This is a genomic window from Enterobacter sp. C4G1 (assembly GCF_052886895.1).
In genome coordinates, this window is record NZ_JBQVVV010000001.1 from 2,817,076 (window position 1) to 2,861,280 (window position 44,205).

Sequence of the window (44,205 nt, forward strand, 5' to 3'; positions counted from 1 at the left end):
GCCATCACGCCGATGTTTTCGGCGTAGGTTGTGACACCGCTGCCGCCAACAGAGCCAGAGAGCATGGTCGCCAGCCCGTCACCGACAAACGCGCGCCCCATGTACGGGTCCATATTGCGCCCGGTCATCCCGGCAACCGCTTTCAGGTGGCCTAAGTTTTCAGCGACCAGGATCACCGCCACGGGGGCGATCAGCATCATCGCCTGTCCGCTGAACACCGGAGAGGTAACCTGCGGCAGGCCGAACCAGGCGGCGTTGTGGATCAGGGTAAAATCGACCGGTTTGCCAAAGCCGAACACGTTCGCCAGCAGGGCATAAACCAGACACGCCACAATCAGCCCGACCAGGATCAGCAGGCGCTGGATCATGCCGCGCGTGAACACCGCCACCAGGCCGATGCACAGCACGGTGATCACCGCCATCCAGCTTTCAAACGGTGAGCCAGAGACGCTTTTGACCGCAATTGGGGCGAGGTTCAGGCCGATGGCCATCACCACCGCGCCCGTTACCACTGGCGGCATCATCCGCTCAATCCAGCGCGTGCCGGTTTTCATCACCACCAGGCCAATCAGGGTATAAACCAGCCCACAGGCAATAATGCCGCCGAGGGCCACGCTCAGGTTTGGGTTGATCCCCTGGCCGTTAAACCCGGTGGTGGCAATTACCACGCCCACAAAGGCGGCGCTGGAGCCAAGATAGCTGGGCACGCGCCCGCCAGTGACAAAAAAGAACAGCAGGGTACCGATACCCGACATCAGAATGGACAGGTTGGGATCAAGCCCCATCAGCATGGGCATCAGCACCGTGGCGCCAAACATGGCTACCGCGTGCTGCACGCCCATCACCAGGGTCTGTGCTACAGGGAGTCTCTCATCCGGCGCGACCACGCCGCGTTCTGAAGAGGTCGATTTCAACTGCCAGTGGGGAAATCCGAACATTGCCATGAGCTGTCTCCTTAAGGAGGGTTAACAGGCGGGTCGCAGGAGCGCGTGATAGCCGCGGTCAAACCATACCAACCCCTGCGGCGCGGGGTGGCGAACTATCGAAACAATGTCGCAAAACAGGATGTCGTGAGTGCCCACGCTGACCACCTGGCTGATGCGACAGTCAAACGAGGCCAGCGCATCTTCAAGACGCGGGCAGCCTGTTTCGCCGGTCTGCCAGCGGGCGGCGGCGAAGCGTTCGTCCATCGGCGTTTTGCCACCGAACAGGTTAGAGAGCGGCTCTTGCCCGGCGCTGAGCGTGTTGACGCACAGGGTGCGATTCTCGCTAAACGTCGGCCAGACGGATGCCCCGCGATTCAGGCACACCAGCAGCGTGGGCGGTGAGTCGGTGACGCTGCACACGGCGCTGGCGGTGAACCCGGCCATGCCGGCGGGGCCGTCGGTGGTGATGATATTGACCGCCGCACCCACGCAGGCCATCGCATCGCGAAAGGTTTGTTTATCCGGTGTGTTCATCCTCACTCCTTATGCCAGACCACAGGCATCTTCAAAGGCCAGACGCGGCAGGCGCCCGTACAGTTTGCTGCTGTCGCCATAGCCGATGTTGATCAGCAGATTGCTTTTCAGTGCGGTGCCGGTGAAAAAGGCATCGTCCACTTTTTGCCGGTCGAAGCCGGACATCGGCCCGGTATCCAGCCCCAGCGCGCGACAGGCGAAAATCAGGTACGCCGCCTGCATGGCGCTATTGCGAAAGGCCGTCTCTTCGGCAAGGGCCGGGCTTGAGGTAAACCAGCTCCGGGCATCGCCGTGCGGGAACAGGGTGGGCAGGCGCTCGTAAAATTCTCCGTCCCAGGCCACGATGGCGGTGACCGGTGCGGTAAGGGTTTTCTCCAGATTGCCGCTGGAGAGCGCCGGGCGAAGCTTCTCTTTTCCTTCGGCGCTTCTGACAAACACAATCCGCGCTGGTGAACAGTTGGCGGAGGTGGGACCCCATTTCATCAGGTCGTACACTTCCCGCAGCAGCGCATCGCTGACCGGAAGATCCTGCCAGCCGTTATGGGTGCGCGCCCCGGTGAATAACGTATCCAGCGCAGTGGGGGTAATGGCTTCGCTCATTGTGGCTCCTTACAAAGCGGGTTCAGGGCTGTGCAACAGGCTGGCAAGCCCGTTCAGCAACAGGGTGTTAAAGGTGTCGGGTTCGGTCACGTTGCAGGCGTGCCCGCCCTGGCGCATCACCACCTTCTGGCTGCCGGGAAGTGCTGCCTGCAATTCTGATGAACAGACCGAGGGGACCAGCAGGTCGTCCGCAGAACAGATGATGTGCACCGGGCAGCGAATGCGCGCTGCGTGGCGGCTAAAGTTGGCCTGTTTTAGCGCGGTTAAGCGGCGCAGCAGGTTGTGTTTGCCCTGAAAATGGGCCAGCGCCAGAGACTCTTCGGCTTCCATGCGCGGTGCGCGGGCGGCCATCCAGTCTGCCGGATAGAGAAACAGCGGCTGCGCTTCCACCCACGCCTGCGCGCCCCCGGCGTGGAGCAGACGTTCGCGGATCTGAAAACAGCGACGGGTATGGGCATTCAGCGACAGCCAGCCGTTGACACACACCAGGGCGGTGACGGCATCGGGGTTATCCAGCGCCAGTTGCAGGCCAATCAACGCCCCCAACGCGTGGCCCACCACGCAATAGCGTGAGATCCCCGCGCTGGCCAGCGCCTGTGCAAGCTCCTGCGCCATCTCGGCCATGCAATACCCTTCGGGCAGGGTGTCCGGGTTATTGCCCGTTCCCCGCTGGTCGTAGCACACCACCTGGTACTCCTGTTCCAGCCGCGCAAGCTGCGGCAGCCAGTAGCTGCTGCCGCCGCCCAGCCCGGCTATCAGTACCACGGCGGGCGCGCCGTCATACGGGGGCGCTGATACAGAGAGTTTCATGGCAGCCTCACTTCGCAATGTGCGCGACAGTGGCGATTTCAACCAGCGCGTCTGGCTTCACCAGCCCGCACTGGATGCAGAACCGCGCCGGTTTATCGCCCGGGAAGAACTCGGCGTAGATTTCGTTAATCGCGGCGTAGTTTTTCCAGTCGGTGATAAAGATGCTGTTGAAGGTCACGTCCTCCATCGTGCCACCTGCGGTTTCGATCACGCCTTTGATCGTTTCCAGCACGTGACGCGTTTGCGCCTTTGGGTCGTTGATAAACACCACGTTGTTGTCTTTATCAAACGGCAGCGTGCCGGAGACATACACCACGCCATCGGCAAGCGTGCCGGGCACGAACGGGGCGATAGGGGTGCTGGTGCCCGGTGGAATAATCACGGATTTTGGCATTGTGGCGCTCCTCAGGCGATACGGGCTAATGACGGCGGATTAAGGGCATCGCAGAAATCGGCGACGTTACTCACCCAGCCAAAAAAGGTTTCGATGTTGAACAGGGCCGCTTTCTGGGCGAATTCCGGCCCGGCCTGGTGGGTGGCGTCTTCCAGCACCACGCCGAAATATTCGAGGAAAAAGCCGTCGCGCAACGTGGACTCCACGCAGACGTTAGTGGCAATACCGGTAAAGACCAGATGGCGGATGCCCCGGCTGCGCAGCAGGCTGTCGAGCGGGGTGTTGAAAAAGCCGCTGTAGCGCGGTTTGGGCAGCACGATATCGCCTGTCGCAGGAACCAGTTCATCGACCAGCTGATAATCCCAGCCGCCTTTCGCCAGCAGCTTGCCCTGTAATTCGGGCTGCTTGCGCATGGTTTTCAGGGCGTTGGATTTGTGGAAATTAGGTGAGCCGGGGCCGCCGGCTTCCACGTACTGATCGTCCCAGCCGTTCTGGAACCAGATAATCAACATGCCCGCCGCGCGTGCGGCAGCCACGGCGGTTTTGATGTTCTCAATCACCGGCTTCGTGGCGGAAACATCAAACCCGGCCAGATCCAGATAACCGCCCTGGCTTGCGTAAGCGTTTTGCATATCCACCACAATCAGCGCACTGCGCTGGGCGTCGAAGGTGATGGCTTCCGGGCGAGCGTCAAGCGTGGTCATTACGCAACCTCCTTCGTAATCGCGGGAATGTGGGCGCGGCACTGCATCAGCGGCTGAATACGTTCGCCGAAGGTTTCAACGCCCATCAGGAAATCGTCAAAGGTGAGCAGGACGCCTTCAGCGCCTGGCACTGCGGCCACTTCATCCAGCATTCTGGCGACATTTGCATACGAACCAACCAGCGTGCCCATGTTGATGTTCACGGCGGAGGTCGGGTCAGCCATCTGGCGGACGTTGGTATCTGAGCCGGAGCGGGTATCTTTCTGGCTCTGTTCGGTGAGCCAGCTCAGCGCTTCTTCGTCGGCCCCGGCTTTATACAGTTCCCATTTGGCGCGTGCGGCGTCGTCGGTTTCATCGGCAATAACCATAAACAGCACGTAGGAGCCCACATCGCGCCCGGTTTTGTCGGCGGCTTCTTTCATGCGTGCCGCCGTGGGGGCGAAGGCCGCCGGGGTGTTAACCCCTTTGCCAAAGCAGAAGTTGAAATCAGCGTATTTCGCGGAGAACTCCATGCCCGCATCGCTCTGCCCGGCGCAGATCACTTTCATTGGCACGGACGGCTGCGGGCTGACGCGACAGTCGTTCATGGTGAAGTAGTCGCCTTTAAAATCGCTTTTTCCGGTGCCCCACAGGTCGCGCAGTACCTGCACGTACTCGGTGAGGTACTCATAGCGGCGCGAGAAATATTCGTCGCCCGGCCAGATCCCCATCTGGTCGTATTCCGGTTTTTGCCAGCCGGTGACCAGGTTGACGCCAAAGCGGCCGCCGGAGATGGAATCGATGGTGGAGGCCATTCGCGCCACAATCGCCGGGGGCAGGGTGAGGGTGGCGGCGGTGGCGTAAATCTGGATGCGGGACGTGACTGCCGCCAGCCCGGCCATCAGGGTGAAGGACTCCAGGTTGTGATCCCAGAATTCCGTCTTACCGCCAAAACCACGCAGCTTGATCATCGAGAGCGCAAAATCGAAATGGTAGTGCTCCGCTTTTTGCACGATAGCCTTATTCAGCTCGAAGGTCGGCTTGTACTGCGGGGCGGTGGTAGAGATTAGCCAGCCGTTGTTACCGATAGGGACAAATACGCCAATTTTCATCACGAACCTCTCTTCATCTCTGTGTGGGGTGAAAGTCAGACGTGGCGCTGCATCCTGCATATCCTGTTCAGCCTCGTGAAAAGGGTTTTGCAAAGGGGATGCCAGTTTTTAAAATGGCTTTGTTATTAAGGTGTTAACGCAAGGTTGGCGAATTGAGTGCAAATAAAGTGGACTAAATGGTCAAAAGAAATGCACACAAAGCAGGCAACGGTGCGCGATGGCGGTGCAGGGGCGAGGAGGGAATGCAGCACGATCCCGGTGCGGGCCGGGATCGCAGGTTAGCGTTTATTGTGGCTTAACAGCCCCGTTCATGCGTTTCGGCTCTGGCAGATCGCCCGTATCATTCAGCGCCCCCGGGAACGTCGACAGCCACGCTTTCACCTTCTGTTTATTGGTATGCACTGCGCTTAACCCTTCTAAACATCCCCACAGCTCGCGGCTATTCTGCGGGGTGATCACAATGCAATCCGGCATCACGCGGATTTTAACCGCGCGGCCATACGCAAACCCGGCGCGGGACAACCAGTCACCAGACAGCGGCAGATAGTTATGCTCCATGCGCGTATACAGCTCACCGCATGATGTACCCACTTCATCCCGTGCATGAACACGCCCGGAATGGGTTGGCTCCCCGTGCAAGTCCCGCGGGTTCTTTTTGCGTACCTGCTCGCGAATTTCTTCACCATTTTCAAATACTGCATTTTCCGTTTGGGCAACAGCCCGCTCTGGCATAAAATTCTTCGCAGCCATATTCAACTCCCTAATAGTTGTTTGTGGTTAGCGGTATATAAGGTGGTGGTACACCTTTATACCGCGATCTTGGTTATCTACTTCTCTCTATAAAACTCACTGTTTGTGGTGGGTGGCTTCACTACGCTGATTATACCCTTATGGATAAAAACACAGGGGTAAAAATGTCGGGGAAATGGTGAAAATGCGAGGAGGGTCGAGGAAAGAGCTGGGGTTGAGGTGAAGGTCCGCTGTGAGCGAGAAGCGGACATTGGCAAGGTCTTACTTACATCGTGGCGTTTTGAGCAGTAATAGTGCGCCGGAGCGCCGCTGACTCTTCCTTCCAGCAAACCCAAACTAGCTAAACCACAAAAACTAATCCGTTTGATTTTTCGCCGCTTCAAAGAGAGAATCCATATCAAATATATGGAATAAGGAAGAAATGGAATGTTCACTCTTTACCTGAGATGGGATGCAGAGCGAGAACTGGCTCCAGGTGATATTCAGTTCATTCTGTCGCCACGAGATGCGCTGAATATGGCGAGCATCTATTTACGAACTGGATTATCTGGAATACGACCAGCGCAACCGCATTCTGCCTCACAGTGTTCCGAAGCGACGGGGAGGGGTCTACCACCGATACGCGACACAACCCTACAAACGAAAGCGTCTTACTGAATACGACGGACTCTATGATGAGGTGAAATGGAATCTGGAGCACGGCTGGATGGTTGGCGTTGATACCAACGAAAAATGGGAGCACTTCCGCAATCCGTTTTATTTCGATGATGACAGTAATCTGATTTATGACTGCTTCATGGATACCTACAGCGAGGGTTTTCAGCAGGCAGTGCGTCAAATCTACGAATATAGCCTCAACGAGCAGCAGGGAAAAAAGCCGCCTCCGACCATTAAACATCACTACTCCGATGCCCCTATACAGCGCGCTCAGCCGGATAAAACTATTAACAGTAAAGCTGCCGGGAGGCTTTTGGCGGCTGGCGGTGTCTATAATGGCAACATTGAGGGATTCCATCAGGCCGCAGAACAACTCGGTGGTGATGCGCCAGCGGGTTACGATCAGGTCATGGACAACAAGGGATTACTCATTACTGCCGCTTCGGCAGCAGCCGTGCTGACGATGGGAAAAGTTAATGTCACTGGAGAACTAGAAGAGCTATCCTCATTAAGCAAAATCCCAACGTTTGAATCTCCTGCTTTAAAAGGGTTTACCTCAGAGTCAGGGACATTACTGAATGCTGAACACGCCGTTGTAGATCACAGAAAGCTATCTACTTACTCTTTAGACCCTAGTCATCCAACTGGAGGGCATAAAGCGAGGGTGTTCCAGTCAGCGCTGGGTTATAACCCTACGAATGCTGACATTTTAGGTGCGCGAATTCAGGAGGGGGTATTGTCGGCGCCAGCGAAGATGCTAGAACCAATTAATTTTGGGCAAAAAATGGCTGTAGACATGCCAATTTTAGGGATAAATGGCGAAACAGCGACTGTCCGAACGGGCTGGATCTATGAAACAGATTCGTTAGTACCAAGGCTAACCACTATTTTTGTGAAATGAGAGAGCTAATGATGAAACGAGCCGAACTTGATGTGGTAGTTTTAGCTGAAGACTTGCCTGGGGAAGGCTTAGCAAAAGGGATGGTCGGGACGATAGTCGTTGTATTTGAAAATCCGACACTAGCTTATCTAGTTGAATTTTGTGATGAAGAAGGCCGAACAATTGCTTTACCCGCATTGTTACCAGACCAGGTGATTGATTATCTTCCGCCAGAGAGAGCCGATGTACCATAACACCCGCTGTACGGTTTGAGGGAAAAGTTCGCATTCCAACTGCGGGCTTAAAGCAATGTCTGTCAGGTGCTCCGAGGCTAGAGGGTGAGGGCGAAAACGCGAATAGGCTTTTTCTAATACTGACCGTTGCGGCCCATGAAACCTCAAGACGGATATGTGCGGTTTAAAGGGGGCCTTCCCACCCTCAATTAAAATTAAATGTATTTACGCGAGAAACTTTTCTTGTCTACACTACTGATATAACTATTTAGTCCAAACCCAGCTTGGGCTAACTCTTTCCCCCATCGATTTCGCACACCCCCCCAAAATGTCGAGACACCTCCCCGCATTTGCTATGCTATGGCAAACCAATAAGGAGAGCGCAGATGACACAAGGTGCAGTGAAAACACCAGGTAAACGTTCGCAGGCGGTGAGTGCGAAAAAGCAGGCCATTCTGGGCGCGGCGCTGGATACGTTTTCGCAGTTTGGCATCCACGGCACGCGGCTGGAGCAGGTGGCAGAGCGGGCAGGGGTGTCAAAAACTAATCTGCTGTACTACTACCCGTCAAAAGAGGTGCTCTACGTTGCGGTGCTGCAACAGATCCTCGATATCTGGCTGGCGCCACTCAAGGCGTTTCGCGAAGAGTTCACCCCGCTGGTGGCGATTAAAGAGTACATCCGCCTCAAGCTTGAGGTATCCCGCGACTACCCGCAGGCATCGCGCCTGTTCTGCCTTGAGATGTTGCAGGGCGCGCCGTTGCTGAAAACCGAGTTAACAGGGGATTTAAAACAGCTGGTGGACGATAAATCGGCGATCATTGCCGGGTGGGTCGCCAGCGGCAAGCTGGCACCGGTAGAGCCACATCATCTGATCTTTATGATTTGGGCCTCCACTCAGCACTATGCTGACTTTTCGGCCCAGGTCGAAGCGGTGACCGGCAAAACACTTCAGGATGAAACCTTCTTCCAGGACACGCTGGAAAACGTGCAGCGGATGATTATCGAAGGGATCCGCGTTCGCTAGTTCCCCTCATCCTCACCCTCTCCCACAGGGCTGAGGGTTCCCCAGTAATTTTTGTCTTTATTCAGCGATGATATTACGCCATTGAAATAAAAGGCTTACAGCGGTGTCATGGTCCGGCTGAAAATCGCCGAAGCGTTTACGGAAGGCCGGGGCGACGCGCATGGATGCGCGGCGAGGGCGGCTTTACAGGGACGTTTCATCCGCCCGTCCCCGATTAGCCTGGAGCAAATGCTGAGGACAAAATTGCCGGGAGCAATTTTGGACAGCGCTCGCGCTGGCCCCGAAGGGGTGAGCCCCAGGGATGGGGCGAACAATTCGCGAAGCGACGATTTTCTTGCCGGGAGCCCGGGTCGCCAGGGTAGCGGCGGTGAGCTACCCTGGCACGTTCACCGGTATTGTGGTGACAGAGTAGCAAGGAACATAAAGTGAACGGAATGACCACCACAGCCGTATGTTCCCCCTCACCCCAACCCTCTCCCAAGGGGAGAGGGAGTTGTCCGTGCTCGTATTTTTGTGGGGATCCCTCGTCCCTATTGGGAGAGGGCCGGGGGAAGAGGGCAGCTCAAATCGCCTTCTTCACACTGCATCATGGAAGCCAGATACGCTTCGCGCTCGACGGTTTTCTCCGTCATACACTGGTTGATGATCATGGGCTGCACGCTGCCGCCCTCTGTACCCGACCCGACAAAAGCACAATCCGCATCACGCAGGGCTATCCACGCCAGCTGTGCCTTCTTTAACAGCTCACGCTGTGGCGCTGCCGCACGTTTCATGGCGGCCTGGTAAGTCTGGTTGAGCTTCTTGTCTGCCGCCTGGTATTGCGATCCCGTGCAGGTGTTCAGCTCAAGCTGCGTGCTGGCGTTGCCGCACTCATCCGCCAGTGCGCTGGTGCTCAGCAGTAACGCGCCTGCGGCAATCAGTAATCGTTTCATCATTTGCTCCCTGTAAAAAAGCCGGATGCGCTGCGCTTATCCGGCCTGTGGTGACAGATGTCGCCCCGGTAAGCTTAGCGCCACCGGGGGATTTTACACGATTAACCGATGGTCATCAGGCTGGCGTTACCGCCTGCGGCCGCGGTGTTGACGCTGAGTGAACGCTCAACGTACAGGCGCTCCAGCAGCAGGTTGGTTTCGCCACGGGCAAAGCCCTGCACCGACACAATCGGCCCACGACGCGCCGCCACCTGTTCGCACAGTTCGCGCAGCTGGTCGGAATCACCGTGGTAGATAACCGCTTCGAAGTCCTGGCTGAGCAGCTCATCAGCTTTCGCAAAGTGGATACGCCCAGACACCGCTTTCGGCAACTGCTTCGCCAGGTCGCGGTGCAGCCCATCTTCCGGCCACAGCACTTCACAACCCGTTGCCGCTGCGGCTGCCAGCTGTACCAGTGCATCCTGCTCGTTATCCGCCACGCACAGCACACGCTCACGTGGCATCAGCGTCCAGGTGTTGCGCTCGCCGGTTGGCCCCGGCAGCAGACGCTGCGTACCCGCCTGCGCCAGCTCGCCGTACTGCTGAGCGATAGCACGCAGTTCAGGACGTTTTTCCGCCCAGGTAATCAGGGCTTCCAGCGGCTGGGTCAGCACGGCTTTCAGCTGTGCATCCACTGGGCGTTCTGCATCCTGACGCGCCAGCGTCACACCCAGCGCATTTTCCGGGCGGTTGGCCAGCAGGCGATACAGGTACAGCGGGCCACCGGCTTTCGGACCAGTACCGGATAACCCTTCGCCGCCGAACGGCTGCACGCCGACCACGGCACCCACCATGTTGCGGTTCACGTACAGGTTGCCCACTTTGGCGCTGCCGGTTACCTGGGCAATGGTTTCGTCGATACGGGTATGCACGCCGAGCGTCAGACCATAGCCAGAGGCGTTGATCTGCTCGATGAGCTGATCCAGGTTGTTACGGTTGTAACGCACCACGTGCAGCACCGGGCCAAAGACCTCTTTTTTCAGTTCATCGAAGCTTGCCAGCTCAATCAGCGTTGGCGGAACGAAGGTGCCGGTCTGCCATTCGCGGGCGTCTTCACTGTTTTCACGCACGGCCTGGAACACCGGGCGGCCTTTGGCGCGCATCGTCTGAATGTGGTTTTCGATGTTGCCTTTGGCTTCTTCATCAATCACCGGGCCAATATCCGTGGTCAGGCGACCCGGGTTACCCATGCGGCATTCCGCCATGGCACCACGCAGCATTTTCAGCGTGTGGTCTGCCACGTCATCCTGCACACACAGCACGCGCAGCGCGGAGCAACGCTGACCTGCGCTGTCGAAAGCAGAGGCCAGTACGTCAACCACCACCTGCTCGGTGAGGGCGGATGAATCAACAATCATGGCGTTCATCCCGCCGGTTTCCGCAACCAGCGGCGTCGGGCGACCCTGTGCATCCAGGCGCGTGGCGATGTTACGTTGCAGCAGCGTCGCCACTTCGGTCGAGCCGGTGAACATCACGCCGCGCACGCGGTTATCGGAGGTCAGTTGTGCACCCACCGTTTCACCACGGCCAGGCAGCAACTGCACCACGCCCGCCGGAACACCGGCTTCGAGCAGGATGTTAATCCCCTGGGCTGCAATCAGCGGGGTCTGTTCCGCTGGTTTAGCCAGCACGCTGTTACCGGCGGCAAGTGCGGCCGCAATCTGGCCGGAGAAGATCGCCAGCGGGAAGTTCCACGGGCTGATACACACCACCGGGCCAAGCGGGCGGTGCGTTTCGTTATCAAAATCATCGCGAACCTGGCCCGCGTAATAATGCAGGAAGTCCACCGCTTCGCGCACTTCGGCAATGGCGTTGCTGAAGGTTTTACCTGCTTCACGCACCAGAATACCGATAAGCTGCTGCATCTGATCTTCCATCAGCACGGCAGCACGCTCAAGGATGGCGGCACGCTCCTGCGGCGGAGTGGCGAACCAGATTGGCGCGTTATTCACGGCGCTGTCGATAGCCTGAGACACTTCCTGCTCGCTGGCTTCACGCACGTAACCGACCACATCTTTCGGCTCTGCCGGGTTAACCACGGGCTGCATTTCGCCATCAGCCACTGGCTGCTCGAGAATAGGTTTGGCCTGCCATTTATGCAGCGCGCTGTTGAGCAGGGCAGAAGAGAGCGACGCCAGACGGTGTTCGTTTGCCAGGTCCAGGCCCGACGAGTTCACGCGGCCCTGGCCATACAGCTCGCGCGGCAGGGCAATTTTCGGATGCGGCAGACCCAGCTGACCTTCCTGAGCGGCCATTTTCTCAACCGCCTGCACCGGATCGGCAACCAGCTCATCCAGCGGCAGCGTGGTGTCGGCAATACGGTTAACGAATGAGGTGTTCGCGCCGTTTTCCAGCAGACGACGCACCAGGTACGCCAGCAGGGTTTCGTGCGTGCCTACCGGGGCATAAATACGGCACGGACGGTTCAGTTTGCCATCCGCCACTTTACCGGTGACCTGCTCGTACAGCGGTTCACCCATACCGTGCAGGCACTGGAACTCGTACTGGCCCGGATAGTAGTTCTGCCCGGCCAGGCTGTAGATAGCCGCCAGAGTGTGGGCGTTGTGGGTGGCGAACTGCGGGTAAATCAGGTTCGGCACGCCAAGCAGTTTTTTGGCGCAGGCGAGGTAAGACACATCGGTGTACACCTTACGGGTATAGACCGGATACCCTTCCAGGCCATCCATCTGCGCACGTTTGATTTCGCTGTCCCAGTACGCGCCTTTCACCAGACGGATCATCAGGCGACGACGGCTGCGGGTTGCGAGGTCAATCAGGTAATCAATAACGAACGGGCAGCGTTTCTGATAGGCCTGAATCACAAAGCCAATGCCGTTCCAGCCTGCCAGCTCCGGTTCGAAGCACAGTTTTTCCAGCAGATCGAGGGAGATCTCCAGGCGGTCGGCTTCTTCGGCGTCAATGTTGATACCAATGTCATACTGACGCGCCAGCAGGGTCAGGGACTTCAGACGCGGGTAGAGTTCGTCCATCACGCGGTCGTACTGGGCGCGGCTGTAGCGCGGGTGCAGGGCAGACAGCTTAATAGAGATGCCCGGGCCTTCGTAAATTCCACGGCCATTGGAGGCTTTACCGATAGCGTGGATCGCCTGCTGGTAAGACACCATATACGCCTGTGCATCGGCGGCGGTCAGGGCCGCTTCGCCCAGCATGTCGTAAGAGTAACGGAAACCTTTGTCTTCCAGCTTACGGGCATTCGCCAGCGCTTCAGCAATGGTTTCCCCGGTCACGAACTGTTCGCCCATCAGGCGCATCGCCATGTCCACACCTTTGCGGATCAGCGGTTCACCGCTCTTGCCGATGATGCGGTTCAGGGAAAGAGAGAGGTTGGCTTCGTTATGGGTAGACACCAGCTTGCCGGTAAACAGCAGGCCCCAGGTGGCGGCGTTAACGAACAGCGACGGGCTGCGGCCAATGTGTGACTGCCAGTTACCGTTGCTGATTTTGTCGCGGATCAGCGCATCGCGGGTGGCTTTATCCGGAATACGCAGCAGCGCTTCCGCCAGGCACATCAGCGCCACGCCTTCCTGTGAGGAGAGCGAAAACTCCTGGAGCAGGCTCTGTACCATACCGGCGCGGCCAGAGGCAGTTTTCTGGTTACGTAGCTTTTCAGCAAGCTGATACGCCAGCTTGTGCGCCTGAGTGGCGATGGGTTCCGGCAGGCGGGCCTGCTCCAGCAGCATAGGGACGGCGTCGGTTTCGGCGCGGCGGTAGGCTCCGGTGATCGCGGCGCGGCTCACGGACTGCGGCAGGATCTGCTCGGCAAATTCGAGGAACGGCTGGTGGTTCTCTTCGGCGGCGGCAGATTCTTCGCTTTCATTGGCCGCACCGCTCAGCAGGGCTGGCAGCTCTGGTAATTCGTCTTCGTTTTCCAGTCTTTCCAGATAATTAAAAATTGCCTGCTTAATTAACCAGTGCGGTGTGCGGTCAATGCGGGTTGCTGCAGTTTTAATCCGTTCGCGGGTTGCGTCATCCAGCTTAACCCCCATGGTGGTCATGCCCATGCCAAAACTCCTGTTGTTCTGTGTTCGTGTTCTGTTGATAGCGTGAAATATCCACCATGTTGCAACTTTGTGCAACCGTGTTAAATGTGACACGGTTTGCAAGCTTGGAAATGAATGGATTGTTAATGGATGGTTAGCTGGAAAAAATAGCTGGCTTATGGTGTGAAAGCCTGTTTTTATGCGGCACTTAACACTTTTGAAAGGTGCAACCCGTAAAAGCGTGAGCGAGTGCAACCTATACGAAAGACGTATAAAACCAGGGATGAATTTGATGTAAATGCAGTGTTAAATCGTTTGTGTGCGAGCACTGCTTCCGGCAGGATACGCGCGGCCAACAGAAATACACATCATCATCACCCCGTTCCGGTGGTGTAATAAAAGACAGCCGGGAAGGTTGTCGATCAAATTATTGGAGTCTTTAAATGGCAATTAGCACACCGATGCTGGTGACATTTCTTATCTATATTTTTGGCATGATCCTGATAGGTTTTTTGGCCTGGCGATCAACGAAGAACTTTGACGACTATATTCTGGGCGGGCGCAGTTTAGGGCCGATGGTAACCGCACTCTCTGCGGGCGCATCGGACATGAGCGGCTGGCTGCTGATGGGCTTACCGGGTGCGATTTTCATCTCTGGTATTTCAGAAAGCTGGATCGCGATTGGCCTGACCGTGGGCGCATGGATTAACTGGAAGCTGGTGGCGGGCCGCCTGCGCGTGCATACCGAGGCGAACAACAATGCCCTGACCCTGCCGGATTACTTCTCCGGGCGCTTTGAAGATAACAGCCGCGTGCTGCGTATTATCTCGGCTCTGGTTATCCTGGTGTTCTTCACCATCTATTGTGCTTCCGGCATTGTGGCCGGTGCGCGTCTGTTCGAAAGCACCTTCGGCATGAGCTATGAAACGGCGCTGTGGGCCGGTGCGGCGGCGACGATCCTGTATACCTTCGTGGGCGGTTTCCTGGCAGTGAGCTGGACTGACACCGTACAGGCGAGCCTGATGATCTTCGCGCTTATCCTGACGCCAGTGATTGTGATTTTCACCGTCGGCGGCTTTGCGGACTCCCTGGAAGTCATCAAACAAAAGAGCATCGAAAACGTCGATATGCTGAAAGGACTGAACTTTGTCGCGATTGTATCGCTGATGGGTTGGGGCCTGGGCTACTTTGGTCAGCCGCATATTCTGGCGCGCTTTATGGCCGCTGATTCTCACCACACCATTGTTCATGCGCGTCGTATCAGTATGACCTGGATGATCCTCTGCCTGGCAGGGGCGTGTGCGGTAGGCTTCTTCGGTATCGCGTACTTCAACAATAACCCGGCGCAGGCGGGTGCGGTGAACCAGAACGCCGAGCGCGTGTTTATCGAACTGGCGCAAATTCTGTTTAACCCGTGGATTGCCGGTATTCTTCTGTCGGCGATTCTGGCGGCGGTGATGTCGACCCTGAGCTGCCAGCTGCTGGTGTGCTCCAGTGCCATTACGGAAGACCTGTACAAAGCGTTCCTGCGTAAAGATGCGAGCCAGAAAGAGCTGGTGTGGGTAGGGCGCTTTATGGTGCTGGTGGTGGCATTGATTGCCATTGCGCTGGCGGCCAACCCGAGCAACCGTGTTCTGGGCCTGGTAAGCTATGCGTGGGCGGGCTTTGGTGCCGCGTTTGGCCCGGTAGTGCTGTTCTCGGTACTGTGGTCACGCATGACCCGTAACGGCGCGCTGGCTGGCATGATTATTGGTGCGGTGACGGTTATCGTCTGGAAACAGTTCGCGTGGCTGGGCCTGTACGAAATCATCCCTGGCTTTATCTTCGGCAGCGTCGGGATCGTGGTGTTCAGTCTGCTGGGTAAAGCACCGTCTGCGGCGATGCAAAAACGCTTTGCAGAAGCGGACGCGCATTACCACACGGCACCGCCATCTAAGCTGCAACCTGAGTAATCACACACTCTACCTCCTGTAGGCCGGGTAAGCGCAAGCGCCACCCGGCTTTTTCTTGCAAATTTTCCAGAATTACGTTGATATCGCTGCACTTATAACAATGAGGATAGCGAAGTATGACAATCAAAACAGGGCTTATGGTGGCGGCACTTTTCATGCTGGCAGGCTGTAATGCACCCGCGCACAACACCGCAGACACCACCTGCAAAGTGGATAACCAGATGCAGCAAACCACGCTCTATTTCGGGCTGAGCCGCCCGGCAGGGAAAGACATTACCGGCCAGGAGTGGCAGCAGTTTGTTGACCAGGACGTAACCCCGCGCTTTCGCGATGGCCTGACGGTATTTGATGCCCGTGGGCAGTGGCTGGGTAACGACGGGAAAGTGGCGCGTGAGCAGAGCAAGGCGCTGATGCTGATCCACGGTAAGGATGCCGTGAGTGAGCAAAATATCGAAGCGTTACGTGGGCTCTACAAGTCACGCTTTGCGCAGGAATCGGTGATGCGTGTCGATCAGCCGGTGTGCGTACAGTTTTAATGAAAAACGGCGGGGAAACCCGCCGTTGTTGTTTCGTAGGCCCGTGCAAGCGAAGCGCCGCCGGGCACAAACGGCTCAAAAATTACAACACTAATCCCGCAAAGCTCGCCGACAGCAAACTGACCAATGTTGCACCGTACACCAGACGCAACCCGAAGCGGGACACGGTGTTCCCCTGCTGTTCATTCAGGCCCTTAATGGCGCCCGCAACAATGCCGATAGAAGCAAAGTTGGCGAAAGAGACCAGGAACACGGACAAGATACCCAGACCGCGCGGGGTCATCTGGTGCGCAATTTTTTGCAGCTCGATCATCGCCACAAATTCATTGGCAACCAGCTTCGTGGCCATAATACTGCCCGCATTTAAGGCATCACTCAGTGGAATACCAATCAGCCACGCCAGAGGATAAAACACATAACCCAGGATCTGCTGGAAGCTCATACCAAATACGCTGGAGAACAGGGCGTTGACCGCGCTAATAAGCGCGATAAAGCCAATCAGCATAGCCAGAATAATCATCGCCACTTTAAAACCGGCCAGAATATACTCACCCAGCATTTCAAAGAAGCTCTGGGATTCGTGCATTTTTTCCAGTTTGATATCCGGCTCCGCTTCCGGGCGCACCGGGTTGATGACGGAGAGAATAATAAAGGTGCTGAGCATATTGAGAATGAGCGCCGCGACGACAAATTTTGCATCCAGCATGGTCATATACGCGCCGACAATCGACAACGACACGGTAGACATCGCGGTGGCGGCCATTGTAAACAGACGGCGGGAGGAGAGGTCGCCCAGGATACCTTTGTAAGCAATGAAGTTTTCAGACTGCCCGAGGATCAGTGAACTGACGGCGTTAAAGGACTCCAGTTTCCCCATCCCGTTCACTTTCGACAGCAACGTACCGATAATCCGAATAAACACCGGCAGAATTCGCCAGTGCTGGAGAATACCAATCAGCGCGGAAATAAAAACAATCGGGCAAAGAACGCCAAGGAAAATGAAGGCCAGCCCTTTTTCACCCATTCCACCAAAGACGAAGTTCGTCCCTTCGGCGGCAAATTTAAGCAGCGATTCAAAGAAGCCAGAGACATATTTAATCAGGAAAAGACCGCTTTCGGCATGAAGGAAAAAGAATGCCAGGGCAATTTCAATAATAATAAGCTGTAAAACGAAGCGAATACGAATTTTTCGGCGGTCAAAACTCACCAGCCAGGCAAGCGCAAGAATAATCACCAGCGCCAGCAGGAAGTGGATAATATTATACATGGTTAGTTTTCAGTTGGTTTTCGAGTCACATATTTAGCCACAGCTGTGTTTAACCGTAAATGGGCATTTACGTTATAAGTTATAAACACAACGATAACGACGGAAACTATTAACAGGCGAGCAGTTTACATCTCTTCATCAAAACACAACACATTTCGCTTGTGTTTCTCTTCTCCGTAATGATAATCACTATCACAAGAATTTACCTTTCTTTGCATCAGTTGACTGCGATTAACAATTAAGGTGTCGGCATGTTTGTTCCATTTCTCATTATGTTACGTGAAGGCCTTGAAGCTGCCTTAATCGTGAGTCTTATCGCAAGCTACCTGAAGCGAACCCAGCGCGGACGCTGGATTGGCGTGATGTGGATTGGCGTTTTCCTCGCCGCGGCGCTCTGCCTTGGGCTTGGCATCCTCATCAACGAAACCACCGGTGAGTTCCCGCAGAAAGAGCAAGAGCTGTTCGAAGGCATCGTTGCCGTTATTGCGGTGGTGATCCTGACCTGGATGGTGTTCTGGATGCGCAAAGTGTCCCGTAACGTGAAAGTTCAGCTGGAGCAGGCGGTCGATAACGCCCTGCAAAAAGGCAACAACCACGGCTGGGCGCTGATCATGATGGTCTTTTTCGCCGTTGCGCGTGAAGGCCTGGAATCGGTCTTTTTCCTGCTGGCTGCGTTCCAGCAGGATGTGGGGATCTGGCCGCCGCTTGGCGCCATGCTGGGGTTGGCAACGGCGGTGGTACTCGGTTTCCTGCTGTACTGGGGCGGTATTCGCCTGAACCTGGGCGTGTTCTTCAAGTGGACGAGCCTGTTTATTCTGCTGGTTGCCGCAGGGCTGGCCGCGGGCGCAATCCGCGCCTTCCACGAAGCGGGGCTGTGGAACCACTTCCAGGATGTCGCGTTTGACCTGAGCAATGTGCTCTCTACGCACTCCCTGACCGGAACCCTGCTCGAAGGGATCTTCGGGTATCAGGAGACGCCGAGCGTCAGCGAAGTGGCAATGTACTTTATCTATCTGGTTCCGGCGCTGGTGCTGTTTGCGCTGCCGCCGCGTGCCCGCACCCAGACGTCGCATCCCGCGCCGTAATGGGTTTGGTGTAGTTACAACATACTTTTAAAAGGGAAGAGTCATGGCAATTCAGTTCCGTCGTAGTGCGTTACGCGCAGGCATTGCCGCGCTGTTCGCTTCTGCATTCTCCGCGCAGGCAGCCGATATTCCGCAGGTTAAAATCACTGTGAATGACAAACAGTGTGAGCCGATGAGCGTCACGGTGAACAGCGGTAAAACGCAGTTTATTATTCAGAACCACAGCCAGAAAGCGCTGGAATGGGAAATCCTCAAAGGCGTGATGGTCGTGGAAGAGCGTGAAAACATCGCCCCGGGCTTTAGCCAGAAAATGACGGCTAACCTGCAACCTGGCGAATACGACATGACCTGTGGCCTGCTGACCAACCCGAAAGGCAAGCTGATTGTTAAAGGTGAATCCACGGCGGATGCTGCGAAAGGTGAAGCCCTGCTGAGCCTGGGCGACGCGATTACCGCCTATAAAGCCTATGTCACCAAAGAGACGGCGGACCTGGTTGCAGGCACCAAAGCCTTTACCGATGCGGTGAAAGCGGGCGATCTCGAAAAAGCGAAATCCCTGTATGCGCCAACCCGTCAGCACTACGAGCGTATTGAACCTATTGCTGAACTGTTCTCTGACCTGGATGGCAGCATCGATGCCCGTGAAGATGACTACGAGCAGAAAGCCGCCGATCCTAAGTTCACCGGTTTCCACCGTCTGGAAAAAGCGCTGTTTGGCGATAACTCCACCAAAGGGATGGAGAAGTACGCTGAGCAGCTGAACACCGACGTGCTGGAGCTGCAAAAACGTATTAGCGAGCTGGCTTTCCCGCCATCTAAAGTGGTGGGCGGCGCAGCGGGTCTGATTGAAGAAGTGGCGGCGAGCAAAATCAGCGGTGAAGAAGACCGTTACAGCCACACTGACCTGTGGGACTTCCAGGCCAACGTCGATGGTGCGCAGAAAATTGTCTCTCTGCTGCGTCCGCAGTTGCAGAAAGAGAACAGCGAGCTGCTGGCGAAAGTGGATGCCAACTTCAAGAAAGTCGACACCATCCTGGCGAAATATCGCACCAAAGACGGCTTCGAAACCTACGACAAACTGACCGATGCTGACCGTAATGCGCTGAAAGGCCCAATTACGACCCTGGCAGAAGATCTGTCTCAGCTGCGTGGCGTACTGGGTCTGGACTAAGCATGATGAACAAGCAAGACGAGTTCGACGTAGCTGAACCTTCGCGACGTCGTTTACTGAAAGGGGTAGGGGCGCTGGGTGGCGCACTTGCCCTGGCAGGTGGATGCCCGGTGGCCCATGCGGCTAAACCGCAAAGTGCTCCCGGCACGGTATCCCCCAATGCCCGAATGGAAACGCAGCCTTTCTATGGCGCGCACCAGTCGGGCATTCTGACGCCGCAACAGGCCTCCATGATGCTGGTGGCGTTTGATTCGCTGGCCAGTAATAAAGCCGACCTGGAGCGCCTGTTTCGCCTGCTGACAACGCGTATCGCGTTTCTCACCGCAGGCGGCCCGGCGCCGCAAACGCCTAACCCGCGTCTTCCGCCGATGGACTCCGGTATTCTGGGGCCGTTTATCGCCCCGGATAACCTGACCATTACCCTGTCGCTGGGTGAGTCGCTGTTCGATGAACGCTATGGCCTGACGAAGCACAAACCGAAATCGCTGCAAAAAATGACGCGATTCCCGAATGATTCGCTTGATGCGGCGCTGTGCCACGGCGATCTGCTTCTTCAGATTTGTGCGAACACGCAGGATACGGTGATCCACGCCCTGCGCGATATCATCAAGCACACGCCGGATCTGCTGAGTGTGCGCTGGAAGCGGGAAGGGTTTATCTCTGACCACGCTGCGCGCAGCAAAGGGAAGGAGACACCGGTCAACCTGCTTGGCTTTAAGGATGGCACTGCCAACCCGGACAGCAGCGATGCTGCATTGATGAAAGATGTGGTCTGGGTGACGGCCGATCAGGGCGAGCCTGCGTGGGCCGTTGGCGGCAGCTATCAGGCGGTGCGTATTATTCAGTTCCACGTAGAGTTCTGGGATCGCACGCCGCTCAAAGAGCAGCAGACCATTTTTGGCCGTGACAAGCAAAGCGGTGCGCCGCTGGGCATGAAAAATGAGCACGATGTGCCTGATTACAGCGCCGACCCGAACGGTGACACCATCGCGCTGGACAGCCATATTCGCCTGGCGAACCCGCGTACCAAAGAGACGCAGTCCAGCCTGATGATGCGCCGTGGTTACAGCTATTCGCTGGGGGTGACCAACTCTGGTCAGCTGGATATGGGGCTGCTGTTTGTCTGTTATCAGCATGACCTGGAGAAGGGCTTCTTAACCGTGCAGAAGCGGTTAAATGGTGAAGCGCTGGAAGAGTACATTAAGCCTGTCGGCGGCGGCTATTTCTTTGCCCTGCCTGGGCCGCGCGACCAAAACGCGTATCTCGCTCAAGGGCTTATTGAAGCCTGATAATTGTCCCTGCGATAGTTCGCGGGGACATTATTTTTTCATATGACTATCCATCTGTTATATTTCTGTAATATTCCTGTATGAGACTGATTTCACCTGTAGGGACAGTCTTAAAGTTGCATCAAAGTAAAATAAATGTTGCATTTATGATAAACCTTGATGTACTTAATATAAGACAGCGGTAGTTCCCGGCAGTGATGCTGAATCACTATGGAGATCGCGAATGGTTGCGTCCTATACTGGACATGGTAAACATAACAACCGCAGCACCCGGCGCGGAGGCTCAGACTCCGGCAGCGATTTCCTCACCACTAAATTCTCCTCATCTTCTCCAGAATCTCCTTCGACCGACGTGCAAAATGGTGCGCGTAGCCGTTCTGTATCGTCATCCGATAAAGCAAGCAATGGCTTACAAGGAAGCCAACCCTCTGATGTTCGTGCGCATAATCGTGCTGAAACTGGCGCGTGTGATGAATACCAACAACTCAAGGTGCTATCCATGGGAAGACAAAAAGCAGTGATCAAAGCTCGTCGCGAAGCAAAACGTGTGCTGAGACGGGATTCACGTAGCCATAAACAACGTGAAGAAGAATCGGTCACCTCGCTTGTGCAGATGAGTGGCGTTGAAGCAATTGGCATGGCGCGGGACAGCCGTGATACTTCTCCAATTGTGGCGCGCAATGAAGCTCAGGCGCACTACCTGAATGCTATCGAGAGTAAACAGCTCATCTTTGCAACCGGTGAAGCCGGATGCGGGAAAACCTGGATTAGTGCAGCCAAAGCGGCGGAGGCTCTGATCCATAAGGACGTGGACAGGATTATTGTCACCCGTCCGGTACTGCAAGCTGATGAAGATCTCGGCTTCTTGCCCGGAGACATTTCGGAAAAGTTTGCCCCGTACTTCAGGCCCGTCTACGACGTGCTGGTGAAACGACTGGGTGCATCCTTTATGCAGTACTGCCTGCGACCAGAGATTGGCAAGGTGGAAATCGCGCCGTTCGCCTATATGCGCGGACGTACATTTGAAAATGCGGTCGTGATTCTTGACGAGGCTCAGAACGTGACTGCTGCGCAAATGAAGATGTTCTTAACGCGCCTCGGGGAAAATGTGACGGTTATCGTCAACGGCGATATTACCCAATGCGATCTGCCATCCGGTGTGAAATCTGGCCTGAGCGATGCGATGTCACGTTTTGAGGAAGATGAGATGATTGGGGTGGTTCGCTTTACCAAAGATGACTGCGTGCGGTCGGCCCTTTGCCAGCGCACGCTGAACGCGTACTACTGAGTTAGCTGTTGTGTTCAAGGCCCGGGAGACCGGGCTTTGTTTTTTGTGTTTTTTTATTCCCTCTCCCTTAGGGAGTGTACAGTCCGGGGACATGGTAGACAGGTGTTCGGGGACATGGTGAACACTTTTTAACATCCTTTACCCATGGTGATCGACTTTTTCTTCAGGTCGATCACCCCCACTTTTGTACTGTACCACCACACCTCGTAATACCCTTCTTCCCGTGTCTCTTTCAGCCCGACGCTTTCCCCCCTGAAGGCCTTACCTGCTCTCAGACAGATACCTTTGACGCTCAGCTTCCCGCTGCTATCCACCTTCCTGACCATTACCCCTTCATCGTATTCCGGTGGCGCCATGGTGCCGCTGTACTGCCGCGCAGACGGCTGATACCGCGACCCCGGCACCATCATATCCAGGGCCTCGTGTGGCCGTTCCAGGTTATAGACGGTGCGCCAGTGGTCGAAGGCGCGCTGCACTTCACCGCTGTCTGCGAACCACTTACCCTGCAGTACTTCCGCCTTCAGGCTGCGGTGAAAACGCTCCAGCTTGCCCTGTGTCTGCGGATGATAAGGCCGTGAGTGACCCACCCGGATACCCAGGCGCATCAGCCACAGCTCCAGCGCCGTCCAGGTGCCAGTGGTGTCACCCCACGGCGAGCCGTTGTCCATTGTCATCCGCTCCGGCAGGCCGTAGCGTTCAAACACGCTGACCAGTTGCTGCTGTACGGTCTCACGCCGTTCATCGGAACAGTGTGTCAGACACAGGGAGAAACGGGAGTGGTCGTCCAGCAGGGTGAGCGGATGACAGCGGCCCCCGCCAAAGGGGAAGTGCCCCTTAAAATCCATCTGCCAGAGCCGGTTGGGTGCGGCATGTTCGAAGCGGCCCGTGGCAAGAATACCCGGTGCTGTGCCCGGCAGCAGGCCGTGACGGGCCATCAGGTTATGGACGGTGCTGAAGGCCGGCATGACGTGCCCCTGGTCTTCGAGCCAGCGCTTAATCTTGCGCGCGCCCCAGCGTTCATGGCGTTCATGCGCCATACGCAGCAGGTCAGCAACATTGTCTGATGAGCGGTTCGGAGAGTGATGAGGTATGCGGGGACGGTCCTGAAGACCGGCAGCACCTTCCTCCGCCCAGCGGTGAAGCCACTTGTAGCCGGTGGCAGGTGAAATGCCGAAGCGACGGCAGAGGAAACGGATGTTCGCCCCGTCCTGCGAGGCGAACAATATAAACTCGGTACGTAATGACATGGTATCTCTCGCATCCCAGGGCATAAGCGACTCCATAAACGGGTTCTTATGCCTTAGTTGTAAGTGTCTACCATGTCCCCGAACAAGCGTTCACTATGTCCCCTGACTGTACAGGGAGAGGGTTAGGGTGAGGGGCTCAGACCGCACCGGGTCGCATATAGCACCGGGGGGGATTGACTCGCTTCGCTCGCCCTGCGGGCAGCCTGTTCGCTGCGCTCTCAGTCTGTCCAACTGGCTGCGCCAGTTGTCGAACCCCGGTCGGGGATTCTCATCCCCCCTTTCGGAGAATATAAAAGAAAAAAGCCCGTACTTTCGTACGAGCTCTCATCTCAAATATGGCGGTGAGGGGGGGATTGACTCGCTTCGCTCGCCCTGCGGGCAGCCTGTTCGCTGCGCTCTCAGTCTGTCCAACTGGCTGCGCCAGTTGTCGAACCCCGGTCGGGGATTCTCATCCCCCCCTTTCGGAGAATATAAAAGAAAAAAGCCCGTACTTTCGTACGGGCTCTCATCTCAAATATGGCGGTGAGGGGGGGATTCGAACCCCCGATACGTTGCCGTATACACACTTTCCAGGCGTGCTCCTTCAGCCACTCGGACACCTCACCATATTGTATTGCTGCCTGACCGCTTGGGGGGCAACGGGGCGCTACTATAGGGAGTTGCGCTAAAACGGTCAAGCAGATTTTCTGCTTTAGTGCTTGTTCGGTTAAGCAATAATCAGCTCCACGGTGTTTATGCCGTGGAGCGAGTCATTACCGCTGCGAATCGAGCACTTCGCTGTGCTTCACCACGTCCTGCGCTTTGCTGTAACTTTCAATCAGCAACTGATAAGCAGGGAAGATGTGCGTGTACACCTCAGCCCACTCAGCGGCATCTTCACGGTTCCATGTGCGCTGAATTTCAGATGCGACAGCCGCCGTATCCATTGGCACAACACCTGCCTGCACCACGCGTGCCAGGGTTATCTCCTGGGCCATTTTGCTGTAGGTGCCTGACGCATCAATAACCGCAAACACTTTATAGCCGTCGGCCACCGCGCTGATTGACGGAAACGCCATGCAAACACTGGTGATGGTGCCCGCAATGATCAGTGTCTTGCGTCCGGTCGCCTTAACGGCAGCGACAAACTCCGGGTTGTCCCAGGCGTTGATTTCGCCTTTACGTGCCACATATTGCGCATGAGGCGCATTAGCGTGGATCTCCGGGATCAGCGGGCCGTTCGGCCCCTGTGGAACGGACGCGGTGGTAATCACCGGGATCTTCGCGAGGGTCGCGATTTTTGCCAGCGCTGCCGCACGGGCACGCAGTTCCGGCATCGGCATATCACCAACGGTCTGGAATAGCCCGCTCTGATGATCAATAAGCAACATGACCGCATCGTTCACATCAATGACCGGGCGTGCTCCATTAAAATTCGCAGGTGTAGACATTTTCTTCTCCTTTATTACGATCAGATCTGGCCGAAGCGGCCTGAGTTAAAATCGCTAATGGCTTCAGCGATTTCGGCTTTACTGTTCATCACAAATGGGCCATAGCCCACAATCGGCTCATTCAGCGGTTCCCCGGCCATCAGCAGCACTTTGGCATCACGGCTAGCTTCCAGATGCAGCTTCTCTCCTTGCTGACTCAGGACGACAAGCTGAGCTTCTCCCGCTTGCGCAGTGCCGTTTACCGTGACGTTGCCTTCAAGCACAACCAGTGCGGTGCTCCAGCCTTCGGGCAGATTGAGCGTAAGGTGGCTTCCCTGACGCAGCGTGATGTCCCATACATTCAGTGGTGAGAACGTATGTGCAGGGCCAGTGACGTCACCGTATCGCCCGGCGATAACGCGCAGGTCGCCGCCGTTATCAGGTAATGCCACCACTGGGATCGTGTCGCGGGTGATGCTCTGATACCCCGGTGCCGCCATTTTGTCTTTAGCGGGCAGGTTGACCCACAGCTGCATCATCTTGAGCTCGCCCCCTTTCTGCGCAAAACCACTGGAGTGGAACTCCTCATGCAGAATGCCGGAGCCGGCAGTCATCCACTGCACATCACCGGGGCCAATTACGCCGCCTTTACCGGTTGAATCGCGATGCTCTACTTCGCCGGAATAAACGATAGTGACCGTTTCAAACCCGCGATGAGGGTGTTCCCCCACGCCACGTTTTTCGCCATCCGCCGGGAAGGTATGCGGGCCAGCGTAATCCAGCAGCAGGAATGGGCTGAGCGGCTCGCCGTGAGTCTGGTAAGAGAACATTGAACGAACCGGAAACCCATCACCAACCCAGTGCTGACGCGGTGCGGTATAAACGCCTGTAACATTTTTCATGGCTATCTCCTGATGTTCTGTTGATGTTTATTAGCTTATATTCAGGTTTAATATCCCGGTAGGCAGTGAAAATGACATTCACTGTTCTTTAAATGGAACGATGAGGTTTTATGCAGGATCTCAATGACTTCGTGTGGTTTGTGAAGGTGGTCGACTACGGCGGTTTCGCGGCTGCCGGGCGGGCGTTCGATCAGCCAAAATCAAAACTGAGCCGCCGCATCGCCCAGCTTGAAGAGCGGCTCGGGGTGCGGTTAATCCAGCGCACCACGCGCCAGTTTACCGTTACCGAAGTGGGCCAGACCTTTTATCAACACTGTAAAGCGATGCTGGTGGAAGCCGAGGCGGCGGAAGAGGCGGTCGCTGCATTGCAGGCTGAGCCGCGCGGTATTGTCAGGATCACCTGCCCGGTGACATTGCTGCACGTACACGTGGGGCCGATGCTGGCGCGCTTTATGGCAAAATATCCGGGAATTAACCTCCAGCTTGAAGCCACCAATCGTCGCGTGGATCTGGTGGGCGAGGGGATCGATATCGCAATCCGCGTGCGTCCGCGTCCGTTTGATGACAGCGACCTGGTTTTACGGGTGCTTGCCGACAGGGGGCACTGTCTGGTGGCCGGGCCTGATTTGATTCAGCGTATGGGGAAACCGGTTATGCCCTCAGAGCTGAGCCAATGGCCGGGGTTGAGTATGGGGGAGGGGAGGCAGGTTCATAAATGGGATTTGACCGGCCCGCAGGGGGCAAAAGCAGAGATTCACTATGCCCCGCGTTTTATCACGACCGATATGCTGGCCCTGCGGGAAGCGGCAATGGCTGGTGTGGGCGTGGTGCAGCTTCCTATTTTGATGGTGAAAGACCAGCTTGCAACAGGGGAGCTGGTTCGTGTGCTGGATGAATGGGAGCCGCGCCGGGAAGTCATTCATGCGGTGTATCCGTCAAGGCGCGGGCTATTGCCATCGGTGAGGACGCTGGTGGATTTTCTGACGGATGAGTATGCGCGGATGGTGGAGGAGTAGTGGTTCCCTCTCCCTTGGGGAGAGGGTTAGGGTGAGGGGCTCAGACCGCACCGGGTCGCATATAGCACCGGGGGGGATTGACTCGCTTCGCTCGCCCTTCGGGCAGCCTGTTCGCTGCGCTCGCAGTCTGTCCAACTGGCTATCGCCAGTTGTCGAACCCCGGTCGGGGATTCTCATCCCCCCCCTTTCGGAGAATATAAAAGAAAAAAGCCCGTACTTTCGTACGAGCTCTCATCTCAAATATGGCGGTGAGGGGGGGATTGACTCGCTTCGCTCGCCCTTCGGGCAGCCTGTTCGCTGCGCTCGCAGTCTGTCCAACTGGCTATCGCCAGTTGTCGAACCCCGGTCGGGGATTCTCATCCCCCCCTTTCGGAGAATATAAAAGAAAAAAGCCCGTACTTTCGTACGAGCTCTCATCTCAAATATGGCGGTGAGGGGGGGATTGACTCGCTTCGCTCGCCCTTCGGGCAGCCTGTTCGCTGCGCTCGCAGTCTGTCCAACCGGCTATCGCCAGTTGTCGAACCCCGGTCGGGGATTCTCATCCCCCCCTTTCGGAGAATATAAAAGAAAAAAGCCCGTACTTTCGTACGAGCTCTCATCTCAAATATGGCGGTGAGGGGGGGATTGACTCGCTTCGCTCGCCCTTCGGGCAGCCTGTTCGCTGCGCTCGCAGTCTGTCCAACCGGCTATCGCCAGTTGTCGAACCCCGGTCGGGGATTCTCATCCCCCCCTTTCGGAGAATATAAAAGAAAAAAGCCCGTACTTTCGTACGAGCTCTCATCTCAAATATGGCGGTGAGGGGGGGATTCGAACCCCCGATACGTTGCCGTATACACACTTTCCAGGCGTGCTCCTTCAGCCACTCGGACACCTCACCATATTGTCATCCCGTTGTTGCCGGGACGGGCGCTAATGTAAGGAAAACCCGAACTGCCGTCAATCAACTTTTTCAGTTAATTAGCGTGTTTAGACAAACTTCAAACAACCTGATTCCGAAATGTGCGGAAAGCGGTTTTTTTATCAACAACGCAAATGCCAGTAAATTTGGTATGCTGGCAATCCAGTTGAAAACGAAAACAAAATCGCGCAATAAAAGGCAGAAATCGCTATGGATATTATCTTTTATCACCCATTTTTTGATACGGCTTACTGGATTGACGCACTGTCGGCAGCATTGCCGGGCGCGCGCGTTCGCGAGTGGAAACGGGGTGATCATGAACATGCCGACTACGCGCTGGTGTGGCATCCGCCAGTAGAGATGCTCCAGGGCCGTGAACTGAAAGCCGTCTTCGCACTTGGGGCGGGTGTGGATTCGATCCTGAGTAAGCTGAAAGCGCATCCAGAGATGTTGCCTGAACATATCCCGCTGTTCCGACTGGAAGATACCGGAATGGGCCAGCAAATGCAGGAATATGCCGTGAGCCAGGTTCTGCACTGGTTCCGCCGTTTTGATGATTACCAGGCCTTCAAACAGCAATCCCACTGGGAGCCGTTGCCAGATTATCACCGCGAAGATTTTACCATCGGTATTCTGGGGGCTGGCGTGCTTGGCTCAAAAGTGGCAGAAGCACTTGCCCCGTGGGGTTTCCCTCTGCGTTGCTGGAGCCGCAGCCGTAAAGATTATCCTGGAGTGGAAAGCTTCGCCGGAACAGACGAACTCCCGGCCTTCCTGAAAGGCACCCGCGTGCTGATTAACCTGCTGCCTAATACTGCGGAAACGGTGGGGATCATCAACAAAGCGCTTCTGACCCAACTGGCGGATCAGAGCTATTTAATGAATCTGGCACGCGGTGTTCACCTGGTCGAGTCTGATCTGCTGGCGGCGCTGGACAGCGGCAAACTCAAAGGCGCGATGCTGGATGTCTATAGCCGCGAACCGCTGCCAACGGAAAGCCCGCTGTGGGCGCATCCACGCGTGGCCATGACGCCGCACATTGCCGCAGTCACGCGTCCGGCGGAGGCAGTAGCCTATATATCCCATACCATCAGTGAGATGGAGCAGGGCAACACCGTTACCGGGCAGGTCGACAGACAGCGCGGTTACTAAGAGAAACCCGGCGTTCGCCGGGTTTTTGCTAATATTCGCCGCTGATAACTGCTATCCTTGGGGAAAACAGCAGAGGAGAGAAAGATGTATCCCGTTGACCTGCACATGCACACCGTCGCCAGTACCCACGCCTATAGCACCCTCCATGACTACATCGCGCAAGCAAAGCTAAAAGGTATCAAGCTTTTTGCGATAACCGATCACGGTCCTGATATGGCTGATGCTCCGCACTACTGGCATTTTGTGAATATGCGCATCTGGCCACGGCTGGTTGAAGGTGTCGGGATCCTTCGCGGCATCGAAGCGAACATTAAGAACACTGACGGTGAAATCGACTGCACCGGCCCGATGCTGACCTCGCTGGATCTGATTATTGCGGGCTTTCATGAGCCTGTTTTCGCTCCGCAGGATAAAGAAACAAATACAAAGGCGATGATCGCCGCTATTGCCAGCGGCAACGTGCATATCATCAGCCATCCGGGCAACCCTAAGTACCCGATTGATATTCAGGCTGTTGCTCAGGCGGCAGCAAAACACCGCGTAGCACTGGAAATTAATAACTCCTCATTTGTTCACTCACGCAAAGGCAGCGAGGCCAACTGCCGCGAAGTGGCTGCTGCGGTTCGTGATGCAGGAGGTATGGTCGCGCTCGGGTCTGACTCGCACACTGCCTTTACGCTCGGCGATTTCGGCGAGTGCCTGAAAGTGCTTAATGACGTTGGTTTCCCGGAAGGGCAGATCCTGAACGTGACGCCACGCCGGATGCTCGACTTCCTGGAATCGCGCGGGATGCCGCGTATTGATGAATTTGCCGATCTTTAATTGTGTAATGGAATAAAAAAATGAATGAGTTCTCTATCCTTTGCCGCGTGCTGGGTACCCTGTTCTACCGTCAGCCGCAAGACCCGCTGCTGGCTCCGCTGTATACGATGATCCAGGAAGGAAAGCTGGCGCAATACTGGCCGCTGGAACAGGATGAGCTGCTGGTGCGTCTGCAAAAAAGCTGCGACATGCAGCAGGTTTCTGCCGATTACAACGCGTTGTTCGTGGGTGAAGAGTGCCGCGTGGCCCCGTATCGTTCAGCGTGGGAAGAAGGGGCAACTGAAGCGGAAGTCCGCGCGTTTCTGACTGAGCGCGGGATGCCGCTGGCGGATACTCCGGCTGACCATATTGGTACGCTGCTTCTTGCGGCGTCCTGGATTGAAGATCAGTCTGGCGATGATGAAAGTGAAGCTATCGAAACACTGTTCGAAGAGTTCTTGCTGCCGTGGTGCGGAACGTTCCTCGGCAAAGTGGAAGCGCACGCCACATCACCGTTCTGGAGAACTCTGGCTCCGCTGACCCGCGATGCTATTGCGGCCATGTGGGACGATCTTCAGGAAGAGAATGAAGAGTGATTTAGATCACACAATTCCTGCAATGATACATTTCAACTTGCACATAATGTGCTTCTGATCGCATTTCTATGGTGCGTATCTGCTAAGATGCGCGCCATGAACATATTACTCTGCATTGCAATGACAACGGGCATTCTCTCCGGCTTATGGGGATGGGTGGCGGTTTCTCTCGGGCTATTAAGTTGGGCCGGGTTCCTCGGCTGTACGGCTTACTTTGCCTGCCCTCAGGGCGGTGTTAAAGGGCTGTTTATCTCTGCCTGCACGTTGCTGAGCGGTGTTATCTGGGCGCTGGTTATAATGAAAGGCAGCGCGCTGGCACCGCATGTCGAGATTGTAGGCTACGTGATGACGGGCGTTGTGGCATTTCTGATGTGCATTCAGGCAAAGCAAATGCTGTTGTCGTTTGTGCCGGGCACCTTTATTGGTGCCTGCGCGACATTTGCCGGGCAGGGCGACTGGAGGCTGGTGGTGCCGTCGCTGGTAGTGGGCTTACTGTTTGGCTATGCCATGAAGAACAGCGGTCTATGGCTTGCAGCCCGACGCGAAAAAGCGCAAAACATCACGGCCGTGAGTGAATAAAAAAAGGCGAGATAATCATCTCGCCTTTTTTATGCGCTTCCTGTCAGGATTCCGGAGGAACCGACATATCGCGGTATTTCACCAGTACCGGGTTTTGTGCATCGGCTTTGTTTTGCAGATCCCACAGGCCACGGTCGATACCGTCATTAATCAGGAAGATAACGCCAGTTTCGATGGCTGACATCAGACACATCATAACCGGCTCGTTGGAGGTGTAACCAATTTCACCTTCCAGTAAACGCTGGTAGTCAATAAAGCGGAACACCCCAGCCTGCACTTCATACGAGAGAATGGTCTTGCTGGTGTTCACGGATGACAACACTTCACCGGTACTGACGTTCACCACGCGCAGGTTAACGGCTATCTGATCGAGCTGATATTGCGTATCTGCCCCGATACCGAAGTAACGCGCGCCCACGCCGCCTGATTTAACGTTACTTTCGTAACCGATAATCGAACCTTCAACCATAACGTTGGCTGCGGCGAGTGATTGCAAAGGCATCCGGTTGTTACTCGCAACGGTACCATTTTCCTGAGCGGCACGAATGATTTTGCGTTCATTCAACAGGTTCTGAAGCCCCTGACGTTCCAGCGGGATGAACCAGTGAGAATCCTTGAGCGCGGTGACCAGCATTGCGGTGGCACTCTGCGGTACGGCAGTCGAGAAGTTACTTGCAGGGTACGGTTTAAATTGTCCAGTTTCATCCTGGATGTTGTAAACCGAGACAAATATTTTGCCGGTTGGCGCTGGCAAATGGGTTAAATCACGATAACTCTGAGCCCGAGGCATTAATGTAGGTTTTGCAGCTTCTTTTGGTGGAGCAGTTAAACAACCGCTCAATAAGCACACTGCAACAAATATCAGGAAGCGCTGCATGATCGTTGTCCTTATTTTGATGTTTTTCAGAAGTCTGTCGAGTTACTTTGTAGGCCAGAAACCTGGATGGTCGATGTTTTTCCAGTTTTCCGGTCTGTCACATTTAACTGAAGCTGCCCATCCTTGTTGGCAATATCGACAATAAAGTCGTTAGTCACCATTCGGCCAGGCTTGCCGGTGTTGATATTGGTTAACAAACCGCCCAGGATCTGGGACTGAATAGCCTGCGTGAAGTTATCCAGCGCTGACGGCGTGTCAACGGTATAGTCTTTATAACTCGGGTCTTTATAGGAGTTTTGGGCCTGCGCCTCATTCAACATGAATGCCCCGTTGTTGGGGTTGCCTCCAAAGTTCGGGTTACGGAACTGGAACGTCATATTTCCGGCCCAGCTTAACGGTGTAATTAGCATTAACGAAATAACTGCATGTGCAATACGCATGACAGCCTCCGGATATAGGGTCGCTAGAACTCGTCTTTTGCTAAATCGCGTGTGCTTAATAGCGCTTTGTCTATTTGCAGGCGATTTATAGCCTCTTCAGTTTGTGCCAGAGCTAAGGCTACGTTTTTATCGAAGTCTATTTTCGTTGGGAATAAAAACGTTTGATAAATAACGTCCTGATTAGCCGTTATCGTTATCCAACTTCCCCATCGTGCACTGGGCCGTTCGTTGATTGTTATGTTACCAGGGTAAGTACTTTCCCACTTGTCACTAAAGGCACGATAAAAATTGTGGCCAACAGATGACACCGTATGGTCAGTTAACAATCCGGGAATCTCCACTTCAACGGCCTGAAGGTTCCCGGCAGCAAGCAGAAGGCCTGCTGCGGCAATCCAACTCAACGTGCGTTTCATGGTGTTAACGCCTGAGGTTATCGTTTGCCCATGACACCGCCTGAGTTCGGTTTTTAACAGCTATCTTCTTGAAAAGATTATAAAGGTGCGTCTTAACCGTGTTTTCGCTGATAAATAACGAACGGGCGATCTCAATATTTGAAGCACCAATGCGCAACTTGTTCAGGATCTCTTTCTCGCGATGCGTCAGCAGTGCGGACTCTGAACTGTTATAGCGGTAATTACCAGAATGCGTGATGAGGTAGCTAGCAAGTTTTTGCGAGAAATAACATTCACCTCGCAATATGCCCTGCAACCCTTCTACCACGCGATCTTCTTCTTCAGTGACGTAGAAAACGCCATTGATATGCGGCCAGCTTTCAATGTCTCTGAAAGGATACTCATCAGGAGTGTTCAATAATAGCAAACGGATATTATTGTTTTTCCTGCTTAAATTATCTTGCCAGTAATGAATAAGCTTTTTATCAGCTTCCATCATATCGAGAAGAATGATGCTGCCAGGTGCAATATCATCAAAAGAACGTTGAATATTATGCAATTTCCCGTTCAGTGATAAAGATTGCTTTAAATGTTGTAATAAAGCTGTCGCTTGCAAAGAAGGTTTTGTGATCAACAGTAATGTATGACCATGTAAACTATGGACTTCATTATACATGATGAAACCCCACTTTTTTATGACACCTGGCAGCTGTCCCTTAATTGGATTAAGGGACACCAGAAGTACTGACAGATGCTGCACTGCTGTGTGTAGAATCAGACCATAACCTCCAGCGGGAGGTAAATATAAAACAAATTTCGTACATCTGATTTCAATCTAGCTTTTACAAACTTTAAAGCAAGTGTTAAACGTGTAACAAGATGTAAAAATCAATATTAATTTGTGAAAAACACACATTCCAATTGTTCAGTTTTGATAGGAAAGTTGTACATAGTAATAACCCTGCACACATTTTAAAAATCATACAAATATTTATATCGATATGATTTTAAATAACATTATTTATTAAATAAACGCAGCGGTAAGGTATGAGCTCTGGAAAAATCCTAAGCCTTCGAATGAGAGAGTTGTGTCCTTAAGAAAACATGCCTCGTGTCACGCACTGTGTAAATTATGATCCTGCCAGCGGGTGAGACGTGCGGGCTGGAAAGGGTGGGCAGGTCGTTACCGCTTTGTACAACCTCTATCCTGGAAATATTTTTACAAAAACTAAGCTGCACTGATTACAGCGTTTTTTGGCATTAATTAATACTTTGTGGTGAAACGAAGAATAAAAATAAGACTCGCGGGTGAGATATTTAAAATGTTTCGGCAGACATACTCTTCACCGTAACGACGCGTTAACAAAATACAAGTCATGTTAACACGAAGTCACATTACGATTTGTGTATAGCCAGGTCCAGGGTGACAACATGAAAAACATATCGTTATTTGTGATGTTTACATTTCTGGGTGTGCCTGGATTTGTAGCTGCGGCAGGTTCAGATTTAGCAAATACTGAATATAACTTCGCAGTTAATGAATTAAGTCGTTCCTCATTAAATCAGGCAGCCATTATTGGTCAGCAGGGTGCATATAATGATGCACAGGTTCGCCAGGGCGGTTCTAAATTACTGTCCGTTGTTTCTCAGGATGGAGTCGGCAACAGAGCGAGAGTTGATCAATCAGGGACTTATAACTATGCATATATCGCTCAGAGCGGCTACGCGAATGATGCTGATATTTCGCAGGGTGGATACGGTAATACGGCAAAGATTATCCAGCAAGGGTCGGGTAACAGGGCGAGTATTACGCAGTACGGTACGCAGAAAACCGCAGTTGTAGTGCAGAAACAGTCGCAAATGGCCATTCGCGTTATTCAACGCTAGTTATTTAGCGGCGACTTTAATCAATCCGATGGGGGTTTTACCATGAAATTTTTCAAAGTGGCAGCACTTGCAGCAATCGTAGTTTCTGGTAGTGCTATGGCGGGTCTTATTGATCAAGGTGGTTGGGGTCATGGTGGTCATGGTGGTTATGGTGGTCCAAATTCAACCATGAATATCTACCAGAGCGGTGGCGGTAACTCAGCTGTTGCCTTGCAGTCGGATGCAAGAAATTCAACTCTGTCTATTAGCCAGACCGGCGGCGGTAATGGCGCAGATGTTGGACAGGGCTCCGACGACAGTACTATTTCCCTGACTCAGAATGGTTTTGGCAACAGTGCAACACTTGATCAGTGGAACAGCAAAGACTCCACTATGACTGTTAGCCAGTACGGTGGTCTTAACGGTGCACTGGTTGACCAGACTGCCTCTAACTCTTCTGTAAGTGTTACTCAGGTTGGTATTGGTAACCACGTGTCAGCTCATCAGTACTAATACTGAAATCTGTGCTACAAAAAAACAGGGCATATGCCCTGTTTTTTTTCGGGAGTTCATCATGCAAACCTTAATTCTCCTCGCGGCGCTCTCCAGTCAAATTACGTTTAAAACCTCCCAGCAAGGCAATATGACGACCATTGTTCCGCAGGTTATTCTGACAGAGCCTTGTGAATGCCAGGTCCAGGTGCTTTCTATGCGACAAGGGCAGGGCGGTCAAAGTACTTCACAACAACAAAATACCGTCTCTATACCCGCTAATCAGACGATTGATTTAACGCGCCTGAGTTTAAATATCGATGCAGGGGACACAGTGAAGATCACTGTGACCGTTTCTGACGGGAAATCGCTCCATTTATCCCAGCAGTGGTCGCCGCCGGGCAGTGTGCTCTAATCATTCAATAAATCAATGAATTGAAATGGCTGGCGGCAACGGATTCTTATCACTATGCTGTTATCAAATGTGAGTCAATGTTGCAAGTATGTTTCATTTCGCATTGTTAGCCATCATGGAGTGCTTTTACCCCTCAAGGACGACTTTCATTGAGGAGTATTATCGTGACCAGATTTACATTTCAATTCATCACAGGGCTTGGCCTGGTGATGTCTGCCGCGCTGAACCCTGCATTTTCAGAAACCCTCGTTAACGGTGGAGTCATCCATTTTCACGGCGCAATCGTTTCCAACCCCTGCGAAATCACTGCCAGACCTCAACAACTTTCCATGTCATGCCCGGAGAATAACCGGATGCAGACGCGTGTGCTGAGCTATGCTGATGCCCTGAATGGTCAGAGTGCTTACCCTGATCTGGCTTCTGTCAGCATGAAGTACATTAATCCTGAAAAATCGCTGGCAATTGTGCAGGTTGATTACCGCTGATTTCTCGCTCTCCTGCCGTCTGGCGGGAGAGGTTTTCCCGCAATAGTTTTTTCTCCCCAACCTCTGTGCGGTACACTTAATAAAAAGGCGGGTCGCAGAGGGTGTTTATGAAACCGCAAATAGAGGTTATCCACGGTGATATCACGACATTGCATGTTGACGTGATAGTCAATGCTGCTAATCCATCACTCATGGGCGGGGGCGGTGTGGACGGTGCTATCCACCGTGCTGCGGGCCCACAATTACTTGAGGCGTGCAAAGTGGTGCGCCAGCAGCAAGGAGAGTGCCCTCCTGGCCACGCCGTCATCACGCTGGCGGGGAATCTGCCTGCCAAAGCGGTGATTCATACCGTAGGGCCGGTATGGCATGGGGGGGAACATCATGAGGCGCGGATCCTGGAAGATGCGTATCGCAACTGCCTGCGCCTGGCGGCCGATAATGGCTATAAGACCATCGCTTTCCCGGCAATCAGTACGGGGGTGTATGGCTATCCCAAAGCCGCGGCGGCGGCGATTGCGGTGGATACGGTCTATCGCTACCTTTCCCTGAAACCGATGCCCGAACAGGTGTTCTTTGTCTGTTTTGATGAAGACACGGCCCACCTGTACCAGCGGCTTCTGACCCAGCGCGGGCAGGAGTTTGATGTCTGAATACAGCAGCGGTGCCCAGAAGGCGCCGCTAATTATTTATGCTTTAGTTTGCGGTTTACCCGAGAACAGGAAGCGCAGCAGCGGGATCCGCAGATGAATTTCGTACATCACCAGTGCCAGCCCAATCACAAACACCAACCCGGTGAAGAAACCCAGGGTATTTGAGGCGATGTGCGGGGTGATGTATGCCCCGAAGAACAGTGTCAACGGATGATGCACCAGGTAAATGAACAATGAGGCGTTGACGAAATAGGTCACCCGGGTGGATTTGAAATTCAGCAGACGGTGGCCTAAGGCGAACACCACATTGACCATCCACAGGCCCAGCAGCATAGTGATCACGCTTTCCGTTTCATACATCCACGCATCACCACTGCCGTAGCGCTGGTTCAGCAGATAGGCGATAAAGGCCACAGCCGCGCCAATAGCGCACCACGGGGAAGGGGTGGTAAAGAGGGTTTTCAGCTTTGGGTAAACAAACGCCAGTGCCCCAATCATAAAGAAGGGAATATAGAACAGGCTTTGCATGACCACAAAGTTGAACAGACCGTCGCTGAGGATAGGCGGATAGACAATAAAGAGAGTACGCCTTACCGCGGCATACGCGATGCCCAGCAATAAAAAGAGCAGCGACAGTTTGCCGAGCGTAATGCTGGCGAAGAACGTGCCGGCTTTATTGCTCAGGCGGTGACGCAAACGGCTAAAAATCAGCACGCTGATTGTCGTCAGCACGACCAGAACCAGCAGGAACCAGAGATGGGATACCAGTTCCCACACCAGAGTGTTGTACTTTTCATACAGCGACAGATTTTGCCAGCCATCTGCCTTACCTTTGACATACTGCAACATGATGAACTGCGGTAGCGTCAGCAGCGGAATGGCCGTGAGCATTGGAATACCCACGCGCTCGACACGCACCTTCCACCAGCGTTTAATCGGATAACGCAAAAACAGCATGTAGGAAAAATAACCGGAAATGACAAAAAACACCTGCATCCGAAAGGCGTGGATAAAGTCATTAAACAGGGTGAGCCACCAGGAGGGCTCCAGACTGTTAACGTGCCAGGTGTGGCTTGAGTAAATCAATGAAATGTGAAAGGGGATCCCCAATAGCATCAGCCATGCCCGGATCGAGTCGAGGAAATATTCACGTTGTACAGGTATAGTAGTGCTCATATAACTTTGTGCATTCTCAGACTTTTCGCCTTATCCCTAAGACTCATAATGGTAACATTCGAGGCCAACCCTACACCAAGACCGACACCCTGTCTCCAGGATAAGCACGCAAAGTGAAATGTAGGTTCTTCCACTTGCTTAATCCCTGAGCCAGCGAGCTGAACAAAGCGGTGATTATGTTGTCGGATTGCCTAAGTTTCCATTAAAATGGATCGGATCGATATAAGCACACAAAGGGGGAAGTGCTTACTTATTATGAAACATAAACCACAAATGATGAAAATGCGTTGGTTAGGTGCAGCAGTATTGTTGTCCCTGTATACCTCATCGGCCTGGTCCTTTAACATCGATGATGTCGCAAAACAGGCAAAATCGATGGCTGGCAAGAGCTACGAAGCGCCGAAAAGTAACCTGCCCTCCGTTTTCCGCGATATGAAATATGCGGACTATCAGCAGATCCAGTTCAATCACGACAAAGCGTACTGGAGCAATATCAAGACCCCGTTCAAGCTTGAGTTTTACCACCAGGGCATGTACTTCGATACGCCTGTTGCCATCAACGAAGTGACGGCAAGCTCGGTGCGTAAAATCAAGTACAACCCGGATTACTTCAATTTTGGTGATGTGCAGCACGACAAAGACACGGTTAAAGACCTTGGCTTTGCCGGCTTCAAAGTGCTTTACCCAATCAACAGCAAAGATAAAAACGACGAAATCGTCAGTATGCTTGGCGCCAGCTATTTCCGCGTCATTGGTGCGGGCCAGGTGTACGGGCTATCTGCTCGTGGTCTGGCGATCGATACCGCGCTGCCATCAGGTGAAGAGTTCCCACGCTTCCGCGAATTCTGGATTGAACGTCCAAAACCTGCGGATAAGCGTCTGACCATCTATGCACTGCTGGATTCCCCGCGTGCGACAGGCGCATATCGCTTTGTCATTATGCCAGGGCGTGACACGGTTGTTGACGTGCAGTCTAAGGTCTATCTGCGCGATAAAGTGGGCAAACTGGGCGTTGCACCATTAACCAGCATGTTCCTGTTTGGGCCGAACCAGCCGTCTCCTGCGACCAACTTCCGCCCGGAACTGCACGACTCCAACGGTCTTTCTATTCATGCCGGTAACGGTGAGTGGATCTGGCGTCCGCTGAACAACCCGAAACATCTGGCGGTCAGTAGCTTCGCTATGGAAAACCCGCAGGGCTTTGGTCTGTTGCAGCGTGGTCGTCAGTTCTCACGCTTTGAAGACCTGGACGATCGTTACGATCAGCGTCCTAGTGCGTGGGTAACGCCGAAAGGTGACTGGGGTAAAGGGAAGGTTGAGCTGGTTGAAATTCCAACCAACGATGAAACCAACGACAACATCGTCGCTTACTGGACGCCGGATCAACTCCCGGAATCCGGTAAAGAGATGAACTTCAAGTACACCATTACCTTCAGCCGTGATGAAGACAAACTGCACGCACCGGATAACGCCTATGTCATGCAGACACGTCGCTCTACTGGTGATGTGAAGCAGTCTAACCTTATCCGTCAGCCTGACGGCACGCTCGCGTTTGTTGTCGACTTTGCCGGCCAGGATATGAAGAAACTGTCCCCTGATACGGCAGTGACTGCACAGGCAAGCATTGGTGATAACGGTGAAATTGTCGAAAACACCGTACGTTACAACCCAGTAACGAAAGGGTGGCGTTTAACCCTGCGCGTGAAAGTGAAAGATCCGAAACAGACGACTGAAATGCGCGCTGCGCTGGTCAGTGACGATCAGCCGCTGAGCGAAACCTGGAGCTATCAGCTACCTGCTAATGAATAATATAACTGAATATATTGATGCCATGCCGCTGAGCGATATTGAAAAAGCGGCACTGCCTAAGAGCGACATCCGCGCGGTTCAAACCGCGCTGGATGGTGAACATCATCAGTTTACCCGTGATGATGATACGCCGCTGGGGTCAGTGAAGGCGCGTCTGGAGCAAGCATGGCCAGACTCGCTGGCAGAAGGGCAGCTGGTTAAAGACGATGAAGGCCGCGAGCAGCTTCAGGCAATGCCGAAAGCAACGCGTTCCTCAATGTTCCCGGACCCGTGGCGCACCAACCCGGTGGGCCGCTTCTGGGATCGTCTGCGTGGGCGTGAAGTTGCGCCACGTTATCTCTCTCGTCTGACGAAAGAGCAGCAAGCAGCCGAGCAAAAATGGCGTACTGTCGGGACAATTCGTCGTTACATTCTGCTGGTGCTGACGCTGGCACAGACGGTTGTGGCCACCTGGTACATGAAGACCATCCTGCCTTATCAGGGCTGGGCGCTGATCAACCCTGCGGATATGACAGGGCAGGATCTGTGGGTTTCCTTTATGCAGCTGCTGCCGTATATCCTGCAAAGTGGCATCCTTCTTCTGTTTGCCGTGCTGTTCTGTTGGGTGTCCGCCGGTTTCTGGACGGCGCTGATGGGCTTCCTGCAACTGCTGATGGGACGGGACAAATACAGCATTTCTGCGTCGACGGTCGGGGATGAACCCCTAAATCCTGAGCACCGTACAGCGCTTATTATGCCTATCTGTAACGAAGACGTTGATCGCGTATTCGCGGGTCTGCGCGCCACCTGGGAGTCCGTAAAGGCGACCGGTAACGCAGAGCATTTCGACGTGTATATCCTGAGCGACAGCTACAACCCGGATATCTGCGTGGCAGAACAAAAAGCCTGGATGGAGCTGATTGCAGAAGTGCAGGGCGAAGGTCAGATTTTCTATCGCCGCCGCCGCCGTCGCGTGAAGCGTAAAAGCGGTAACATCGATGACTTCTGCCGCCGCTGGGGTAATCAGTACAGCTACATGGTGGTACTGGATGCTGACTCCGTGATGACGGGTGAGTGTCTGACCGGCCTGGTGCGTCTGATGGAAGCCAACCCGAACGCCGGTATTATTCAGTCTTCGCCAAAAGCATCCGGTATGGATACGCTTTATGCGCGCTGTCAGCAGTTCGCGACGCGTGTTTACGGGCCGCTGTTCACGGCGGGTCTGCACTTCTGGCAGTTGGGTGAATCCCACTACTGGGGGCATAACGCGATTATCCGCGTGAAACCGTTCATTGAGCACTGTGCGCTTGCGCCGCTGCCGGGTGAAGGGTCGTTCGCGGGATCTATCCTGTCGCATGACTTCGTGGAAGCCGCGCTGATGCGTCGTGCAGGGTGGGGCGTCTGGATTGCCTACGATCTGCCGGGCTCATACGAAGAACTGCCGCCGAACCTGCTGGATGAACTCAAGCGTGACCGTCGCTGGTGCCACGGTAACCTGATGAACTTCCGCCTGTTCCTGGTCAAAGGGATGCACCCGGTTCACCGTGCGGTATTCCTGACCGGTGTCATGTCCTATCTGTCAGCTCCGCTGTGGTTTATGTTCCTGGCGCTTTCTACTGCTTTGCAGGTAGTGCACGCTCTGACAGAACCGCAATACTTCCTGCAACCGCGCCAGCTGTTCCCGGTGTGGCCGCAGTGGCGTCCTGAGCTGGCGATTATGCTGTTCGCCTCAACCATGGTTCTGCTGTTCCTGCCGAAGTTGCTCAGCATCATTCTGATCTGGTGCAAAGGGTCGAAAGAGTATGGCGGCTTCTTCCGCGTGACGGTTTCGTTGCTGCTTGAAGTGCTGTTCTCTGTGCTGCTGGCACCGGTTCGTATGCTGTTCCATACCGTGTTTGTGGTCAGCGCGTTCCTGGGCTGGGAAGTGGTCTGGAACTCTCCGCAGCGTGACGATGACTCGACTCCGTGGAGTGAAGCCTTTATGCGTCATGGTTCACAGCTGCTGTTAGGGTTGGTGTGGGCAGTGGGTATGGCATGGCTGGATCTGCGTTTCCTGTTCTGGCTGGCACCGATTGTCTTCTCGCTGATCCTGTCACCATTTGTGTCTGTGGTGTCTAGCCGTTCAACGGTGGGTTTGCGTACCAAACGCTGGAAACTGTTCCTGATCCCGGAAGAGTATTCACCGCCGCAGGTGCTGGTGGACACTGACCGTTTCCTGGAGATGAACCGTAAACGCTCGCTGGATGATGGCTTTATGCACGCGGTGTTTAACCCGTCATTCAACGCCCTGGCAACCGCAATGGCAACTGCCCGTCACCGTGCAAGTCAGGTGCTGGAAATTGCCCGCGATCGCCACGTTGAGCAGGCGCTGAACGAGACACCGGAAAAACTGAACCGCGACCGCCGTCTGGTCCTGTTGAGCGATCCGGTCACCATGTCCCGGCTTCACTATCGTGTGTGGTCTGCTCCGGAGAAATATTCTTCCTGGGTCAGTTACTACAACACGCTGAAGCTTAATCCGCTGGCGCTGAAGGCGAAGTAAGTTTTAAACCAGGCCGGGATCGCTGTGCGCTACCCGGCAAATAAAATACCGGCTGAGAGGCCGGTATTTTTTTATGAGGTAATGAATGAAAATAGTCATTGTGGCCATGATGGCGATGCTGCTTAGCGGCTGCGGCAGTATTATCAGCCGCACCATTCCAGGGCAAGGCCACGGGAATCAGTATTACCCGGGCGTGAAATGGGATGTTCGCGATTCAGCCTGGCGCTATCTGACCGTGCTCGATTTACCGTTCTCTCTGGTGTTTGATACGTTGCTGTTACCGATTGACGCGCACCACGGCCCTTACGAATAAAACGACGCTTAACGCTCGTCCCACTCATCTGCTGCGGTTTGCCCCTCTTCGGTATCCAGCGGAGGTTCGAGCTGAAACTCGCCCTCATCCCACTCGTGCAGGGTGTTTTCTTCAAGCCATTCCTGACGCAGTTCTATTTCGTCATAGTCACCGTCGAAAACGGCCTGCGCCGCTTCACCACTCAATATCGGCAAACATTCCCCTTCATCACCGTCATCAACGAAGAATTCGGCCTGCCACATAATATCCCCGTCCTGAAGGACATATTTTTGAATATTGAGTTGTTGCACGTCAGCGTCTTCTTCCTCAATACCGGGATTATCGGCGAGGAACTCTTCGCGAGCGGCATCAATAGCTTCTTCCAGCGTGCTGTAGAATACATATTCTTTAGGGGCCATAATAAGTGCCTCGTTGGGTGAAGTTAACAAATGTATAGGTTGGTGTATGAGGATTGTCAAAGCGTATGTATATAGTAGGGTATCAAGTATGCAACAGGTTGATGCTTTTGGCTTAGATCGACAGATTAGTACAGTATTAGACTTCCTCGAAAACGCTAAACTACCTATCGAATTAGGGTATCGACTCGATCCCAGCAATCATGAAGTACTCGAATCTGACAAGGGTTTATCTGGGTACAAAGGCCATAACTTCACCAAAGGCTCATTAGGACAGTTTAAGCGTAGGGTCGAAGCGGGGGAGATCACTGAAGGTTGCTTGCTAATCGAGTCTGTAGACCGATTCTCACGTAAGCAGGGTTATGATGCTATCGATGAGTTTACTTTTCTGATCAAGCGTAACATTGATATCGTAGAAGTTGAGACGGGGCAAATTTACAGCTATAAACTCGATCATAAGCTTTCCGCATTATCCACCAGTATCGAGCGTGCTCACCAGGAATCGAAAAGAAAAGCCCGTATCAGTAAAAAATCATGGAACAGACGAAAAGAAGAATCATTGTCTACGGGGGTTGCTCTTAACAACAATACACCTGACTGGCTTTCTCTCAGCCACGATAAAAAGTCATATGAGGTTGACGCTCAGAAGTTACAAACGATAACCAAAATTTTTGAGTGGTATAGTGATGGCTATGGTGTGACAGAAATCGTGAATCGGCTTAACGGGGAAGGTGATAGATACAATGGCAGAGGGTGGAACACGGTAACAGTCTATAACAAGTTGAGGGATCGCCGCCTTAATGGGTATCTAATCGGCAAGTACTCAACCATCCCGAAGAAAGAAAATGAAAGTACTAGTGACGCTGAAAAGCGAATCTTGGGAAATATCAAGATTAAGAAAGAGGCAAATGATAATGCAATGCGTATCTATCCAGTAGTCATTGATGATGAGTTGTTTTCAAAAATTCAATCTATGATGGATAGAAACGTATCCTCCAAAAAGCAAAGAAGTACTACAACGAAGCAAAGAAATCTCTTTAACGGTTTAACTAAGTGCCATGAGTGCGGTAGCCCAATGATCGTTCAAAGTATGTCTAATGGAGGGCAGTACTTGAGGTGTTATAGACAACGTACAAAAGATGAGAAATGTAATTCAAAAATGCTTCGGTACTTTGAAAGTGAAAAGGTGCTATTAGGGCACATTAAAAATCTCAATCTTGATGAAATCTATAATGATCAAAAGCAGAGTCAATCATTAGAAGTACTGAAAAGGAAACTGTCAGATATTAATGAAAAAATAGTGTTGCTGAATGATAAGGTCAGGAGTGCCAGCGATGAAGATGAACTCTTTGCTATCATGGAATTCAAAAGAAAACGCATTATAGAAAAAAATGAATTAACTGAAAAGATAAGTGCACTTGAAAACGAAAGTGAAATTGTTCGTTTGGATTATAACTATGATGTAGAAAAGCTCACAGACCAGGACAACACAGTACTTAGAAGAAAAGCTAACGAGCATATAGCGAAGGTGATTTCCTCAATTAAGTGTCGAAGAATTGATTCTAGTTACATTGGTGCTTACTATCTATATGATATTACCTACCATAGAGATA

General features: G+C 53.7%; 42 protein-coding genes, 2 tRNA genes, 5 other RNA genes and 1 pseudogene (1 of these 50 only partly in view). 23 read left to right on the forward strand and 27 right to left on the reverse strand.

Annotation, left to right across the window (positions count from 1 at the left end):
- The 8 genes from rutG to ACT9TW_RS13540 form a co-directional block, all read right to left on the reverse strand.
- Window positions 1–944: the 5' portion of a pyrimidine utilization transport protein G gene (rutG, locus tag ACT9TW_RS13505; protein WP_182060397.1), read on the reverse strand. It extends 385 nt beyond the left edge of the window; 944 of the gene's 1,329 nt are visible here — the first part of the coding sequence; its start codon is at window positions 942–944; the stop codon falls past the left edge of the window.
- 21 nt (window positions 945–965) lie between these two features.
- Window positions 966–1,460: an NADH-dependent FMN reductase RutF gene (rutF, locus tag ACT9TW_RS13510; protein ID WP_436353366.1), complete on the reverse strand. Its 495-nt coding sequence runs from the start codon at window positions 1,458–1,460 to the stop codon at window positions 966–968.
- Between the two features lie 9 nt (window positions 1,461–1,469).
- Window positions 1,470–2,060: a malonic semialdehyde reductase gene (locus ACT9TW_RS13515; RefSeq protein WP_182060399.1), complete on the reverse strand. Its 591-nt coding sequence runs from the start codon at window positions 2,058–2,060 to the stop codon at window positions 1,470–1,472.
- 9 nt (window positions 2,061–2,069) lie between these two features.
- Window positions 2,070–2,870 carry a pyrimidine utilization protein D gene (rutD, locus tag ACT9TW_RS13520; RefSeq protein WP_446492641.1) on the reverse strand — a complete coding sequence of 267 codons (801 nt, stop codon included), beginning with the start codon at window positions 2,868–2,870 and terminating at the stop codon, window positions 2,070–2,072.
- Between the two features lie 7 nt (window positions 2,871–2,877).
- Entirely contained in the window at window positions 2,878–3,264 is a 387-nt protein-coding gene (gene rutC / locus ACT9TW_RS13525; protein ID WP_014069711.1) for a pyrimidine utilization protein C, read from the reverse strand.
- A gap of 11 nt (window positions 3,265–3,275) precedes the next feature.
- Complete coding sequence (gene rutB, locus ACT9TW_RS13530) at window positions 3,276–3,968, reverse strand: pyrimidine utilization protein B (protein ID WP_182060402.1); 693 nt, start codon at window positions 3,966–3,968, stop codon at window positions 3,276–3,278.
- The gene (gene rutA, locus ACT9TW_RS13535) at window positions 3,968–5,059 is read right to left on the reverse strand and encodes a pyrimidine utilization protein A (protein ID WP_182060403.1); all 1,092 of its coding nucleotides are present in this window, start codon (window positions 5,057–5,059) and stop codon (window positions 3,968–3,970) included. The genes rutB and rutA overlap by 1 nt, the downstream gene beginning before the upstream one ends.
- 285 nt (window positions 5,060–5,344) lie before the next feature.
- Window positions 5,345–5,809, reverse strand: a complete 465-nt coding sequence (locus tag ACT9TW_RS13540) for a SymE family type I addiction module toxin (RefSeq protein ID WP_446492642.1) — start codon at window positions 5,807–5,809, stop codon at window positions 5,345–5,347.
- Window positions 5,810–6,235: 426 nt separating this feature from the next.
- Between ACT9TW_RS13540 and ACT9TW_RS13545 the strand changes: the two are divergent.
- From ACT9TW_RS13545 to rutR, 3 genes and pseudogenes are all read left to right on the forward strand, one after another.
- A pseudogene (locus tag ACT9TW_RS13545) lies at window positions 6,236–7,367 on the forward strand (DUF6883 domain-containing protein).
- An 8-nt stretch (window positions 7,368–7,375) separates the two neighbouring features.
- Window positions 7,376–7,600: a DUF4926 domain-containing protein gene (locus tag ACT9TW_RS13550; RefSeq protein WP_446492643.1), complete on the forward strand. Its 225-nt coding sequence runs from the start codon at window positions 7,376–7,378 to the stop codon at window positions 7,598–7,600.
- Between the two features lie 365 nt (window positions 7,601–7,965).
- Complete coding sequence (gene rutR, locus ACT9TW_RS13555; RefSeq protein WP_446492644.1) at window positions 7,966–8,604, forward strand: HTH-type transcriptional regulator RutR; 639 nt, start codon at window positions 7,966–7,968, stop codon at window positions 8,602–8,604.
- 530 nt (window positions 8,605–9,134) lie between these two features.
- Here rutR and ACT9TW_RS13560 read toward each other — a convergent pair.
- Window positions 9,135–9,536 (reverse strand): lysozyme inhibitor LprI family protein, encoded by a 402-nt coding sequence (locus ACT9TW_RS13560; RefSeq protein WP_446492714.1) that lies wholly within the window; start codon window positions 9,534–9,536, stop codon window positions 9,135–9,137.
- A 101-nt stretch (window positions 9,537–9,637) separates the two neighbouring features.
- A complete protein-coding gene (putA, locus tag ACT9TW_RS13565) occupies window positions 9,638–13,597 on the reverse strand; it encodes a trifunctional transcriptional regulator/proline dehydrogenase/L-glutamate gamma-semialdehyde dehydrogenase (RefSeq protein WP_446492645.1) in 3,960 nt (1,319 codons plus the stop codon).
- Window positions 13,598–14,019: 422 nt separating this feature from the next.
- On the opposite strand from putA, the gene putP reads away from it, so the two are divergent.
- Both putP and ACT9TW_RS13575 read left to right on the forward strand, forming a co-directional pair.
- Entirely contained in the window at window positions 14,020–15,528 is a 1,509-nt protein-coding gene (gene putP, locus ACT9TW_RS13570) for a sodium/proline symporter PutP (RefSeq protein ID WP_446492646.1), read from the forward strand.
- Window positions 15,529–15,644: 116 nt separating this feature from the next.
- Window positions 15,645–16,064, forward strand: a complete 420-nt coding sequence (locus tag ACT9TW_RS13575) for a DUF3574 domain-containing protein (protein WP_446492647.1) — start codon at window positions 15,645–15,647, stop codon at window positions 16,062–16,064.
- Between the two features lie 82 nt (window positions 16,065–16,146).
- Here ACT9TW_RS13575 and ACT9TW_RS13580 read toward each other — a convergent pair whose 3' ends face one another.
- On the reverse strand, window positions 16,147–17,331 hold the full coding sequence (locus ACT9TW_RS13580) for a NupC/NupG family nucleoside CNT transporter (RefSeq protein WP_446492648.1): 1,185 nt from the start codon (window positions 17,329–17,331) through the stop codon (window positions 16,147–16,149).
- A 251-nt stretch (window positions 17,332–17,582) separates the two neighbouring features.
- On the opposite strand from ACT9TW_RS13580, the gene efeU reads away from it, so the two are divergent.
- The 4 genes from efeU (at window position 17,583) to phoH (ending at window position 22,164) form a co-directional block, all read left to right on the forward strand.
- Window positions 17,583–18,416, forward strand: a complete 834-nt coding sequence (gene efeU / locus ACT9TW_RS13585) for an iron uptake transporter permease EfeU (protein WP_394118961.1) — start codon at window positions 17,583–17,585, stop codon at window positions 18,414–18,416.
- Window positions 18,417–18,459: 43 nt separating this feature from the next.
- Window positions 18,460–19,587 (forward strand): iron uptake system protein EfeO, encoded by a 1,128-nt coding sequence (efeO, locus tag ACT9TW_RS13590; RefSeq protein WP_446492649.1) that lies wholly within the window; start codon window positions 18,460–18,462, stop codon window positions 19,585–19,587.
- A gap of 5 nt (window positions 19,588–19,592) precedes the next feature.
- The gene (efeB, locus tag ACT9TW_RS13595; protein WP_446492715.1) at window positions 19,593–20,876 is read left to right on the forward strand and encodes an iron uptake transporter deferrochelatase/peroxidase subunit; all 1,284 of its coding nucleotides are present in this window, start codon (window positions 19,593–19,595) and stop codon (window positions 20,874–20,876) included.
- Between the two features lie 499 nt (window positions 20,877–21,375).
- The gene (gene phoH / locus ACT9TW_RS13600; protein WP_182063551.1) at window positions 21,376–22,164 is read left to right on the forward strand and encodes a phosphate starvation-inducible protein PhoH; all 789 of its coding nucleotides are present in this window, start codon (window positions 21,376–21,378) and stop codon (window positions 22,162–22,164) included.
- Between the two features lie 128 nt (window positions 22,165–22,292).
- Here the strand turns inward: phoH and ACT9TW_RS13605 are convergent, their stop codons facing one another.
- The 5 genes from ACT9TW_RS13605 to ACT9TW_RS13625 form a co-directional block, all read right to left on the reverse strand.
- Window positions 22,293–23,435 (reverse strand): IS481 family transposase, encoded by a 1,143-nt coding sequence (locus tag ACT9TW_RS13605; RefSeq protein ID WP_446492716.1) that lies wholly within the window; start codon window positions 23,433–23,435, stop codon window positions 22,293–22,295.
- 312 nt (window positions 23,436–23,747) lie between these two features.
- Window positions 23,748–23,884: non-coding RNA, RtT sRNA (locus ACT9TW_RS13610), on the reverse strand.
- Window positions 23,885–23,928: 44 nt separating this feature from the next.
- A tRNA-Ser gene (locus ACT9TW_RS13615) sits at window positions 23,929–24,016 on the reverse strand.
- A gap of 147 nt (window positions 24,017–24,163) precedes the next feature.
- Complete coding sequence (locus tag ACT9TW_RS13620) at window positions 24,164–24,841, reverse strand: isochorismatase family protein (RefSeq protein WP_014069728.1); 678 nt, start codon at window positions 24,839–24,841, stop codon at window positions 24,164–24,166.
- 20 nt (window positions 24,842–24,861) lie between these two features.
- Complete coding sequence (locus tag ACT9TW_RS13625) at window positions 24,862–25,722, reverse strand: pirin family protein (protein ID WP_182060415.1); 861 nt, start codon at window positions 25,720–25,722, stop codon at window positions 24,862–24,864.
- Window positions 25,723–25,832: 110 nt separating this feature from the next.
- Here ACT9TW_RS13625 and ACT9TW_RS13630 point away from each other — a divergent pair, with 110 nt between their 5' ends.
- Window positions 25,833–26,738: a LysR family transcriptional regulator gene (locus ACT9TW_RS13630; protein ID WP_446492650.1), complete on the forward strand. Its 906-nt coding sequence runs from the start codon at window positions 25,833–25,835 to the stop codon at window positions 26,736–26,738.
- 60 nt (window positions 26,739–26,798) lie between these two features.
- Here the strand turns inward: ACT9TW_RS13630 and ACT9TW_RS13635 are convergent.
- From ACT9TW_RS13635 to ACT9TW_RS13655, 5 genes are all read right to left on the reverse strand, one after another.
- A non-coding RNA gene (locus ACT9TW_RS13635) (RtT sRNA) lies at window positions 26,799–26,936 on the reverse strand.
- Between the two features lie 45 nt (window positions 26,937–26,981).
- Window positions 26,982–27,119, reverse strand: a non-coding RNA gene (locus tag ACT9TW_RS13640) — RtT sRNA.
- Between the two features lie 44 nt (window positions 27,120–27,163).
- Window positions 27,164–27,301: non-coding RNA, RtT sRNA (locus ACT9TW_RS13645), on the reverse strand.
- A gap of 44 nt (window positions 27,302–27,345) precedes the next feature.
- A non-coding RNA gene (locus ACT9TW_RS13650) (RtT sRNA) lies at window positions 27,346–27,483 on the reverse strand.
- A 44-nt stretch (window positions 27,484–27,527) separates the two neighbouring features.
- Window positions 27,528–27,615, reverse strand: a tRNA-Ser gene (locus tag ACT9TW_RS13655).
- 231 nt (window positions 27,616–27,846) lie between these two features.
- On the opposite strand from ACT9TW_RS13655, the gene ghrA reads away from it, so the two are divergent.
- From ghrA to ACT9TW_RS13675, 4 genes are all read left to right on the forward strand, one after another.
- The gene (gene ghrA / locus ACT9TW_RS13660) at window positions 27,847–28,785 is read left to right on the forward strand and encodes a glyoxylate/hydroxypyruvate reductase GhrA (protein ID WP_446492651.1); all 939 of its coding nucleotides are present in this window, start codon (window positions 27,847–27,849) and stop codon (window positions 28,783–28,785) included.
- Between the two features lie 84 nt (window positions 28,786–28,869).
- Window positions 28,870–29,607, forward strand: a complete 738-nt coding sequence (locus ACT9TW_RS13665; protein ID WP_182060418.1) for a phosphatase — start codon at window positions 28,870–28,872, stop codon at window positions 29,605–29,607.
- 20 nt (window positions 29,608–29,627) lie between these two features.
- Window positions 29,628–30,182 carry a TorD/DmsD family molecular chaperone gene (locus ACT9TW_RS13670; RefSeq protein ID WP_446492652.1) on the forward strand — a complete coding sequence of 185 codons (555 nt, stop codon included), beginning with the start codon at window positions 29,628–29,630 and terminating at the stop codon, window positions 30,180–30,182.
- Window positions 30,183–30,278: 96 nt separating this feature from the next.
- Window positions 30,279–30,761, forward strand: coding sequence for a DUF1097 domain-containing protein (locus ACT9TW_RS13675; RefSeq protein ID WP_182060420.1), 483 nt, complete (start codon window positions 30,279–30,281; stop codon window positions 30,759–30,761).
- Between the two features lie 43 nt (window positions 30,762–30,804).
- Here ACT9TW_RS13675 and csgG read toward each other — a convergent pair whose 3' ends face one another.
- From csgG to csgD, 4 genes are read right to left on the reverse strand one after another with little or no spacing between them, the layout of a single operon-like run.
- Window positions 30,805–31,638, reverse strand: coding sequence for a curli production assembly/transport protein CsgG (csgG, locus tag ACT9TW_RS13680; RefSeq protein ID WP_182060421.1), 834 nt, complete (start codon window positions 31,636–31,638; stop codon window positions 30,805–30,807).
- A 26-nt stretch (window positions 31,639–31,664) separates the two neighbouring features.
- A complete protein-coding gene (gene csgF, locus ACT9TW_RS13685; RefSeq protein ID WP_014069736.1) occupies window positions 31,665–32,078 on the reverse strand; it encodes a curli production assembly/transport protein CsgF in 414 nt (137 codons plus the stop codon).
- A gap of 23 nt (window positions 32,079–32,101) precedes the next feature.
- A complete protein-coding gene (gene csgE, locus ACT9TW_RS13690) occupies window positions 32,102–32,491 on the reverse strand; it encodes a curli production assembly/transport protein CsgE (protein WP_182060422.1) in 390 nt (129 codons plus the stop codon).
- Between the two features lie 4 nt (window positions 32,492–32,495).
- Window positions 32,496–33,146 carry a biofilm master transcriptional regulator CsgD gene (gene csgD, locus ACT9TW_RS13695; protein WP_166716974.1) on the reverse strand — a complete coding sequence of 217 codons (651 nt, stop codon included), beginning with the start codon at window positions 33,144–33,146 and terminating at the stop codon, window positions 32,496–32,498.
- 755 nt (window positions 33,147–33,901) lie between these two features.
- Here csgD and csgB point away from each other — a divergent pair.
- The 5 genes from csgB to ymdB all read left to right on the forward strand — a co-directional run bounded on the left by csgB (window position 33,902) and on the right by ymdB (window position 36,378).
- A complete protein-coding gene (csgB, locus tag ACT9TW_RS13700; protein ID WP_182060423.1) occupies window positions 33,902–34,357 on the forward strand; it encodes a curli minor subunit CsgB in 456 nt (151 codons plus the stop codon).
- Window positions 34,358–34,399: 42 nt separating this feature from the next.
- Window positions 34,400–34,849, forward strand: coding sequence for a curli major subunit CsgA (gene csgA / locus ACT9TW_RS13705; protein ID WP_182060424.1), 450 nt, complete (start codon window positions 34,400–34,402; stop codon window positions 34,847–34,849).
- Between the two features lie 61 nt (window positions 34,850–34,910).
- On the forward strand, window positions 34,911–35,243 hold the full coding sequence (csgC, locus tag ACT9TW_RS13710) for a curli assembly chaperone CsgC (RefSeq protein ID WP_446492653.1): 333 nt from the start codon (window positions 34,911–34,913) through the stop codon (window positions 35,241–35,243).
- A 164-nt stretch (window positions 35,244–35,407) separates the two neighbouring features.
- On the forward strand, window positions 35,408–35,728 hold the full coding sequence (locus tag ACT9TW_RS13715; protein WP_446492654.1) for a type 1 fimbrial protein: 321 nt from the start codon (window positions 35,408–35,410) through the stop codon (window positions 35,726–35,728).
- Between the two features lie 107 nt (window positions 35,729–35,835).
- Window positions 35,836–36,378 (forward strand): O-acetyl-ADP-ribose deacetylase, encoded by a 543-nt coding sequence (ymdB, locus tag ACT9TW_RS13720; protein WP_182060426.1) that lies wholly within the window; start codon window positions 35,836–35,838, stop codon window positions 36,376–36,378.
- Between the two features lie 36 nt (window positions 36,379–36,414).
- Here ymdB and mdoC read toward each other — a convergent pair whose 3' ends face one another.
- Window positions 36,415–37,554 (reverse strand): glucans biosynthesis protein MdoC, encoded by a 1,140-nt coding sequence (mdoC, locus tag ACT9TW_RS13725; RefSeq protein WP_446492655.1) that lies wholly within the window; start codon window positions 37,552–37,554, stop codon window positions 36,415–36,417.
- Between the two features lie 255 nt (window positions 37,555–37,809).
- Between mdoC and mdoG the strand changes: the two genes are divergently transcribed.
- From mdoG to ACT9TW_RS13740, 3 genes are all read left to right on the forward strand, one after another.
- Window positions 37,810–39,363: a glucans biosynthesis protein MdoG gene (gene mdoG / locus ACT9TW_RS13730; RefSeq protein ID WP_182060428.1), complete on the forward strand. Its 1,554-nt coding sequence runs from the start codon at window positions 37,810–37,812 to the stop codon at window positions 39,361–39,363.
- Entirely contained in the window at window positions 39,356–41,884 is a 2,529-nt protein-coding gene (gene mdoH / locus ACT9TW_RS13735; RefSeq protein WP_446492656.1) for a glucans biosynthesis glucosyltransferase MdoH, read from the forward strand. Before mdoG ends, mdoH begins: the two co-directional genes overlap by 8 nt.
- An 85-nt stretch (window positions 41,885–41,969) precedes the next feature.
- The gene (locus tag ACT9TW_RS13740) at window positions 41,970–42,197 is read left to right on the forward strand and encodes a YceK/YidQ family lipoprotein (RefSeq protein ID WP_182060430.1); all 228 of its coding nucleotides are present in this window, start codon (window positions 41,970–41,972) and stop codon (window positions 42,195–42,197) included.
- A gap of 8 nt (window positions 42,198–42,205) precedes the next feature.
- On the opposite strand, the gene ACT9TW_RS13745 is transcribed toward ACT9TW_RS13740, so the two are convergent.
- Window positions 42,206–42,595, reverse strand: a complete 390-nt coding sequence (locus ACT9TW_RS13745; RefSeq protein WP_446492657.1) for a MysB family protein — start codon at window positions 42,593–42,595, stop codon at window positions 42,206–42,208.
- 88 nt (window positions 42,596–42,683) lie between these two features.
- Between ACT9TW_RS13745 and ACT9TW_RS13750 the strand changes: the two genes are divergently transcribed.
- Window positions 42,684–44,205 (forward strand): recombinase family protein (locus ACT9TW_RS13750; protein ID WP_446492658.1); only part of this gene is annotated, 1,522 nt, incomplete at its 3' end.

What these genes read in the sequence shown, in the direction of transcription:
- rutR (WP_446492644.1), top strand. Translation starts at nt 7,966, where the DNA reads ATGACACAAGGTGCAGTGAAAACACCAGGTAAACGTTCGCAGGCGGTG.
- ACT9TW_RS13540 (WP_446492642.1), bottom strand. Translation starts at nt 5,809, where the DNA reads ATGGCTGCGAAGAATTTTATGCCAGAGCGGGCTGTTGCCCAAACGGAA.
- ACT9TW_RS13560 (WP_446492714.1), bottom strand. Translation starts at nt 9,536, where the DNA reads ATGAAACGATTACTGATTGCCGCAGGCGCGTTACTGCTGAGCACCAGC.
- csgE (WP_182060422.1), bottom strand. Translation starts at nt 32,491, where the DNA reads ATGAAACGCACGTTGAGTTGGATTGCCGCAGCAGGCCTTCTGCTTGCT.
- rutA (WP_182060403.1), bottom strand. Translation starts at nt 5,059, where the DNA reads ATGAAAATTGGCGTATTTGTCCCTATCGGTAACAACGGCTGGCTAATC.
- csgC (WP_446492653.1), top strand. Translation starts at nt 34,911, where the DNA reads ATGCAAACCTTAATTCTCCTCGCGGCGCTCTCCAGTCAAATTACGTTT.
- csgB (WP_182060423.1), top strand. Translation starts at nt 33,902, where the DNA reads ATGAAAAACATATCGTTATTTGTGATGTTTACATTTCTGGGTGTGCCT.
- ACT9TW_RS13515 (WP_182060399.1), bottom strand. Translation starts at nt 2,060, where the DNA reads ATGAGCGAAGCCATTACCCCCACTGCGCTGGATACGTTATTCACCGGG.
- ACT9TW_RS13620 (WP_014069728.1), bottom strand. Translation starts at nt 24,841, where the DNA reads ATGTCTACACCTGCGAATTTTAATGGAGCACGCCCGGTCATTGATGTG.
- ACT9TW_RS13630 (WP_446492650.1), top strand. Translation starts at nt 25,833, where the DNA reads ATGCAGGATCTCAATGACTTCGTGTGGTTTGTGAAGGTGGTCGACTAC.
- efeU (WP_394118961.1), top strand. Translation starts at nt 17,583, where the DNA reads ATGTTTGTTCCATTTCTCATTATGTTACGTGAAGGCCTTGAAGCTGCC.
- putA (WP_446492645.1), bottom strand. Translation starts at nt 13,597, where the DNA reads ATGGGCATGACCACCATGGGGGTTAAGCTGGATGACGCAACCCGCGAA.
- ACT9TW_RS13605 (WP_446492716.1), bottom strand. Translation starts at nt 23,435, where the DNA reads ATGCCCTGGGATGCGAGAGATACCATGTCATTACGTACCGAGTTTATA.
- efeB (WP_446492715.1), top strand. Translation starts at nt 19,593, where the DNA reads ATGAACAAGCAAGACGAGTTCGACGTAGCTGAACCTTCGCGACGTCGT.
- rutF (WP_436353366.1), bottom strand. Translation starts at nt 1,460, where the DNA reads ATGAACACACCGGATAAACAAACCTTTCGCGATGCGATGGCCTGCGTG.
- ymdB (WP_182060426.1), top strand. Translation starts at nt 35,836, where the DNA reads ATGAAACCGCAAATAGAGGTTATCCACGGTGATATCACGACATTGCAT.
- ACT9TW_RS13745 (WP_446492657.1), bottom strand. Translation starts at nt 42,595, where the DNA reads ATGGCCCCTAAAGAATATGTATTCTACAGCACGCTGGAAGAAGCTATT.
- ACT9TW_RS13670 (WP_446492652.1), top strand. Translation starts at nt 29,628, where the DNA reads ATGAATGAGTTCTCTATCCTTTGCCGCGTGCTGGGTACCCTGTTCTAC.
- csgD (WP_166716974.1), bottom strand. Translation starts at nt 33,146, where the DNA reads ATGTATAATGAAGTCCATAGTTTACATGGTCATACATTACTGTTGATC.
- ACT9TW_RS13665 (WP_182060418.1), top strand. Translation starts at nt 28,870, where the DNA reads ATGTATCCCGTTGACCTGCACATGCACACCGTCGCCAGTACCCACGCC.
- mdoC (WP_446492655.1), bottom strand. Translation starts at nt 37,554, where the DNA reads ATGAGCACTACTATACCTGTACAACGTGAATATTTCCTCGACTCGATC.
- csgG (WP_182060421.1), bottom strand. Translation starts at nt 31,638, where the DNA reads ATGCAGCGCTTCCTGATATTTGTTGCAGTGTGCTTATTGAGCGGTTGT.
- ACT9TW_RS13550 (WP_446492643.1), top strand. Translation starts at nt 7,376, where the DNA reads ATGATGAAACGAGCCGAACTTGATGTGGTAGTTTTAGCTGAAGACTTG.
- mdoG (WP_182060428.1), top strand. Translation starts at nt 37,810, where the DNA reads ATGAAACATAAACCACAAATGATGAAAATGCGTTGGTTAGGTGCAGCA.
- rutC (WP_014069711.1), bottom strand. Translation starts at nt 3,264, where the DNA reads ATGCCAAAATCCGTGATTATTCCACCGGGCACCAGCACCCCTATCGCC.
- ACT9TW_RS13575 (WP_446492647.1), top strand. Translation starts at nt 15,645, where the DNA reads ATGACAATCAAAACAGGGCTTATGGTGGCGGCACTTTTCATGCTGGCA.
- csgA (WP_182060424.1), top strand. Translation starts at nt 34,400, where the DNA reads ATGAAATTTTTCAAAGTGGCAGCACTTGCAGCAATCGTAGTTTCTGGT.
- ACT9TW_RS13580 (WP_446492648.1), bottom strand. Translation starts at nt 17,331, where the DNA reads ATGTATAATATTATCCACTTCCTGCTGGCGCTGGTGATTATTCTTGCG.
- ghrA (WP_446492651.1), top strand. Translation starts at nt 27,847, where the DNA reads ATGGATATTATCTTTTATCACCCATTTTTTGATACGGCTTACTGGATT.
- mdoH (WP_446492656.1), top strand. Translation starts at nt 39,356, where the DNA reads ATGAATAATATAACTGAATATATTGATGCCATGCCGCTGAGCGATATT.
- rutB (WP_182060402.1), bottom strand. Translation starts at nt 3,968, where the DNA reads ATGACCACGCTTGACGCTCGCCCGGAAGCCATCACCTTCGACGCCCAG.
- rutD (WP_446492641.1), bottom strand. Translation starts at nt 2,870, where the DNA reads ATGAAACTCTCTGTATCAGCGCCCCCGTATGACGGCGCGCCCGCCGTG.
- ACT9TW_RS13625 (WP_182060415.1), bottom strand. Translation starts at nt 25,722, where the DNA reads ATGAAAAATGTTACAGGCGTTTATACCGCACCGCGTCAGCACTGGGTT.
- efeO (WP_446492649.1), top strand. Translation starts at nt 18,460, where the DNA reads ATGGCAATTCAGTTCCGTCGTAGTGCGTTACGCGCAGGCATTGCCGCG.
- ACT9TW_RS13740 (WP_182060430.1), top strand. Translation starts at nt 41,970, where the DNA reads ATGAAAATAGTCATTGTGGCCATGATGGCGATGCTGCTTAGCGGCTGC.
- phoH (WP_182063551.1), top strand. Translation starts at nt 21,376, where the DNA reads ATGGGAAGACAAAAAGCAGTGATCAAAGCTCGTCGCGAAGCAAAACGT.
- ACT9TW_RS13675 (WP_182060420.1), top strand. Translation starts at nt 30,279, where the DNA reads ATGAACATATTACTCTGCATTGCAATGACAACGGGCATTCTCTCCGGC.
- csgF (WP_014069736.1), bottom strand. Translation starts at nt 32,078, where the DNA reads ATGCGTATTGCACATGCAGTTATTTCGTTAATGCTAATTACACCGTTA.
- putP (WP_446492646.1), top strand. Translation starts at nt 14,020, where the DNA reads ATGGCAATTAGCACACCGATGCTGGTGACATTTCTTATCTATATTTTT.